51 protein-coding genes, 3 pseudogenes and 2 riboswitches (1 of these 56 running past the window's edge) are annotated in these 53,371 nt (G+C 70.7%); of the genes and pseudogenes, 19 read left to right on the top strand and 35 right to left on the bottom strand.

The annotated features are described in order from the left end of the window. Positions 1 to 79 precede the first annotated feature (79 nt). The 8 genes and pseudogenes from FHN55_RS18805 (at position 80) to FHN55_RS22895 (ending at position 7,230) form a co-directional block, all read left to right on the top strand. Positions 80 to 1,000, top strand: a complete 921-nt coding sequence (locus tag FHN55_RS18805; RefSeq protein ID WP_139713929.1) for a ParA family protein — start codon at positions 80 to 82, stop codon at positions 998 to 1,000. Positions 1,001 to 1,305: 305 nt separating this feature from the next. Continuing rightward, a complete protein-coding gene (locus FHN55_RS18800; protein WP_139713928.1) occupies positions 1,306 to 1,533 on the top strand; it encodes a hypothetical protein in 228 nt (75 codons plus the stop codon). Positions 1,534 to 2,107: 574 nt separating this feature from the next. After that, positions 2,108 to 3,373 (top strand): winged helix-turn-helix transcriptional regulator, encoded by a 1,266-nt coding sequence (locus FHN55_RS18795; protein ID WP_139713927.1) that lies wholly within the window; start codon positions 2,108 to 2,110, stop codon positions 3,371 to 3,373. A 698-nt stretch (positions 3,374 to 4,071) separates the two neighbouring features. Then, complete coding sequence (locus tag FHN55_RS18790; protein ID WP_139713926.1) at positions 4,072 to 4,728, top strand: NAD-glutamate dehydrogenase; 657 nt, start codon at positions 4,072 to 4,074, stop codon at positions 4,726 to 4,728. Between the two features lie 126 nt (positions 4,729 to 4,854). Further along, positions 4,855 to 5,067: pseudogene (locus FHN55_RS24330) on the top strand (ATP-binding protein); the annotation flags it as partial. 742 nt (positions 5,068 to 5,809) lie between these two features. After that, a complete protein-coding gene (locus FHN55_RS18780) occupies positions 5,810 to 6,739 on the top strand; it encodes a DUF4192 family protein (protein WP_139713924.1) in 930 nt (309 codons plus the stop codon). A gap of 125 nt (positions 6,740 to 6,864) precedes the next feature. Then, complete coding sequence (locus FHN55_RS23910; protein ID WP_257571121.1) at positions 6,865 to 6,996, top strand: hypothetical protein; 132 nt, start codon at positions 6,865 to 6,867, stop codon at positions 6,994 to 6,996. A gap of 96 nt (positions 6,997 to 7,092) precedes the next feature. Next, the gene (locus tag FHN55_RS22895) at positions 7,093 to 7,230 is read left to right on the top strand and encodes a hypothetical protein (protein WP_180357957.1); all 138 of its coding nucleotides are present in this window, start codon (positions 7,093 to 7,095) and stop codon (positions 7,228 to 7,230) included. Between the two features lie 532 nt (positions 7,231 to 7,762). On the opposite strand, the gene FHN55_RS18775 is transcribed toward FHN55_RS22895, so the two are convergent. From FHN55_RS18775 to FHN55_RS22890, 3 genes are all read right to left on the bottom strand, one after another. Next, positions 7,763 to 8,959, bottom strand: coding sequence for an acyltransferase (locus FHN55_RS18775; RefSeq protein WP_180357956.1), 1,197 nt, complete (start codon positions 8,957 to 8,959; stop codon positions 7,763 to 7,765). A gap of 178 nt (positions 8,960 to 9,137) precedes the next feature. Continuing rightward, a complete protein-coding gene (locus tag FHN55_RS18770) occupies positions 9,138 to 9,983 on the bottom strand; it encodes a GNAT family N-acetyltransferase (protein ID WP_139713922.1) in 846 nt (281 codons plus the stop codon). Between the two features lie 387 nt (positions 9,984 to 10,370). Continuing rightward, entirely contained in the window at positions 10,371 to 10,865 is a 495-nt protein-coding gene (locus FHN55_RS22890) for a hypothetical protein (protein WP_180357955.1), read from the bottom strand. A gap of 228 nt (positions 10,866 to 11,093) precedes the next feature. Between FHN55_RS22890 and FHN55_RS18765 the strand changes: the two genes are divergently transcribed. The 4 genes from FHN55_RS18765 (at position 11,094) to FHN55_RS18755 (ending at position 14,502) form a co-directional block, all read left to right on the top strand. After that, positions 11,094 to 11,303, top strand: a complete 210-nt coding sequence (locus FHN55_RS18765; protein WP_109775320.1) for a heavy-metal-associated domain-containing protein — start codon at positions 11,094 to 11,096, stop codon at positions 11,301 to 11,303. Further along, on the top strand, positions 11,300 to 11,470 hold the full coding sequence (locus tag FHN55_RS22885; RefSeq protein ID WP_170131535.1) for a hypothetical protein: 171 nt from the start codon (positions 11,300 to 11,302) through the stop codon (positions 11,468 to 11,470). Before FHN55_RS18765 ends, FHN55_RS22885 begins: the two co-directional genes overlap by 4 nt. 116 nt (positions 11,471 to 11,586) lie before the next feature. Further along, a complete protein-coding gene (locus FHN55_RS18760; protein WP_180357954.1) occupies positions 11,587 to 13,953 on the top strand; it encodes a cation-translocating P-type ATPase in 2,367 nt (788 codons plus the stop codon). A 216-nt stretch (positions 13,954 to 14,169) separates the two neighbouring features. Next, positions 14,170 to 14,502 carry a metal-sensitive transcriptional regulator gene (locus FHN55_RS18755; RefSeq protein ID WP_109775253.1) on the top strand — a complete coding sequence of 111 codons (333 nt, stop codon included), beginning with the start codon at positions 14,170 to 14,172 and terminating at the stop codon, positions 14,500 to 14,502. A gap of 143 nt (positions 14,503 to 14,645) precedes the next feature. On the opposite strand, the gene FHN55_RS18750 is transcribed toward FHN55_RS18755, so the two are convergent. The 12 genes from FHN55_RS18750 to FHN55_RS18695 form a co-directional block, all read right to left on the bottom strand. Further along, complete coding sequence (locus FHN55_RS18750; RefSeq protein WP_257571120.1) at positions 14,646 to 16,079, bottom strand: NADH-quinone oxidoreductase subunit N; 1,434 nt, start codon at positions 16,077 to 16,079, stop codon at positions 14,646 to 14,648. Positions 16,080 to 16,082: 3 nt separating this feature from the next. Further along, positions 16,083 to 17,690 (bottom strand): NuoM family protein, encoded by a 1,608-nt coding sequence (locus FHN55_RS18745; RefSeq protein WP_139713921.1) that lies wholly within the window; start codon positions 17,688 to 17,690, stop codon positions 16,083 to 16,085. Positions 17,691 to 17,707: 17 nt separating this feature from the next. Then, on the bottom strand, positions 17,708 to 19,618 hold the full coding sequence (locus FHN55_RS18740) for a proton-conducting transporter membrane subunit (RefSeq protein ID WP_306821822.1): 1,911 nt from the start codon (positions 19,616 to 19,618) through the stop codon (positions 17,708 to 17,710). Between the two features lie 154 nt (positions 19,619 to 19,772). After that, positions 19,773 to 20,075, bottom strand: a complete 303-nt coding sequence (locus FHN55_RS18735) for an NADH-quinone oxidoreductase subunit K (RefSeq protein WP_109775255.1) — start codon at positions 20,073 to 20,075, stop codon at positions 19,773 to 19,775. Then, positions 20,072 to 20,641, bottom strand: a complete 570-nt coding sequence (locus tag FHN55_RS18730; protein WP_139713919.1) for an NADH-quinone oxidoreductase subunit J — start codon at positions 20,639 to 20,641, stop codon at positions 20,072 to 20,074. Before FHN55_RS18730 ends, FHN55_RS18735 begins: the two co-directional genes overlap by 4 nt. A 3-nt stretch (positions 20,642 to 20,644) precedes the next feature. Further along, on the bottom strand, positions 20,645 to 21,577 hold the full coding sequence (locus FHN55_RS18725; protein WP_257571119.1) for a complex I subunit 1 family protein: 933 nt from the start codon (positions 21,575 to 21,577) through the stop codon (positions 20,645 to 20,647). Continuing rightward, the gene (locus FHN55_RS18720; RefSeq protein ID WP_139713918.1) at positions 21,578 to 22,765 is read right to left on the bottom strand and encodes a hypothetical protein; all 1,188 of its coding nucleotides are present in this window, start codon (positions 22,763 to 22,765) and stop codon (positions 21,578 to 21,580) included. A 65-nt stretch (positions 22,766 to 22,830) separates the two neighbouring features. Then, entirely contained in the window at positions 22,831 to 23,136 is a 306-nt protein-coding gene (locus FHN55_RS18715) for an NADH-quinone oxidoreductase subunit A (RefSeq protein ID WP_373995752.1), read from the bottom strand. Positions 23,137 to 23,564: 428 nt separating this feature from the next. After that, entirely contained in the window at positions 23,565 to 24,284 is a 720-nt protein-coding gene (locus tag FHN55_RS18710; RefSeq protein ID WP_109775258.1) for a DUF305 domain-containing protein, read from the bottom strand. 52 nt (positions 24,285 to 24,336) lie between these two features. After that, a complete protein-coding gene (locus FHN55_RS18705; RefSeq protein WP_139713917.1) occupies positions 24,337 to 24,837 on the bottom strand; it encodes a hypothetical protein in 501 nt (166 codons plus the stop codon). A gap of 149 nt (positions 24,838 to 24,986) precedes the next feature. Next, positions 24,987 to 25,931, bottom strand: a complete 945-nt coding sequence (locus FHN55_RS18700; RefSeq protein WP_373995751.1) for a F510_1955 family glycosylhydrolase — start codon at positions 25,929 to 25,931, stop codon at positions 24,987 to 24,989. Positions 25,932 to 26,534: 603 nt separating this feature from the next. Further along, positions 26,535 to 26,924 carry a C40 family peptidase gene (locus FHN55_RS18695; protein ID WP_180357953.1) on the bottom strand — a complete coding sequence of 130 codons (390 nt, stop codon included), beginning with the start codon at positions 26,922 to 26,924 and terminating at the stop codon, positions 26,535 to 26,537. 139 nt (positions 26,925 to 27,063) lie between these two features. After that, positions 27,064 to 27,226: riboswitch (cyclic di-AMP (ydaO/yuaA leader) on the bottom strand. Positions 27,227 to 27,507: 281 nt separating this feature from the next. Between FHN55_RS18695 and FHN55_RS23905 the strand changes: the two genes are divergently transcribed. Beyond that, positions 27,508 to 27,636, top strand: a complete 129-nt coding sequence (locus FHN55_RS23905) for a hypothetical protein (protein WP_255472631.1) — start codon at positions 27,508 to 27,510, stop codon at positions 27,634 to 27,636. Between the two features lie 272 nt (positions 27,637 to 27,908). Here the strand turns inward: FHN55_RS23905 and FHN55_RS18690 are convergent, their stop codons facing one another. The 10 genes and pseudogenes from FHN55_RS18690 to FHN55_RS18645 form a co-directional block, all read right to left on the bottom strand. Further along, on the bottom strand, positions 27,909 to 28,907 hold the full coding sequence (locus FHN55_RS18690; RefSeq protein ID WP_139713914.1) for a cation diffusion facilitator family transporter: 999 nt from the start codon (positions 28,905 to 28,907) through the stop codon (positions 27,909 to 27,911). After that, entirely contained in the window at positions 28,907 to 29,233 is a 327-nt protein-coding gene (locus FHN55_RS18685) for a helix-turn-helix transcriptional regulator (RefSeq protein WP_257571118.1), read from the bottom strand. Before FHN55_RS18685 ends, FHN55_RS18690 begins: the two co-directional genes overlap by 1 nt. Before the next feature lie 59 nt (positions 29,234 to 29,292). Next, on the bottom strand, positions 29,293 to 30,255 hold the full coding sequence (locus FHN55_RS18680) for a cytochrome c oxidase assembly protein (RefSeq protein ID WP_218974817.1): 963 nt from the start codon (positions 30,253 to 30,255) through the stop codon (positions 29,293 to 29,295). Between the two features lie 240 nt (positions 30,256 to 30,495). Next, positions 30,496 to 31,266: a cytochrome c biogenesis CcdA family protein gene (locus FHN55_RS18675; RefSeq protein WP_255472634.1), complete on the bottom strand. Its 771-nt coding sequence runs from the start codon at positions 31,264 to 31,266 to the stop codon at positions 30,496 to 30,498. Between the two features lie 121 nt (positions 31,267 to 31,387). Next, positions 31,388 to 32,104, bottom strand: a complete 717-nt coding sequence (locus tag FHN55_RS18670; protein ID WP_218974816.1) for a TlpA disulfide reductase family protein — start codon at positions 32,102 to 32,104, stop codon at positions 31,388 to 31,390. 110 nt (positions 32,105 to 32,214) lie between these two features. Next, a complete protein-coding gene (locus FHN55_RS18665; RefSeq protein WP_139713913.1) occupies positions 32,215 to 32,967 on the bottom strand; it encodes a copper resistance CopC family protein in 753 nt (250 codons plus the stop codon). Beyond that, entirely contained in the window at positions 32,964 to 33,593 is a 630-nt protein-coding gene (locus FHN55_RS18660; protein ID WP_257571117.1) for a DsbA family protein, read from the bottom strand. The genes FHN55_RS18665 and FHN55_RS18660 overlap by 4 nt, the downstream gene beginning before the upstream one ends. A gap of 753 nt (positions 33,594 to 34,346) precedes the next feature. Next, positions 34,347 to 34,778, bottom strand: coding sequence for a hypothetical protein (locus FHN55_RS18655; RefSeq protein ID WP_139713911.1), 432 nt, complete (start codon positions 34,776 to 34,778; stop codon positions 34,347 to 34,349). Between the two features lie 268 nt (positions 34,779 to 35,046). Further along, complete coding sequence (locus FHN55_RS18650; RefSeq protein ID WP_255472638.1) at positions 35,047 to 36,984, bottom strand: cation-translocating P-type ATPase; 1,938 nt, start codon at positions 36,982 to 36,984, stop codon at positions 35,047 to 35,049. Positions 36,985 to 37,517: 533 nt separating this feature from the next. Continuing rightward, positions 37,518 to 37,868, bottom strand: a pseudogene (locus FHN55_RS18645) (ArsR/SmtB family transcription factor); the annotation flags it as partial. A 362-nt stretch (positions 37,869 to 38,230) separates the two neighbouring features. Between FHN55_RS18645 and FHN55_RS18640 the strand changes: the two are divergent. Next, positions 38,231 to 38,542 (top strand): hypothetical protein, encoded by a 312-nt coding sequence (locus tag FHN55_RS18640; protein WP_139713909.1) that lies wholly within the window; start codon positions 38,231 to 38,233, stop codon positions 38,540 to 38,542. A gap of 200 nt (positions 38,543 to 38,742) precedes the next feature. Here FHN55_RS18640 and FHN55_RS18635 read toward each other — a convergent pair whose 3' ends face one another. From FHN55_RS18635 to FHN55_RS18600, 9 genes and pseudogenes are all read right to left on the bottom strand, one after another. After that, complete coding sequence (locus tag FHN55_RS18635; RefSeq protein ID WP_139713908.1) at positions 38,743 to 39,222, bottom strand: C40 family peptidase; 480 nt, start codon at positions 39,220 to 39,222, stop codon at positions 38,743 to 38,745. 7 nt (positions 39,223 to 39,229) lie between these two features. Then, positions 39,230 to 39,422, bottom strand: a riboswitch (cyclic di-AMP (ydaO/yuaA leader). A 208-nt stretch (positions 39,423 to 39,630) separates the two neighbouring features. After that, a complete protein-coding gene (locus FHN55_RS18630) occupies positions 39,631 to 40,128 on the bottom strand; it encodes a signal peptidase II (RefSeq protein ID WP_222710995.1) in 498 nt (165 codons plus the stop codon). Positions 40,129 to 40,245: 117 nt separating this feature from the next. Beyond that, positions 40,246 to 41,223 carry a c-type cytochrome biogenesis protein CcsB gene (gene ccsB / locus FHN55_RS18625; protein WP_139713935.1) on the bottom strand — a complete coding sequence of 326 codons (978 nt, stop codon included), beginning with the start codon at positions 41,221 to 41,223 and terminating at the stop codon, positions 40,246 to 40,248. A 50-nt stretch (positions 41,224 to 41,273) separates the two neighbouring features. After that, positions 41,274 to 42,935 (bottom strand): cytochrome c biogenesis protein ResB, encoded by a 1,662-nt coding sequence (locus FHN55_RS18620; protein ID WP_139713907.1) that lies wholly within the window; start codon positions 42,933 to 42,935, stop codon positions 41,274 to 41,276. After that, positions 42,935 to 43,639: a cytochrome c biogenesis CcdA family protein gene (locus FHN55_RS18615; protein ID WP_255472639.1), complete on the bottom strand. Its 705-nt coding sequence runs from the start codon at positions 43,637 to 43,639 to the stop codon at positions 42,935 to 42,937. Before FHN55_RS18615 ends, FHN55_RS18620 begins: the two co-directional genes overlap by 1 nt. A gap of 44 nt (positions 43,640 to 43,683) precedes the next feature. Continuing rightward, positions 43,684 to 44,184, bottom strand: coding sequence for a TlpA disulfide reductase family protein (locus FHN55_RS18610; RefSeq protein WP_218974814.1), 501 nt, complete (start codon positions 44,182 to 44,184; stop codon positions 43,684 to 43,686). Between the two features lie 152 nt (positions 44,185 to 44,336). Beyond that, positions 44,337 to 44,861, bottom strand: a complete 525-nt coding sequence (gene lspA, locus FHN55_RS18605; protein WP_139713905.1) for a signal peptidase II — start codon at positions 44,859 to 44,861, stop codon at positions 44,337 to 44,339. A 75-nt stretch (positions 44,862 to 44,936) separates the two neighbouring features. Then, positions 44,937 to 45,071: a hypothetical protein gene (locus tag FHN55_RS23900; protein ID WP_255472644.1), complete on the bottom strand. Its 135-nt coding sequence runs from the start codon at positions 45,069 to 45,071 to the stop codon at positions 44,937 to 44,939. Next, positions 45,072 to 45,335 (bottom strand): annotated as a pseudogene (locus tag FHN55_RS18600) (ArsR/SmtB family transcription factor); the annotation flags it as partial. Between the two features lie 79 nt (positions 45,336 to 45,414). Between FHN55_RS18600 and FHN55_RS18595 the strand changes: the two are divergent. The 5 genes from FHN55_RS18595 (at position 45,415) to FHN55_RS18575 (ending at position 51,594) form a co-directional block, all read left to right on the top strand. Continuing rightward, the gene (locus FHN55_RS18595) at positions 45,415 to 46,020 is read left to right on the top strand and encodes a cadmium resistance transporter (protein WP_139713904.1); all 606 of its coding nucleotides are present in this window, start codon (positions 45,415 to 45,417) and stop codon (positions 46,018 to 46,020) included. A gap of 216 nt (positions 46,021 to 46,236) precedes the next feature. Then, positions 46,237 to 47,073: an undecaprenyl-diphosphate phosphatase gene (locus FHN55_RS18590; RefSeq protein ID WP_139713903.1), complete on the top strand. Its 837-nt coding sequence runs from the start codon at positions 46,237 to 46,239 to the stop codon at positions 47,071 to 47,073. Positions 47,074 to 47,347: 274 nt separating this feature from the next. Further along, entirely contained in the window at positions 47,348 to 49,261 is a 1,914-nt protein-coding gene (lnt, locus tag FHN55_RS18585; RefSeq protein ID WP_306821823.1) for an apolipoprotein N-acyltransferase, read from the top strand. Positions 49,262 to 49,455: 194 nt separating this feature from the next. Then, positions 49,456 to 49,899 (top strand): hypothetical protein, encoded by a 444-nt coding sequence (locus FHN55_RS18580; protein WP_139713901.1) that lies wholly within the window; start codon positions 49,456 to 49,458, stop codon positions 49,897 to 49,899. Positions 49,900 to 50,475: 576 nt separating this feature from the next. Next, positions 50,476 to 51,594, top strand: coding sequence for an acyltransferase (locus FHN55_RS18575; protein WP_180357950.1), 1,119 nt, complete (start codon positions 50,476 to 50,478; stop codon positions 51,592 to 51,594). 131 nt (positions 51,595 to 51,725) lie between these two features. On the opposite strand, the gene FHN55_RS18570 is transcribed toward FHN55_RS18575, so the two are convergent. After that, positions 51,726 to 53,371: the 3' portion of a cell wall-binding repeat-containing protein gene (locus FHN55_RS18570; RefSeq protein WP_180357949.1), read on the bottom strand. 625 nt of this gene lie beyond the right edge of the window; the window shows 1,646 of its 2,271 coding nt (coding positions 626–2,271); the start codon falls outside the window, past its right edge; its stop codon occupies positions 51,726 to 51,728.

Genomic DNA, 53,371 nt, shown 5'->3' with positions numbered 1-53,371 from the left:
CCCGAGGTCGGACTCCCGAGATCGGACTCCCGAGGTCGGACTCCCGAGGTCGGACTCCCTTACCCACTAGGAGGTAGGCATGGCAAGAGACCGCGTCATCGCTGTGATCAATAGCAAGGGCGGCGTCGGCAAGACAACCGTCGCCGCCAACCTCGCCGGAACCTTGGCCCATGCCGGCGCCGGGCGGATCCTGCTGGTCGACATGGACCCTCAGGGCAACCTGGGGGAGGACCTCGGGTACTCCAGCACCGAGATCGATGACGCAGGCCGAGCGCTGAGCGCAGCACTGAGCTTCAGCTTTCCTGTGGCGCCGGCGCAGGACGTCAGGCCCAACCTCGACGTCGTCGTCGGGGGAGAGGAGCTGGTCAAGGCCGCCAACACCCTGGAAAGCATGTTGGGCAGCCGTGATCCCGGAAAGTCCAAGACCGCGCTTGCCCGCGTGCTTGATCCACTGATGGATGACTACGACCTGACGATCATCGACTGCCCTCCGGGGTACCCGTCCCTGCAGCGCGCGGCGCTTGCCGCGTCGGGCTACTTCGTCATCCCCGTCAAGACCGACGCGGCGTCTCGCAAGGGGCTGCGCGACGTAGCAGAGCTGCTGGACAACGTTCTCGACGTCAACGCCAACCTCGACATGCTCGGCATCGTCATGTTCGGCGTGAACAGGGCCGCGACGCGGGTGACCGCCCAGGCGCGCGAACTACTCGTCCAAGACTTCGCCGGCGATGAGACTCGCGTCTTCACCACCACCATCCGCGCCAGCGAGACCGTTGCTCAGGACACCCGCCAGCTGGGCAAGCTCGCCCACGAACTCGAGGAAGTTGTCCGCTCTGGCCCTAGCTGGTGGGAACTGCGCCGCACCGGGAAGAAGAGCGAAGGACCCCGCACCGCCAGCGCCGAAGGGGTCGCCGACGACTTTCACCACCTGGCCGAGGAAGTGCTGCGGCGGCTCGCAGCAGCAGAGCGCGCCGTGGCCGCCGACGGGAGCCCGCGATGACCTCCGCCGAGCCCCCGCAGCCGGCGACCGACGCCAGTCCTGCAAGTAGCGCCGCAGCGGGCCCCGCACCGAGGCGTCCTGCCCTGCAGATCCCCGCCAGCCCATCTCGGGCCCGAGACCGGCCGCCCCTCAGCCTGTCTCGGACGGCGCGCACGACACCTCAGGCGGCCGAGCCGGCCGCAACCGATGAACAGACGGCCGCGCGCCCGACGCCCGAGTCGGACCCCACGCCTCGTGAGACCCGCCGAAGGCCGGTACCGAGCGGACCCGCCGCGCCGAAGTACGCCCGGCTGGCGCGACGAGACATGCTCATCACCTCCACGCAGTCGGCTGGGCTGGCCTCACTCACGGCTGAGGTGATGAACGATCCGCACCGACAGCAGGTGGCCTCAAGTGAGCGTGAGCGCATCACCGATGCCACGCTCGTGCGGGTTGCGATCGACCTCCTGCTGACCCGCCATCGAGACGAGCTCAGTGGTGTCACCGAGGACGAGCTGAGGGCCAGCGTCGGCCTGCCACCTCTGCAGTACTGAGACGCCGAGTCAGCGGACCCTGGCCCGAGCGAGCACCTCGGGGCCAGGGTCAACCCCAGCACCCGATCGGGTGACCCAACAACTTTGCGTGAAGGGGTTGCTTTGCATGCATCCCTACGCCAGGGTCATCCCCATGCCCGCCGTAGCCGGCCGCGCCCCGCGGAAGCAGAAGGTCCAGCCTCTGGTGCCTTTCGCCACGCGAGTGCCAGAGGTCACCCGGCGGACAGCGAACGAACGAGCACAGGAGCTGGGCGTCTCGCTCAGCCTCTACCTGGAGGACCTGATCGAACGCGACCGACGGTCGCGCGAGGTCGGCGAACCCAGCGCCACGGACCCGTCCGCGGCGTAGCCCTACCCGGACCAGTCGACTGACCGGCTCCGGACACAACGAAGCCCCACACCCCAAGTTCAAGTTTGGCCGCCTGATCTGGGTGCAGGGCTTCGTCAACTGAGTAACTGGAGGAGACATTACCTCCCCATCGGGGTTGGGTCACGTCCTACGCGCCAAGATTTTCGCGCGCCCTGAGACGTTCACCCAACAGACGCATGCGCAAGGCCGGCGCCGCATGACGCGGTGACCGGCCCGGTGGCCCCGCGCCACCCCGCCACCACCACGCTGACCAGCGACGCCGCCGTCAGCACGGCGCCGCCGCGCACCGCGGTGCTCCAGCGCACCACCCCCGTCACCGTCCGAGCGCTTTCGGAGCCGATGACCGCGCTGCTGCGCGACGGCACCGGCCTGGACCGCTACGCCAGCCGCTCTGAGGCGGTCATGGCCACCGCGGTGGCCGCGGTCAACGCCGGCTGGGACGAGGAGACCTGGCGCCTGGCGCTGGAGGGCGCCTGCGAGGAGATCGCCGCGTGGGCAGCCACCCAGATCCGCCAGGGCCGCTCGCGCCAGCGCTCGGCCGGGGACGCCGAGCGTCACCTGAGCACGACGTGGCGTAACGCGGTCGCGCGCGTGGCCGAGCGCCCCCCCACCGGGGACCACTTCACCGTCCAGGCCGAGCTCGCCGAGATCGACCTGACCATCAGCGCTCACCCACACCTGTGGGGCAAGGCCTCCGGCCCCAGCGACCGCGCCGTACTGCAGGTGCTGCTGGCCATCGCCCGCGAGGCCTGCACCCTGACCCCTTCAGCCTCCACCCGGCAGGTCTCCGAGCACGCCAACGTCAGCCCCACCACCGTTACCAACGCCCTGCGGCGGCTGGCCAAGGCCGGCTGGGTGCGCCAGGACAGCCCCGCGCAGGGGACGCTGGCGCCCACCTGGCGGCTACTGCGCCCCGAGGACCTGCCCGCCCCCGCCCCGGAGGTCGCCGCGGTGTTGGAGAACCTGCCGGTGCTGCCGCTGGCGGCCGCGTTGGGACGCACCAGCGTGCGCGCGCACGACGCCTTCTCCCACTCCATCCATGGCGGGCTAGGTCGCATCGCCGCGCGCCTGGTCGACCTGCTCGACCCCACCGGTGCTCAGCGGCTCACCGCGGCCCAGCTGCAGGCCCTGTCGGGCCTGCACCGGCGCACCGTGACCAAGCACGTGCGCGCCCTGGCGCTGGCCGGGCTGGTCGAGGTCGACCACCGCGGTGTGCGCCGCGTGCTCGAGACCGACGCCGCGGCGGCCGCCGAGCACCTGGACGACGTCGCCGGCGAGCTGGGCAGCACCGGCGTCGTCGCGCGCCGCAAGGCCCGCCACGCCGCCCAGCGCGAAGCGTTCACCCTGTGGCGCGTCGACTTCGACGCCCGGCGGGGATGGCGGGTCGAGCGCGGCCTGTACCGCCCCGAGCAGCCCCAGCTGTTCGCTGGGCCACCAAGAGCGCGCGTGCCCTCTCAACGGGCCGCCTGACTTTCCCGCGCCTGTGACCCGGACATGCCGTCGGCCACCCCACCGCACGCCTCAGCAGCGCCGCACGAGGCCACGGGGTGTCCCGCAGACAGCGAACGGCGCTGTTTGCGCCCTGCATCGCGTTGTCCCGAGGGGTACGCGCCCCCGAGCCGCCCCTGCCGGGCGTCTCGGGGGTCACTTCGTGCCCATCTGGGCTGCGCGGAGACGGCACCAAGCGGCATGAACGCCCAGCAGGACCCCACATGCAGCCCCCAGACGACGGTACGCAGTCGTTGGCCGTTGTTCGACGGCTGCATCTTGACCAGAGTGGTCACTAGTCTCACGCCCTACCTGAGGCCCCTAGTGCTCGGTCTGGTCCTGGGTCGTCACGGTGAGTCAGAGGGGCCCGGGGTGGTCGGCGAAGACGTCTGACCATCGGGCTTCCGCTATCACTCTGGCGGCGTGAGTCGTTAGTTGCTCAGTCATCGGCATCGGTGGGGGAGTCTTAACTCGGCCTGCCGAGCACGACGACGAGTGGCGTCGTGCAGCCGAGGCGCCGACTAAGCCCGGTGCGCCATGAAGGGCTCGCAGATCGAGGGCCTGTCAGCGGCCGCTGCAAGATTGCACTTCGCAGCGGCCACACCCAGGCAGGCCAGGTCAAGCTTCCTGATCAGCACGGACGACGAGCCGCCGAGAAGTCACTACGACGCGAGGACCGTATGCCCACCGATCGACTCACCGACCGCACAGTTCTGGCCGCCGTCCAGGCGCGCCCCATGACCGGCGACACCATCACCGCCGCACGGGACTACCTCGCCTGCAGCGCACCCACCCTGGCCGAGCTCCTCGACGTTCCTGCCGACAAGATCCTTGCCCTTGAGGCCGCTGGCCTTCGAGGCGTCGTCCCCGACGACCTCGCCCGCGAGATCACCAGCTACGTCGCCGACTGCCTCGACATCATGACCCCCGCCGAGCTGCGCAGTGCCCGAGAGGCCACCGGTCTGGCCTACGACGGACTGGCCGCCGCAATCAGCGTCGGCGCCCGCCGCATCCAGCGCGCCGAAGACGGCTGGCAGATGATCAACGAGACCATGCGCGACCGGACCCTCGCCCTGGCCCAGCGCGCCGAGCACGACGTCGAAGCGCTCACCACCCATCTGCGCGCCCTGGCCACCGACACCCAGCCCCTCACCGTCTGGACCTACCGCAACGCCGCAGACCTCACCCACGCCCGGGCGCAGCTGCCGCCCGCGCCGACTGCCGGCACCGAGGACCCCGTCACGGCCCTGCTCCGCACTGCCCTCGCGCCCGGCTACCACTTCCACATCGCCGGCCGAGCAGCACGAGCCGTCGGCGCCCGCCTGCGCTACCGCTGACCTGACCGGGCGCCAGCACCATCACACTTGGCGAAGGCAGACCGACTCCAGCCAGCGAGCCTCCGTGCTGCCAGGTACGAACACCCGGTGTGTGACCTGACCCCGTCGGTGTCCTTGACGCTGCCCATGGACGCCGCCGCCTCCCGCAGGGCTCGGGCCTTCCTGGACCAGGCGCACTGCCCCGCCCACAGCATCCGCGTGCTCCAACGCGCACGGTTGCTGCTCAGCGAGATCGTCACCAACGCCGTGCGCCACGGCTCACCCCCGATCACCACCGAGTTGGAGTGCCGCGGGACGGAGGGGATGCACGTGCGCGTCAGCGACGCAGCCCCCGGTGCTCCCGTCGTGCGCAAGGTCGACCTGGAGTCCACCGCGGGCGGGGGATGGCCCTGGTGGACCTGCTGTCCTCGCAGTGGGGCGTCGAGCCGGGCCAGGCCGGCAAGGCGGTGTGGTTCCAGCTGCGCGAGGACGCTGCCTAACCCTGACTCTGAGTCAGACCTAGAGCCGGGCAGGGCCTGCTCCAGCACCTCGCGGGAGTCTCAAACGTCGTGAGCCACCCATGACCGCGAGGTTCCCTACAGCCCCTGGTCCGAGGCTGTCGGTGCACCTCAACCAGCACTGCTCGCCCCGCCGCGAGGGCACCGCGACGCGAGGCCCGGGGCGCGTCCCGACCTGGGCGAGGCGCTGCAGCTTCCGTGGTTCCTCACCGAAGAACAGGCCCTGAGGCGGGGAGCAGTCGCGAGGGAGCGAGGTCGACCCGCCACGGACACCACCGAGCCCGCCTGGCTGGCCCACGGGGCTCCCGGTCCCAGCCCGCCACAGACCCACACAGCGGCTGGCACCCACACCACCCACCACTCGAAAGCCGCCCACAGCCCAGCAGAACGCACCCACAAACGCCCCACGCCGCCCGCAAGCCGCCGACGAGAAACATCACCACAAAAAGTCGGCCGACTGCTGGCAGGCGCCCTGAAATTGGCACAAAGTGGTCCTGACCTGTGATGACATCGACCAGCAATGCGCTAGAATAAAAGCACCGGGGAAGCCACCAAGGCGCCCCGCCCACCAAGGGAGAATTACCATGGACGATAACTCCGCCCAGGTCATCCAGGTCACCCACCCGGGCGACCTCGCCCTGCTGGCAGCCCACACCCTCGGCTTCTGGCCGAGCGAGTCCATCACCCTGATCAGCCTGCGCGGGCCCCGCCGCCGCAGCGGCCTCATCGCCCGCCTCGACCTCGACGACGCCACCACCCACCCCGAGGCCACCGACGTCCTCATCGACGCCATGCACCAGGACCGCGCCCACGCGGTCTGCTTGCTGGTCTGGAGCGACCAGCACACTCACGACGACGCCGCCGCCCTCGCCGAGCCCCTCGGCCTGGCGCTACTGGCAGCCGACCTGCCCGCCGAGGTCGCCACCATCCACCACCGCCAGATCCGCCAGACCGGCTGCGACCATGGATGCTGCGACACCGAGCGGCCCCTGCCCACCGACTCACCCGTCGCCGCCGCCCTCATCGGCGCCGGTCTGGCAGTCCTGCCCACCCGCCAGGCCGTCGCCGACAGCCTCACCGGTACCCCCGTCTACTGCCTGGCACTGGAGCGAGCCCGCCCCGCCAGCCACCCCCGTTGGCTCGCCGTCGCCGCCCGCTTCACCGCCCGCCCCGGCACCGTGCTGGACGAGCAGGAGGTCGCTGACCTTCTGGTCAGTGCTCAGAACATCGAGACCCGGGACAGGCTGATCGCCTCCACCATCACCGGCCACGTGCCCCTGGCCATGCTGGTCCACCTGGTCCAGCGCGCCCACCCCGAGCACGAGGGCATCCACGCCGCCCTGGCCATGGTCGCCTGGCTCCAGGGCAACGCCGTGCTCACCGAGGCGGCCCTGGCCCGTCTGCCCGAGCACAACTCCCTGGGGCGCCTCATCACCCAGGCCGTCGCCCTGCACCTGCCGCCCATGGACAGCCGGGAGCACCTGCTGGGCAACGCGGTCGACCTGACCTTCTGAGCACCACCTCCGGCGGCCGCCACCACGGCGGCCGCCGGAGCCCGCAGGGGCCGCCGACCCCACCGCCCCCTGTCAGCCCGCGCGCGCTCCCCGCACGCGCAGCGCCGCAGCCCCAGGAGAGCCCGATGAGCCAACACCGCAGCGCCGACCCCCACACCCAGCCCGACCAGCCCAACCAGCCCGAGGAGTACCACCCGGCCCTGTGGGAGCGGCGCGCGCTGCGCTGGGACATGGCCGACGCCGGTCGCGCCGCCTGAACCCCCGAGGCCACCCACTGCGCCGATCCAGCCGACTGCCCAACCTACCTCGCCGCACTGGCAGCGCTGCGCCTCAACCCCGACACCGCCCTCGACGTGGGCGCTGAGGACCTCACCCACACATGGCGATCGGGGTACGACGACGCCGCCGAGACCCACGCCACCGCCGAGCGCTGGGGCCGAGTGCTCGCCGTCATGGAGCACCACCCCGCCCCCGACGACCTCGACTGGTGAGCCCGATGCCCACCCGCGCCCCTTCGCAGCAGTCCGCGCCAGACCCCGGCCGCCCGCCCCCCGCCGGGCGGCGCGCCGATCGCCGCCAGCGGGCCATCGAGGCCCGCCGTCGACGCCTGACGAGCGCGCACCATCCACTCGCTCACCAGCCCACACCCGGCAGCTCCCCACCGCCGGCGCCGGCACCCGTCGCAGCTGCTGCACACCCCTCGCGGCAGCGCCTCCGCCCCAGCGAAGCCCACCACGAGACCCAGCTATCGAGGAGCGCTGCCGAGGAGCGCTGCCGAGGAGCGCTGCCGAGGAGCGCTGCCGAGGAGCGCTGCCGCTGACCCCAGGAGCAGCAGAGCAGCCCGGAGGGGGGAGCAGGTCGAGGATGACCGGTGCCCCGCCGCGGGCACCACCGAGCCAGCAGGCTCCCGCACGAGGCCCCTGGTCCCAGCCCACCGTTGACCGTCCGCCTTGGCGCACCTCGTGCCTCCGAGACGCCTAGGGCGCCGGCCTGTCGCAGATGGGATCGCTACCCGAACGCCGATCAGCTCAAGATGACAGCGCTTATGCCCGCGAGCACGCCTAGTGCCGTCAGTCCAGCACCAAGAATCAGCCCTCGGCTCGAGTTGGCCGCCCATCTCGGCGCGAAACGGCAAGGGCGTTCGATGAGCACAGCCGTCAGCCAGGCCAAGGCGCCTCCGAGGAAGACCTCTGCGCCCAACAGGACCAACCACGACTGCACCCCCATCTCCTCAGCGACGTAGATCACCGGAAGGTGCCAGAGGTACCAGACGTAAGACAGGCGTCCCGCGGCCTGCACCGGCGCCCACGAGAGCAGGCGCTGCACCACTCCTGGGGCACCTACGCCGCTGGCGATCAGGACGACGGTGCCCAGCGTGGGGACCAGGGCGGCTGAACCGGGGTAGTCCACAGCGCCGGTCCAGTGAGCGCTGGTCAAGACCATCGCCAGCCCCAGAACAGCGGAGCCAGCTGCAGCAGCGGGCCACCACGCCTTGCCCGCCAACGCCAGCAGAGCCGGGACCGCCAGCGCCAGCAGTGCACCGGCGGCCAGCTGCCAGGCGCGCGTGGGGGTCGAGAGGTAGGCCACCGTGCCGGACAGGGGCGTCAGGAAGACCGAGGCGCCCAAGGAGAGCAGGGCCAGTCCGCCGGCGACAGCAGCCAGCCACCTGCGCAGCGACCGCTGGCGCCTGCGCGCCAGCCACGCCGTCAGGACCACCAGGGGTGGCCAGGCGAGGTAGAACTGCTCCTCCACCGCCAGGGACCAGTAGTGCAGCAGAGGACTACCGACGCCGACCGGGTTGAGGCCGGACAGGTCGGCGACGACGTAGCGCCAGTTCGCGACCTGCAGGCTTGCAGCGACCGCGTCGATGCCGACGCGCGCCACGGTCGCCGGGGCGACCACGGCGACGATGAGCAGAACGGCGATGCTGACGCTGACTGCGCTGGGCAGGATGCGCCGGGCTCGGCGGGCGTAGAAGCGAGGTAGGTCGATGCGGCCTGTGGTCTCCACCTCGCGCACCAGCAGCCCAGTGATGAGGAAGCCGGAGATGACGAAGAAGACATCGACGCCCAGGCGTCCTCCTGCGGTGCCGGGCACTCCGGCCTGGTACAGCAGCACCAGCCCGAGGGCCAGCGCGCGCAGGCCCTCGACGTCAGGGCGAAAGCCCGGGCGGCGCGCAGGTGGCCGGGCACTGAGGACGGGGACAGCGATCTGGGTCACGACGATCCTCCAAGGTCGTTGAGCGAGGGCCGCCAGGACCGCTGAGGAGGGTGTACTCAACGCAGGTCGTGGCGACGCGAGGTGCCGCGCGTTCGAGGGGAGCGCGCAGGTCAGCGAGTACGGGCGAGGCAGGACGTGGCGCCTGTGAGCGGTGACGTCGCTACAGCCCCGCGCGGCGTCAGTCGCTGGACTCAGCTACGGGATCGGCGGCGTGCCGCGCGCACTCGGGCGCGGACACCTCAGCGCCCAGCGCGAGGTGGAAGGGGGTGACGAAGCTGCCATCGCGGTTGGGGCGCATGGTGGACCTCGACCAGCCGCACTCGTCGTAGAAGACCTCAGCGTCTGATGCCCATGCGGTCACCAGCTCGGCCCTGTCGGCCCCGGCCTGGGCAGCCCGGGTGGTGAAGGCGTCGAGGAGCGCTCGTCCTACGCCGCTTCGGCGGACCTCGACGTCAACGACCAGTGCGACGACCGCGGCCACGCGGGCCCGCTCGGCCGGCGAGGAGTCCGTGGACGAGGCGGACGAGGTGGACGAGGGGGTCGGGCACCCACGAGCAGCGTCGGCGGCCATGGGGCTGGCCTGGCGAGCGAGCCCGCCGGTGGTGGGGAGGTGGGTCATGCGCTGGATGTAGCGACCGGCGCGGGTGCGCAGGAAGCGCACGAGCACCGCCGGGCGGACCAGCAGGGCGCCCAGGCCGAGGGCCGTCAGCGGCAGTCGGTGGTGGCGCAGGACGTGGGCCTGGTGAGCCTGGGCGTCAGTGGCCGCGAGGAGGAAGGCCACCGGCTGCGGCGGCAGGACGTCGGTGCGCTCAGCCATCAGCGCGATGGCGTGGGGGGAGTCCAGGTAGGTGTGCTGCCAGCGCCTCAAGAAGCGAGGACCGAGCCGGGTGAAGAAGGCCTGTGGCAGAGCCTTGCGGTGCCAGAACGCGGTGCGCGGCAGGTCGGCAGGCGTCATCTCGCGGATGTTCATGAGGTGCGCGGTGTCGGCCGCAGACCAGGTCGCGGCGCGCAGACGCTCGCGCACTCCAGCACCGCTGAGTCGCATCGGACCATCTGCGCTGTCGAGGTGTCCAGGGCTGTACCCGGGGGCTCTGCCCGCGCGCGCATGGGGCCGGGGGGTGAAGCGGGGGTGGCCGGGGTCGTTGTGCTGGTGGGAGGGCATGGGTCACCTCTGGTGCGTGGGGTCGTCGAATGAGCCGGGCAGCCCGCGGCGGCGCGACGCAGGGCGTCCGTGTGCTCCATCAGGCGCTGCATGCGCAGTCGCCTGGGGGCGGGGCGCCGGGTGTGGGCCGGGGCGGGAGCAGCGGCAGTCGCCCGAGGTCACAGCCGCACTCAGCGCCCCGTGGGGATCGCGATGGCGGTGTGGCGGCAGGCACGCAAAAGCCTGCTGGGCGAAGCGCTGCCCGAAGGCTCAGTCGGGGTAGGTCAAGGTGACGGCTGCAACCAACAGGACCGAGAGGTGCCGGGCGGGAGTCAGAGCGAAGGCTGCAGCGCCAGCCGAGTGCAGAGCACCGGCGCCGACGGGATCCAAGTCGACGTGGTGGTGGTGGTGGTCACCGTTGTGCCCCGAGGGGGCGTCCTGTCCCAGGGCCGGGGTCGCTGGAACGTCCTGGGCCGACGTTGACGTCGAGCTCGGTGCCGTGGAGGCCGAGGCATGGGGGGCTTGAGCGAGGGTGGCCAAGTTCGCGTGGGTGTGAGCGGCCACACCCGAGGCGATCAGCTGCGGTGCGGCGTGGGCGCTGCGCCCGGCCCGGTCCAGAGGACTGGCCATGGTCAGCACCAGCAGAGCCAGCACGAGCAGAAGGATGCCTGCGCCCGGCAGCCCGGACACCTCGACGTGGCCGCGTCGTCGCGGCCGGCCGAGGAGCGCCTGCACCCGAGCAGGCGCCGTGGCTGTGGCGGGCACACCGGCAGGCTAACTGCCCTCAACGCGCGGGCGGGTTCAGCCGACCTCTCATCACCCGTCTGAACGCCAGGGGTCAGGTGGAGATGGGCAGGACGGGAGCGGGTGTTGTTAGAGGCGGACAGCGCCCGGTGCAGACGGGTTTGTGGAATACCCCCGGGGGGGTAATACCTTGATGAGGTGGTACCCCCCAGGGGTACACGGTGGATGACCGGTCGAGAGGAGCTGACGATGGACAAGCGCTACCAGGTGAGTGGTATGACCTGCGGCCACTGCGAGACCTCCGTGCGCGAGGAGGTCAGCGTCCTGGCCGGGGTGCGTGAGGTCGAGGTGGACGCCAGCACTGGAGTCCTGGTCGTCAAGGCCACCCAGGACGTGCCCACCTCCCAGGTGCTGGCCGCGGTCGAGGAGGCCGGCTACACCGCTGTCCCCGTGCCGTGAACAGCGCAGGACGGCTCGGCGTCTTCGCCGCCGGCCTCGCGCTGGCCTTCGGCGCCTCCTACGCCACCGCCTCGGCGCTGGCGCCGCCTGAGGCAGCCCAGCGCTGGCAGCAGTCCTCCGCGGACACCTCACACGGCGAAGACAGCGATCACGCGATGAACCCTTAGGCCCACAAGCTGGGTCGATCAGCTGACCGGCTGGACCGGTTGGGCCCGCTGACCGTGGCCGCACCGTTCACTCGGCTGTCGGCCCACCGCTCGAAGACCGCACGGAAGGCACCTCGATGAGCACGACGAACCCCTCCGCACCCGCGGACTCGTCCACCCTCGCCCTGCAGATCCAGGGGATGACGTGTGCCTCCTGTGCCATGCGCATCGAGCGCAAGCTGAACAAGCTCGACGGCGTCAACGCCACGGTGAACTACGCCACCGAGAAGGCCCAGGTCAGCATTCCCAAGGGCTTCGACCCCGCAGTGCTGCTGACCGAGGTCAGCAAGGCCGGCTACACCGCGGTCCTGCCTCCCGCCCCTGCCCCCAGGCGCCCACCGGTGCCCGGTGGTGGCTCGGAGACCGACGCCTCAGCCCCGGCAGCCGGGTCATCGGCCGCGGACGGCGGTGAGCAGACCAGCGCCGAGCGCGAGCTGACCTCGCTGCGCCAGCGGCTCATCGGTGCGGTGGTGCTGACAGTGCCCGTGGTCGCCATGGCCATGATCCCCGCGCTGCAGTTCACCTACTGGCAGTGGGCCTCCCTGGCCCTGGCCGCCCCCGTCATCGTGTGGGGAGCCTGGCCCTTCCACCGGGCTGCGTGGGTCAACCTGCGCCACGGCAGCGCCACCATGGACACCCTGGTCTCCGTGGGCACCGCCGCAGCGCTGGCCTGGTCGCTGTACGCCCTCTTCCTGGGCACCGCGGGCATGCCCGGGATGGTCCACCCCTTCGAGCTGACCCTGGCCCCCTCGGACGGGGCGGGGAACATCTACCTCGAGGTCGGCGCGGGGGTGACCACCTTCGTCCTGGCGGGGCGCTACGTGGAGAAGCGCTCCAAGCGGCGCGCCGGAGCCGCCCTGCGGGCCCTGCTGGATCTGGGTGCCAAGCAGGTCGCCGTCCTGCGCGACGGGGTGGAGCACACCGTCGCCATCGACGATCTCGCCGTGGGCGAGGACTTCCTCGTCCGCCCCGGCGAGAAGATCGCCACCGACGGTGTCGTGGTCAGCGGCACCTCCGCCGTGGACGCCTCCATGCTCACCGGGGAGTCGGTGCCCGTGGAGGTCAGCGCCGACGACGAGGTCGTGGGCGCCACGCTGAACGTCGGCGGGCGCCTGGTGGTGCGCGCCACCCGGGTGGGCGAGCAGACCCAGCTGGCCCAAATGGCCCGCCTGGTCGAGGCCGCCCAGAACGGCAAGGCCCAGGTCCAGCGCCTGGCTGACCAGATCTCTGCGGTCTTCGTCCCGGTCGTCCTGGTCATCGCCGTCATCACTCTGGGTGCCTGGCTGGGGGCCGGTTTCCCGGCCTCGGCGGCCTTCACCGCCGCAGTGGCCGTCCTGGTCATCGCCTGCCCCTGCGCCCTGGGCCTGGCTACCCCGACCGCGCTGCTCGTCGGCACCGGTCGCGGCGCCCAGATGGGCATCTTGATCAAGGGCCCGGAGGTACTGGAGTCCACGCGCCGCATCGACACCGTCGTCCTGGACAAGACCGGCACCGTCACCACCGGCCAGATGAGCCTGGTCCGGACCATCCCCGCCCCCGGCGTCGACGAGGCCGAGCTGCTGCGCCTGGCGGCCGCACTCGAGGACGCCTCCGAACACCCCATCGCCCGAGCTGTCGTCGTAGGCGCCCGCACCAACGGTCGGGCTGACGATCGGACCAGCGGCCAGGTGCTGCCCGTGCCCACCAGTTTCACCACCGACGAGGGCCGCGGGGTGCACGGCACCGTGGAAGGCCGCTCTGTCGTCGTGGGTCGGGCCTCGCTGCTGGCCCAGCACGGCGCGCCCCTGAGCGAGGACCTGGCCGCCACCAAGGCCGAGGCCGAGTCCCGCGGGTCCACCGTGGTCGCCGTCGGCTGGGACGGCGCGGCCCGCGGCCTGCTCGTCATCGCCGACACCGTCAAGGCCACCAGCGCCCAGGCCGTGGCCGCGCTGAAGGAGCTGGGCCTGACCCCGGTCCTGCTCACCGGTGACAACGAGGCCGTCGCCCGCGACGTCGCCGCCCAGGTGGGCATCACCGAAGTCATCGCCGAGGTGCTGCCCCAGGACAAGGTCGCCACCGTGCGCGCCTTGCAGGAGGCGGGCAAGAAGGTCGCCATGGTTGGGGACGGCATCAACGACGCCCCCGCCCTGGCCCAGGCCGACCTCGGCCTGGCGATGGGCACCGGCACCGACGTCGCCATGCAGGCCTCAGACCTGACCCTGGTGGGAGGGGACCTGCTTGGCGTGGTCGATGCGATCCGCCTGTCTCGGCGGACCCTGGCCACGATCAAGTCCAACCTGTTCTGGGCCTTCGCCTACAACACCGCTGCGATCCCGGTCGCTGCGCTGGGGCTGCTCAACCCGATGCTGGCCGGAGCGGCCATGGCCCTCTCCAGCGTCTTCGTGGTGGGCAACAGCCTGCGCCTGCGCCGCTTCACCGCGACCGAGCCCATGGGCTCCCGTTAGCACCACCGTGCAGGTGGCCCCGAGCCCTGCCCGCGGCACGCGTCCAGGTGCTCACGGCCGGCCAACGTCGCACAGGAGCGGACCGCGATCTTGCGCGGGTGACCGAAGCCGGCCTGCACGCACGAGCGAGCGCGTGAGCCACCATGGTGGCGCTGAGCCACTCCACCCACCCCGTCACCCCTATCCGCACGTCGGTGCAGGCCCAAGGAGTCGTCCATGACCGACCACCCCGCCCCCGAGGCGACCGAGGACACCCCGAGCGCCCACCACCACGGCTACATCAGCGACAAGGACCGCTACCTCACGCGCCTGAAGCGCATCGAGGGTCAGGTCCGGGGCCTGCAGCGCATGGTGGAGAACGAGGCCTACTGCATCGACATCCTCACCCAGATCAGCGCCATGACCGCGGCCACCGAGAACGTCGCCCTCGGCCTCCTGGATGACCACCTCAAGCACTGCGTGGTCGACGCGGCTCGTGCGGGCGGCCCTGAGGCCGAGGAGAAGATCGCCGAAGCCTCCGCGGCCATCGCCCGGCTGGTGAAGTCCTGATCCTCTTCGCCCGCCCGGCCGTCGCCGGCGGTGAGGCTCAACTGACCGGCAGCCGGCCGGCAGCTGGGCAGGAGCCTGACCAGTAGGTCACCACACGATCTGGGTCAGCTCACGTGCGGCGGGGAGCTCCAGCCGCCGGCAGATCACCTCAGAACCTGCCCGCTGAGGGCCGTCCAGAGCGGCCCAGCCCCCACTCCGAGCACGAGGACCACGGCAGCGGCGCTGACTGCTGCGGCCGCAGCACTCGAAGGTCCCCGGCTCACCTGTCCGGCGTCCTCATCGGCTGGTGCCTTCGCGAAAGCAGCCGCCAACCAGCGCAGGTAAGGGAACAACGAAGCGGCAGTCGCGACCGCGCCCAGCACCACCAGCCAGGCCAGTCCCCCGTCCCAGGCCGCGGTGAAGGTGGTGAGCTTCCCGACGAAGACTGCGGTGGGCGGTGTTCCCACCAGACCCAGCAGCGACACCAGCAGAGCTGCACCCACCCAGGGCCGTCGCCGGGCGGCCCCGCGCCAAGCCTCGCGGGTGCGTCGGTGTGGCTCAGCAGCGACCACGGCGAAGGCAGCGAGGTTGGCGGCGGCGTACCCGGCCAGGTACAGCAGTAGCGAGGGTTGCGCCAGATCGCTGCGGCCCGCAGCCGCCACCGGGAACAGCAGGAAGCCGGCCTGGGAGACCGTGGACCATCCCAGGAGTCGGCGCACGTCGTCCTGCCCGAAGGCCGCCAGCACGCCCAGCAGCGCCGTCGCCGCCGCGATGCCGGCAACGACGGTGCCGGTCTGGACGGCCCCGCTCTGGACGGTGGCATCGACCAGCCGGTAGGCCGCGATGAGGCCGCCGATCTTGGGCACGGTGGTGGCGAAGGCGGCCAGCGCGGTCCGTGCTCCCTGTGCGGTGTCGGGCACCCAGAAGTGACCAGGAACCGCCCCGGCCTTGAACAGCAGCCCTCCCAGCGTCGCCACGACCCCGACAGCAACCAGCGGTCGTGGCACCTGGCCAGAACGCAGCCCACTGACCAGCTCCGCATAGGTACTACCGCCGGCCAGCGCCACCAGCACCACCACGCCCAAGAGCATGACGATGCCCAGCAGCGCGCCGAGCAGGTACGTCTTCAAGGCGGCCTCAGCGGCTGCTGGTGTCCGCGCCAGTCCCACCAGCGCGTACAGCGGGATGCTCGCCAGCAGGTAGGCCACCGCCAGCACGAGCAGGTCGCTGGCGCCGGCGAGGACCACCGCGCCGAGCGCTGCAGCCAGCAGCAGCGAGCAGATCTCGCTCTCGCGCGGGTCACCCGCCAGCTCATCGCGTCCCAGCAGAAGCACCAGCAGCGTGGCAGCGCAGATCAGCACCCGCGCGGTCGTGGTCGGCGCGTCCAGGGCGTAGCTGGCCTGGAAGGCTAGTGAACCCATGGCGGGCGAGGCCGGCCCCACCAGCGCGGTGACCGCGGCCGCAACCAGAGCCAGGACGGCGACCACCCGCGACCAGCGCTGCCGCTCACGCGCCAGGAAACTGCCCATGAGCAGGCACGTCACGGTGCCGACCAGGAGGCAGACCTCTGGGGTCAGCATGGCCACGTCGTGCTCCACGGCTCAGCTCCCCGCCGGTGCCGCCACCGAGGCCGCGACCGCGTCCGTCGCGGAGGAGGTGACCACCGAGGTGATCCACGCCGACGTCGGAGCGATGACGTCCAGCAGCGGCTGGGGTGCCACACCGATAGCGGTGGCCAGCACCAGCAGCACCACCACGGGCACCGCCTCGGCTGCCCGCAGGTCGGCGAACCCGCCCCGCGGGGCTCGCGCTGGCCCGGTCAGCAGGTGCTGCAGTGCCCGCAGGAACAGTGCGGCGGTGATCAGGATGCCCAGCAGTGCGACCGCGGTCACCGGCGCTGTCGCGATGCTGCCGGCGAAGACCTGCAGCTCGGCGACGAAGCCGCTGAAGGCCGGCAGCCCGAGGGAGGCGAAGGAGGCCACCGCTAACAGCGCCGCCCACCGCGGCGCCAGCCGTCCCAGGCCGCTGACGGTGCTGCCGGGCCCCATCGCGTAGGTGCCGGTGCGGTCGCGCAGCACCCCGGCCAGCAGGAACAACGCAGCGGTGATCAAGCCGTGGCTGACCATCTGCGTCACGGCCCCCATCACCGCGAGCTGCTGGCTGCTGGCCGCGGCGGCCCCCAGGGCGCTGCCAGCCCCACCTGCGGGCGCGCCAGGAGCCGCAGATGCCGCAGAACCCCCCGCCAGGCCCGCCGCTCCGAGCGCGAGCACCACGTACCCCATGTGGTTCACCGAGGTGTAGGCCACCATCCGCTTGAAGTCGCTCTGAGCCAACGCCACCAGCGCCCCATAAAGCGCGGAGACGATCCCGAGGGTCACGACGACCCATGCCGCAGCGCGCCAGGCATCGGGCAGCAGCGGCATCACGACCCGCACCAGGCCGTAGGTGCCCAGCTTGAGCATCACCCCCGCCAGGACCACCGAACCGATGGTCGGTGCGTCGGTGTGCGCGGGTGGCAGCCAGGTGTGCACGGGCGCCACGGGCGTCTTGATGCCCAACCCGACCAGCGCCGCGACCAGCACCAGCACCCCGGTGGTCGGTGATCCCTGTAGCGGCGGGTTCGCCGCCAGCTCGACGATGTCGAAGGTGTGCGGTGCCGATGCCAGGTAGAGCCCGATGAAGGCGACCAGCAGGGCCAGGGAGCCCAGGAAGGTGTAGAGGAAGAAGCGCAGCGCTGAGCGCGCCCGGTCCCCATGGCCCCACCCCGCGATGGAGAAGTACATCCCCACGATCGACAGGTCGAAGAAGACGAAGAACAGCACCAGGTCCTGCGCGGCGAAGACGCCCAGGCAGGCGGTCTGCAGGAACAGGAACAGCGCTGCCTGAGCCCGCGGGCGGTGCGCCTCGCGCAGCGCGTACACCGCACAGGCCAGGAAGACCACACACGTCAGCGCCGCCAGCGGCAAGGAGATGCCATCCAGGCCCACGTGGTAGCTGGTCCCGACAGCCGGGATCCATCGGACCCGCTGCTCGAAGGCCAGGCCACCGGGGGCGGGGGTGCGGTAGGCGAGGGCCATCGCGACGACCAGGACCAGCTCGGCTCCGGCAACAGCCACCCAGGCCCAGCGCGCTGCCGCGTCGGGCACGCGCGGCAGTACAGCTAGGGCACCAGCCGCGACCAGCGGCATGAAGACGAGCAGGCTCAACACGAGGACACCACTTCCGGTCAGGCGCTCGGCGCCAGGGCGAGCAAGACAGCAGCCAGCAGCAGCACCACCGCAGCCGCCGCGTAGTAGCGGTGCAGTTGCCCGCTCTGGGAGCGCCGCGCCAGACGGCCAGCGGCGCGGGCGGCGGCTGCGACGCTGCGCACGGCACCGTCGACGCGCCGGTCATCGAAACGAGCAGCGCCGCGCGCCGTCGAGGTAGCGGCGGCCGCAACAGCGCTCACGCCGCGGTCCAGCCCACGGTCATCCCAGCGCGCCAGCACGGTGGCCAGGCCCACCACGGGGCGCACCACCAGGGCGTGTGCGGCGGCTTCCAGCCCCAGCCAGCCCTGTAGCCAGTCCTGCAGCCGGGTCCGCAGCCCGCTCTGTCGCCACTCGGCTGTCGGACCCGCCGCAGCCGAGGAGTAAGAGGAGGAGGACGACGATGAGGGCACCGATGAGGTGGTGGGTGACGAGCGGCGCAGTTGTGCCGCGATGACCACGGCAACTACTACGAGGGCAACCACCCCCGACAGCACCAATTCACCGACGCTCGGTGTGGCCGGTGGAGCGCCAGCACGGTCGAGAGCCCCTCGCAGTCGCTGCGCCACTGGCGGCAGGGCGAGTGCTCCCAGCACCGCAGCTGCCGCCGCGAGCACCACCAGCGGCACCCGCTGCAGCCCACCGACACCACCGGCGTGGGGTGTCCAGTGTGCTGTGGCGGAGCCGTGGTCCCCGGGGCCCGTGCGGTCCTCTTCCTCGCGGGTCCTAGGGCTCGTGGTGATCTGCGGTTCGGGACCCAAGAGCACCGCCAACGCCTTGGCGGCGTAAGCAGCCGCCAGGGCAGCGCCCAGCAGACCAGCGAGGTACAGCGCCGGGGAGACCTCTCGCGCCGCGGCCAGCACGCCGTCCTTGGCGGCCCACAGCGACAGCGGCGGCAAACCCGCTAGCGATGCCAGGCCCACCGCGGCGCACACTCCGATCACTGGCCATCGCCGCCCGGCTCCGCGCAGGGCGGACAGCTGCCTCGTGCCCAGCAGGGACAACCAGGCGCCCGCCGCGAGGAACAGCAGGGCCTTGGTCGCCGCGTGGGCGACCAGCTGCACCGCCCCACCGGAGACCGACCCGATGCCCGCGGCCAGCACCACGTAGCCCAGCTGCGAAGCCGTCGAGGCGGCCAGCAGCTGCTTCAAGTCGCGCTGGGCCAGGGCGACCGCACCGAGCACCACCGCCGTCACCACCCCGACCCAGGCGGCGGTGGCCGACGCCCAGCTCGTGGCAGCCAGCAGGTCGGTGGTGCGCAGCAGCAGGAAGGTCCCCAGCGCCACCATCGTCGCGGAGTGCAGCAGCGCGCTGACCGGGCTGGGGCCGTCCATGGCGCGTGACAGCCAGAATGAGACGGGCAGCTGAGCTGATTTCCCGATCGCGGCGGCCAGGACGCCAGCGGCGGCCACCGAGCGCCAGGGCTCGTGCGCTACGGGCAGGTCTGCCAGGGCCAGCCCTGGAGCCCCTGCCACGGCGGCCGCTACAGCGAGGTAGAGGCCCAGGTCACCGGTCCGCGTCACCAGGAAGGCCGTGGTCCCTGAACCCACCGTCCGCGCCTGGCGCCACGGATAGCCGATCAGGGCGAAGGAGCAGGCCCCCATCAGCTCCCAGGCCAGCAGCAGCCCGGGGAGGGCTGTCGCCGTGGCCGTCGTGGCCGCTGCTGCACTGAAGATGAGCAGCAGGCCGAAGAAGCGGGCTCGGTGCTCGTGGATGTCGCCGGCGGCGAAGATGACGACCAGCAGCACGGCGGAGGCCGTGGTGACCAGCATCAGCGCACCCAGGGGGTCCACTGCCAGATCGAGCCCACCGGCCACCACCAGCGGGGCACCAGCGGAGGGGTGCAGCACCGCTGCCGTGACCGCCAGCACCAGGCCGGCTGCGGCGGTCACGACCGCTGCTGGCGCAGCTGCCTTGTCCAGCCGGTGCCCGACCAGCGCCAAGACGGCACCGATGGCAGCTGGCAACATCACGACCGCCCACAGCAGTGAGCTCATCTGCGCGCTCACCTGTCCGCCCCGCCGGTGGCCGCCGCTCTCGCCCGGCTCACTGGGACAGCTCCGTGGCGGAGTCGGTCATGTCCGAGCCGCGGGTCCGGTGCTGCAGCACCGCCACCGCGAAGCCCATGGCCATGTCGACGGTCATCGCGGCGACCACCACCAAGAGCAGCAGGTGGCCGCTGGGGGACGGCGACAGGAACCACCACAGCCCTCCAGCAGCCAGGATGACGCCGTTGAGCATGAGTTCCAGCCCCATCATCACCATCACCACGACCTGCTGGGACAGCGCTCCGTACAGGCCGATGCTGAACAGGGCAGCTGCGATCAGCAGCACCGCTTCCAAGGTCACCGCCCCACACCTCCGTGGTGGGGGTCCGACGGCGCTGAGCGCAGGTCGTCCCCAAAGCGGTCGTAGCGGGTGCGCGGCGCGGCCAGTACGACCGCAGCGACGACGGTGGCGAACAGGACGGGGCTGATACCCATCATCACCAGCATCTTCGAGCCCATGATCGTCTCGCCCAGTGAGGCGGTGAGGTCAGCGGCGGGGGCCGCGCGTCGCTGCGGCCACGGCACCGCCACGATCCCCGCGGCGAGCACGAGGAAGACCCCCGCCGAGATGCCCAGAGCCGTGCGCCGGCTGTGGACCATGCTCATGGGCATGAGAGCGGGGTTCATCCCCATGAACATGATCATGTAGATGGCCATCACGGCCATCTCCATGACCATCATGAGCACGGTCACCAGCCCCACGTAGTCCAGTTGCAGCAGGAGCAGCGCAGCGCCCACCGCGATGAAGGAGACGGCCAGGGCGTAGGTGGCACGTGCCATCGAGTCGAAGCGGAACACCAGCGCCCCGCTGACGACGGCAAGCACCCCCAGCACCCAGAACACCAGTCCGGTGATTAGGTCGCTCATCGTTCAGCTCCTCCCCAGGACGACCAGGCTGACGACGAGCAGCTGCGCCAGTGCCACCGGCAAGCAGACCAGCCATCCCACCTCAGCCAGGCGATCCGGGCGTAGCAGTGGCAACCGTCGGGCCAACACCACCAGCGCCGCCAACACCAGCAGCGTCTTGAGCAGCGACCACGCCCAGGCGGGCAGCAACGGGCCGGCGCCACCCCCGAGGAAGAGCGCAACGGCCACCGCCGACCCCGCCGCCAGCAGCGCCCACCGACCGGCCAGGACCAGCAGCCGGTCCACCCCGGACAGCTCCGCGAGAACGCCACCCGCGAGATCCGGCCCGCTGCCCGTAGAGAAGGGGCCCCACAGTGAGAAGGCGAGCACGCAGGCGCAGAACAGGGCGAAGGACGCCGGCATCCACACCACGAACCACAGCTGCGACTGCGCCGCCACGATGTCACCCACCCGCAGACTGCCAGCGGCTACAGCGGGCGCTACCAGGGCGAACATCAGCGGCAGCTCGTAGGACAGCGCCTGAGCGAGGTAGCGATGGGCACCCACCAGCGCGTGCGCGCTGTTCGCCCCCCAGCCCAGCAGCCAGGCCGCCGCCCACACCAGCACGTCGACGGCGTTCACCCAGACGACCCCGACGCCGAGGTCCGCCAGGGTCCAGTTACCCAGCGGCACGACACCCACCATCAACACCGCAGCCACCAGCAGCGTCCCGCCACCGCCGCGCCACAACGGCCGGTCTGCGCCCAGCAGCACGCGGCGGCGCTGGCGCATCAACCGCGCTGCTTCGTAGGCGGGAGCGAGCAGGCCGGCCACCGGCCGCTGACCTGTGGCACCCGCGGAGAGCGCGCCGCTGAACGCTGCGCCGGCCGCGGCCACGCCCATCAGCAGCAATACAGCAGCAGGAGCCCACACCCAGGACACGCCCACGACGTCCACTCAGGCCACCGCCTCGGCCGCCACGGCGCCACCAGCCGCGTCGGCGCCGCCGGCGTCAGGGCCATGCTCAGGCTCGGGAAACACGCCACGGGACTCGAGGTCGAGGCTGGCCACGGTGAGTCGCACCTCGGCGAGCTCTCGCCCGATCAGCAGGCTCGGAAGGGCCTCGACTGCACGATGGCGGTGCCCGTACGACGTCGGGGCTGCCGCGACAGGGTCCGCGGCGAGGCGCAGGGAAGCGATCAGTCGGTCGTGAACGTCGCCCTGGTCGCCAGCCGGCAACCCAGCCTTCTCGATCTGATCATCTTTCAGGTCGCCCAGGCCCCGGAGGGACCAGCGCAGCGTGCGGGAGCGCTGAACACGAGCCAGCAGACCGGCGAGCTCTCCATCAAGATCGATCTGTCGACCAGTGTCGGCGCTGCCTACCTCGGTGCCCATCTGCAATGCATCGCGCAGGCGCACGGCAGCGGCGGCGTACCGCGAGCCGGCCAAGGCGAGGATCCGCGCGGCCCGCTCACACGCCGCCACGCGGGCATCGACGCGCTCCTTCGCGGCGGCCTCGTCCAGGTGGTGGGCGTGGGCGTCCACCACCACATCACCTTGAAGCGTCACCGTGACGACCAGGCCGCTCGGCCACAGACCGAGCACCGGACCGAGCTGGACGTGCAGGACGTCCATCTCCAAGCCGTCCCGGTCCTCCCCACCGCTGGCCAACGCGATGCCACCGGGGCCGGACATGTCCATGCCGCCGTGGTCGGACATGTCCATGCCGCCGTGGTCCATGTCGCCGTGGTCGGACATGTCCATGCCGTCGTGGTCCATGTCGCCGTGGTCGGACATGTCCATGTCGCCGTGGTCAGACATGTCCATGTCGGCGTGGCCAGAATCGGTTGGCTGTTCCTGGGGTCGATTGGTTGCGTCGCGGCGCTGGAAGTCGTCGTCAGACAGCCGCTCCAGAACGTGACCCAGGGCGGACTCGACGCCCATGGGGCTGTCAACGTCCACGCGAGCCCTCGGGCCAGGCAGCTGCTGCCAGACCACTTCCGCGGCTGCGGCCAGTTCTCCAGACAGCGGGCCGCAAGTGATCAGTGCGTCAGCCTCGGCGGGAGAGTGGGCCATCACCCAGCCGCGCTCAGCGGCAACGCGCTCCAGCGCGAACCGGGTGACGTCACGCCCAGGCTCTGCCACCACCAAGTAGTGAGGGCGCTTGAGGGCTGTGCCCTTGAGCCATGCCTTGAGTCCTCGAGCCCTCGTCAGACCCACCTGAAGGCTCCCTCACGCCAGGCCCAGACGACCGCGATCAGGAGGACGCCCAAGAAGATGAACATCTCCACCACAGCCGACAGGCCCACGGTGGCGACCACCTCGACCCACGGGTACATGAAGAGCATCTCCACGTCGAAGGCCAGGAAGACCAGCGTCATCGGGTACCAGCGGGCGTGGAAGCGTGAGAGCGCGTGCTCCTGCGGCATCGACCCCGAGAGGAAGGGCAGCGAGAGCAGAGCCTTGCTGTCCACAGCTGTGGACCTACTGACCAGCTGCGCCGCGGCGACGCCCACGATCACCGTCAATAGGAGCGCCGCGAGTCCTGCGTACCCGGCCAACGGGACCTCCACTTCCTCGGCTCACACCTGTGCCGCCACCTGCTCGGAACCTGTCCCAACCCGTCCTGCAGCGAAAGCACGCGACAGGGCACAGCGGGCGCCGCTCTGGTGCGAGCACCTTCCTTCACCGTTGCGGCATGCCGCACCGAGAGGTGGCAAAGCACCCGCGAGTCGTCGGTACCCACTGGGGGTATAGCGCGTGAAGTGTCCTTGCGCCTCCTGAGAGGGGCATCGAGCCGTCCGGCCGCGACCAGCCGAGTCCCACCGGCAGCGTCGTCTACTGGAACACCGGATCTTGATCCGTTTCGGGGCCGACAGGATGGTGCGGCGCCGCAGCAGGCGCCGCACCATCCCGTTCTAGGGGTGCTTCTGCGTGGTTGCGGTCAGCCCTGCAGGGTTTGCAGCATCTGGTCCATCTCGGCGATCTCCGCGGTCTGGGAGGTCACGATCGTCCCGGCCAGCTCGATGGCCTGGGGGTTGGACCCGTCGGCCTGCTCGGTCTTGGCCATGTCGACAGCGCCCTGGTGGTGCACGGTCATCTGCTCCAGGAAGAGCTTGTCGAACTCAGCACCGGAGGCCCCCTCCAGCGCGGCCATGTCCTCCTCGCTCATGCCCATCGAGCCCATGTCGTGACCACCCATCGAGCCCTCCTCCATCGTCTCGGGGGCGTCCCAGGCCTGCAGCCACCCCGTCATCTGGGCTATCTCTGGAGTCTGGGCGGCCTGGATGCGCGAGGCGAGGTCACGGACCGCGGGGTCCTGCGCGCGGTCGCCGGCGAGCATCGCCATCTGCACCGCGCCCTGGTGGTGGACGATCATTTGCTGGGCGAACATGATGTCGGCGTCGTTGTGCTCTGCTGAGACCGCCGATGATGCTGAGGCGACGGCGGCCGGGTCAGGGGTGACCGCCGCCGAGCTCATCGGAGCGCTCGAGCTGGACGAGGTGCCCGAGTCCGAGGAGCCCATGGAGGACATGTCGTGGCCGCCGCCGGAGCAGGCGGTCAGGACCACCGCCAGGGCGACGGCGCCGCCGGCAGCGCCCAGGGCGCGCAGGGCGGAGGTGCGGGCGAGGTGGTGACGCAGGTCGGAACTGGTGCGAGGCATGACTCTCCTTGAAAAGGGTGTGCGGATCACAGGGGCGGGGGTGAGCCCGCTCCTAGACCCGGATCACGCACAGGGAGAGACGCAGAAGCTGGCCGCGAGGAGGACCGCGGCGCAGCAGCCACCCGCCCGCTGCCCCACCACTGGGCAGCATCACCAGCGCCATCACGACGACGGCGACCAACGCGGCCGCACCGAGTGCCGTCGCGGCGTTCACCGGCGGCGCCGACAGGTCACACGCGACGGCGTGCGCTGAGGTGGGGGCGCCGTGACCGGCGCCGTCGGGGTGGCACAACTGTTCGCTGGCTCGCTCGAACGGTGTGCCGTCAGCGGACCGGACCAGCATCGCCGGTGCGACGGCGGCAGGAGCGGTTCCGGCCATCGAGCCGTGCTCGGCCGTCGACGACGCCGAGTGCACGCTCGCGCTGGCTGCGTGCAGCGAGCCGTGAGCACCCAGGACGCTCATCAGCGGTACGTGCATGGTGAGGATGCCGGCCACCAGCGCACCGGCGAGCAGGATCAGCGCTGCGTGAAGCAGTCCCCGCTTGTGCGCCACACCTGCCTCCTCCGGATGAGATCACGACGGTACCCCACAGGGGTATTCCTCGCATACTCGTGCCCACGCGTGGTACCTGCCGGGCCGAGAAGAAGCGGTGGCCGCCGTCCGCTGCCTCGTGCCGCCTGGACCTGCCCGAGGAAGGATCTTCAGGCGTCGGGAAGGGCCTGCTCGGAGAAGGTGCGGCCGCCGTCGCGGCTCGTGGCGATGCTGGGGTGCTCCCCTTCGCGGGCGACCGCGACGTGCAGCACCGTGGCCGTCGGTGCCTCATCCGCCGAGGGCGCGTCCGCTGCGGTGGGCGCTGCCGGTACGGGGCTCTGCGAGGTGATGGCTTCGGGGGAGCCGCCGATGTCGCCGATGCGGTCCCACGAGGAGCCGGCGTCGGTGGAGTGCAGGACGGCGCCGTCGCCCTCGACGCCGTACAGATCACCACCGTCGGTCCACTCCACCACCACCGGCAGGGGCGAGGGGGCCACGACCGACCACGTGCGTCCGCCGTCGGCGCTGCGCTGCAGGCCCTCAGCTGTGGTCGCCACCACCGTGGCAGGGTCGTAGGGGTCGATCGCCAGGTCACGTGCTGCGACGTCGCTGCGTGCCTGCCAGGAGTGGCCCGCGTCGTCGGAGGCCAGCAGCTGGCCGCTGATGGAGTCCCAGCCGTAGACCGTGTCGCCACGGGCGCGCAGCACGTGGAAGTCCACCTGCCCGCCCAGGGAGGTCTGCTCCCAGGACTGGCCACTGTCCCGGCTGACGACCAGGCCCAGGGGGTTGGGCAGGTCGGGGTCCACCGCGGTGTCGGGATGGCCAGAGCCCAGGAAGGTGCCGGGACCGGTGACGGTGAAGCCCATGGTGTCCTGGCGACGCTGACCCACCGGCCCCTCGACTCCGTCCGAGGTGGAGCGGTAGAGGCCGTCGTGCGCGGCCACGTACAAGACACCGTCCGCGGGATCCACCCCGAGGCCGTGCACGTGGCCCCAGGTCGCCGTCGAGGCCTGCTCGGGTTGCCCTTCGCCCTGGCTGGGGGCCGAAGCGGTGCAGGCGGTCAGGGTGAGGCTCGCGCTGACGCCGACGACCCACAGCCTGGATGTGCTTCTCATGCTCACCTTCGCGTTGTTGCTCTTCCGACGCGTGACCAGCTGCGTCAGTCGCCGTCGACCCTCCCCGAGCCTGACCGCGTTCCGCGGCGGGCGCGACGTCTGGGACGCAGCGGGCTGCGCTCCCTCGCTGCTCGCCGGGTACTGGCCGTGCGCGGGTCAGGGTTCACCGTGCCACGTCGATCACTCCGCACCGCGAAGATCCTCGGGCGACACCGGAGCGACTGCGCACGCTGCGGACCTGCACGGACACCACCACGCCCGTCGCGACCAGCCCAGCTGCCTGGCCGACCGAGGCGAGAACACATCGGCGGCCCTGAGGCACCCGGTGGCACGCTCATCCAGCTGTGACCGACGACACGCGCCGCCACAGCGACCGGCCGAAGCCCTGGCTCAAGGGCGGGCCCGGGCGCAGAGGATGGGTAGACGGCTCTGAGCGCAGCTGGTGGGCGGTGCGGTGCTCACCCCGGCTCCTCATCGGGCCGGGGTGAGCACCGCAGAGGCTCGCCCTCGCGGATCACTGCCAGGAACGCTGCCCGCCACCGGGGCGCGTCACCTTCTTCACCGAGGCCTCATCAAGGCGCGGTCTACCCCGGGCGGGGAAGGTCAGACGCGGCCGTAGATGACGTTGTCGCTCCAGATGGAGCGCTCGCTGACTGACTTGCCCGTGCGCGGGGAGTCCATCAGTCGGCCATCGCCGGTGTAGATGCCCATGTGGTAGGGCTTGCCGGAGGCGTTGACGAAGAAGACCAGGTCACCGGGCTTGGCCTGCGCCTTGCTGATACGCGTCACCGCGGCCAGCTGCTGGCTGGTGGTGCGCGGCAGGCTCACGCCGTGCTGGGCGAAGACGTGCTGGGTGAAGCCCGAGCAGTCGAAGCCGGACGGCGTCGTGCCACCGAAGCGGTACGGCGTGCCGATGTACTGGCTGGCGGTGGTCAGCACCGCGCCGCTGTTCAGCACCGGCGCCGCGTTGGCCGGAAGCGCGACGGCACCCATCAGACCACCGCTCAGGGCGATACCGGCGGCGGCCCGGGCCAGGGCGCGGCGGGGATGGGAGGTACCGGTGGGCGAGGAGTCGCAGCGGCGGCAGGAGACGTGGCGCCCGTGATGGGCATGGGGCATCGACATATGGGGGTGGGCCTCTCCGACGCCTGCGAGGTGAGCTGTCGGGTTCGGGAGGTGAGGTCCCCCGGCTCGCTAGGCGAGCTTCACCCCGAGGACGCGACGACGCTCCGAAGAGCAGCGCGCCCGGAAGTGGTTCCCCCGTCCCCTGCCACAAGGATCTGCGGACCTCGAACGCGCTGGCAGGGGCTCGGCGTGCGCGACGAGAGCACTCGGTCATGTCCGAGAGCGACCGAAAAGTACCTGAAAGTTACAGATTCACTCAAGGGCGTCGTCGTCCGCGCCCGCCGCGCTGCAGCACCTCGCCGCAGCTCCTCGGCGCTGCGGGCCTGACGGCGTCCCCGGCTCTTCGAGCTCTTGCCGGCTCAGCCGCGTCGGCGTAAAGGTCAGGATCTGCACCAGTGACGGCGGCTTGGCAGCAGGCCCACCTGCGACGATCCAGACCACGATGTCGGCGGTGAGTGATGTCGCGACGGCGACCACGGACCTCCGTGCCGTCGAGGCCAGCGGCGGCCAGCTGCGCCAGGTCTCGGACACCGTCACCGGCTTGGATGCTGCTCTGACGGCAGCACCCACGACCCGATGACCCTGCCTTCACGAGCACGCCGCTGATCGTTACCTGGCTGGCGCCTGGCCGACCGTCGCCCACCGGCCATTGCGGCCGCCGTCACGCGTACAGCAGCCAGGGTGAGGCCCACGGCGCCCTGTATCGATGAGCGAATCTTCTCGGACCTGATAGTCGCCGGCGCAGCAACCGCGGCTCGTTCCGGTCGAGATGGTCAGGGGGTCACAGGCGGGCCGGCTTCACATGTCGGGACGCCGGAGCCGCTCTGTTCCGCGACCTGCGCTCATCACTGATCATGAGTGGGCGCCAGCTTCGTGGTGAGAGTGGCTGGACGGCTCGATCTGGAACGTCGAGTGCGTCACGCTGATCGGGAAGTGACCGGCCAGGCACTGCTGCAGCGCGTCCAGCACCTGTGGGGCGTGTCCGTCGTGGAAGCAGGAGTCCTCCACCACCACGTGTGCGCTCAGCACGGGCAACCCCGTGCTGATCTGGCTGGCGTGCAGGTCATGCACGGCCAGCACGTGCTCTTGAGCGAGGAGGTGCTCGCGCACCGCGGCCAGGTCCAAGCCCCGGGGAGTGGACTCCAGCAGCACCTCAGCGCTCTCACGCAGCAGCCGCACCGTGCGCGGGATGATCAGAGCCCCGATGAGCAGGGAGGCGACGGCGTCGGCACGCGTCCAGCCGGTCGTGGCGATCACGACCGCGGCGATGATGACGGCCAGTGACCCGAGTGCGTCGTTGATGACCTCCAGCAGCGCCGCCTTCATGTTCAGCGACCGCAGCGCTGCGGGAGAGGAGCCGCCACCCTCGCCCTCGCCGTTCGAGGAGGAGCCGTGGGCGTGGCTGTGGCCGCCGCGGGTCAGCACCCAGATCGCCACGACGTTGCCCAGCAACCCCACCGCGCCGAACAGGACCATCCCCGAGGAGGCCACCTCCGGTGGCTCGCTGAAGCGGCGGATGGCCTCCACGATGACGAAGACGCCGATGCCCAACAGCGCCACGGCCTGCACGGCGGCGGCGATCACCTCAGCACGCCGGAAGCCCCACGTGCGCGCATCGGTGGCCGGGCGAAGCGCCAAGGTGGCCGCGACCAGAGCGATCGCCAGACCTGCGGCGTCGGTCAAGGCGTGGCCGGCGTCGGCGAGCAGGGCCAAGGAGCCAGTCAGCAGGCCACCGGTCAGGCCCGCTGCGGTGATGGCCACGGTGATGGTCAAGGCGATGGCGAGCCGACGTCGCTGGTCGCAGCCTGCGTGCTGCTCGCCCGCTGCAGCGCTGGAGTGATCGTGGGGCATCAGCAGCACTCCTTCGGAGTCGAGCCGCAGACCAGCGGGTCCACGGCCAGGGTCAGGCGCAGCAGGTCCTCCAGGGCGTGCACGAGACCGGGGGCAACCAGCTCATAGCGCGTGCGCCGGCCTTCTGCGGTGGCCACCACGAGACCGCAGCCGCGCAGGCAGGTCAGGTGGTTGGACAGGCTCTGGCGCGAGGTGCCCAGGGAGGCTGCCAGCTCGGTGGGATACCCGGGACCTTCGCGCAAGGCCAGCAGCAGCCGGGCCCGGGTCGGGTCAGACAGCGCGTGGCCGAAGCGCGCCAGGACATCGGCATGGGTAGCCACCTGCACGCGCCAAATGTACATCGACGCATGTACAAACGGTAGGTCCGGCCGCACCTCCCCCGGGCTCACGAGCCCGTTCCCGGGCCCGTTGCCGAGCCTGTTTCCGAGCCTGTTTCCGAGCCTGATCTCGAGCTCGGGTCCGGGGTGGTCCTGCCATCCGCGTCGTGGCGCGCAGGCGAGCCGGCGGCCAGAGCCGCCAGGTGAGCGTTGTAGGCCTCCAGCTCGGCATCGCCGTGCTCCTCGACGTAGCGATCCCGAGCCGATGCCGCAGCCTCATCGCTGCGCCGCCACCGCACGAAGATGACCACCAGCAGCAGCACCGAAGGGATCTCCCCGTAGGACCACGCCAGACCCCCCGCCACGGCTTGGTCGGCCATCACGTCCACCCCCCATCCGGGCGGTGGGTCGGCGAAGTGGGGAACCAACGGCGTGGAAGCCATCATGATGATCACCCCGAAGAAGGCGTGCAGGAACGCCTCCAGCAGCACCTCCGCGGCCTGGGTCATAGGCGCGTGCACCGCGGGCAGCGGGTCATTGGACAGCACCGGCACGGTGAAGAGCACCCCGGCTGCCAAGAAGGCGACCTCAGCGGCGGTGTGCCCGGCAGGTGAGGACAGCAACACCCCAGCGAGGTCGGTCAGGTACATCCCGTAGAAGCACGCCAGGAACAGCGGCAGGCACACCACCGGGTGCAACAGCACCCTCCCGAGCCTGGAGCGCAGCCCCCACAGCGCTGCGGCGAGCACCGGCCGTCCCAGCACCGCAGCCCGCCCGCGCCGCGGCAGCGCCTTGAGCAGCAACGTCCCAGGACGGCCAAGCACCAGCAGCACGGGCGCTGCCATCATCAGCGTCAGCTGCTGGAACATGAAGATGGAGAAGATGCGGCTGCCGTAGACCTCCACCCCGCTCACCGTCACGGCCAGCACCAGCGCACAGCCCGCCATGAAGGACGTCGTGGCCCACACCGACCAGCGCCGGCCGCTGCGCCACAGCTTCACCGCCCCGGCGAAGTAGGCCAGCCCCACCACGCTGATCAGGACGGGCAGCACGTGCAGCCCCCCCGCTGTCAGGCTCAGCAGCGTCTGCAGCGAGGGGCCAGCCGCGGGCAGCTCACCCTCGCCCGACGCCAGCGCCATCACGCGCCCGCCCCACAGGTGCGAGCGAGCGGCCTGGGAGCAGGGGCACAGGCGTCTGCCTCATCCACCACGAGCACCGCATGCAGCAGGGCACACCGTGCAGGGCCAGCCGAGGCAGGCCTGACCACGTCCTCACACCACCGTCTGAAATCCACCGATGACTCCTTGCATCTCAGCCAGCCAGCGGCCCCACAGACCCGTCAACAGCAGCACACCGATCACCACCAGGCCGACCCCTCCTACCCGAGAGATCAGCAAGCGGTGGCGGCGCAGCACCATCAGCAGCCGCTGGCTGCGCCCCACGAAGAGCGCGACCACCAAGAAGGGCACGCCCAGTCCGGCGCAGTAGGCCGCCGTCAGCACAGCCCCTCGCCACGCACTGGCCTGATCGGTGGCCAAGCTCAGCACCGCCGACAGCGTCGGACCGATGCACGGCGCCCACCCCAACCCGAAGACCACCCCCAGCAACGGAGCGCCCGCCAGGCCAGCCGCCGGTCGCCAACGCAGTGAGACCTGCCGCCCCGATCCGGGCAGCACACCCAGGAAGACCAGCCCCATGAGCACGACGACGCCCCCCAGCCAGCGCGAGAGCTGCACCTGATGGCGCTGCAGCTGCTCACCGAGTGCACCGAAGGCAGCACCCAAACCGATGAAGACGACGGCGAAGCCGAGCACGAACAGTCCAGCACCGAGCACGACGCGCCAGCGGCGCCGGTCCTCCAACGCCACCGAGCTCAGACCCGTGACGTAGCTCAGGTAGCCCGGCACCAGAGGCAGCACGCAGGGCGAGGCGAAACTCACCAGTCCAGCGACCCCCGCGACGGTCAAGGCCACGAGCAGCGGTCCGCTCAAGGCGCTCTGGGCGAACTGCGAACCCAGACCCGTCACCGTGGGAACGCTCACGACCGCCCCACCAGGGGCTTGGGCCCGCCGAGGCACCGAGCCGCCGCTGCGCCGCGCGAAGACCCCTCTGCGCACGCACCTCTGTCGTGCCGGCGGCACATCGGCACTGGCTGCGGCCTCGTCATCCGACGCCGACCGGGGTGATGGGCAGCCCCACCCCGAGCCCTCCGACGTTCAGCGACGCCGCAGCGCCAGCCGGTGCCGAGGGCGCCCGGGAAGCAGCATCGTTCGACGTCGGTGCCTGACCAGCTCCAGCGGAAGGCGACACAGAGGACAGACCCGCTACCTGCTCGATCATGCCGCGCAGCACTCCTGGGTCAGCGCGCCCCACGATGCGTCCAGCGGGACGTCCCTGACGGTCCAGCACGATCGTGGTGGGAACCGCCAACGGCGGTACCACCCCGCGCAGCGCGAGCAAGGCCTGTCCGGATCCGGAGTCCATCACGCTGGGATAGGGGACCGAGAACTGCCGCTCGAAAGTGTTCGCTGCTGCGAGTCCGTCCCGGGTGTTGATCCCCACGAAGCGCACGCCTGCCTCGGAGTACTCCCGGGCAGCTGCAGCCAGGTCGGGAGCCTCCACGCGGCAGGGTGCGCAGGCGGCGTACCAGACGTTGATGACCACGACGTGTCCGCGCAGGGCGCTGACGTCGACCGTCGAACCGTCGCTGCCGGGGCCGGTGATCTGCACGGCGTCGGTGCGGTCGGTCTCGGCCACCAGTTCCCAGGTGCCGTCGCCGGCCACGAAGCCCTGCTGGGAGCCGTCATCCCCTTGGACCCCGAGGCCGGCGCAGCTTGAGAGCGTCACGCTCAGTGCCACCAGCCCGGCGCCCCACAGCACCCGAGCCTGCTTGGGTGCTCGACCACGGCGCGCAGCCGGCCCAGCAGCTGACCAGACAGCTGACCGAGCAATTGACCGGGCAGCTGAGCGCCGCATCACCGGGTGGAGCCTCATCGCTGTGGCGATCTTTGAGTGGAGGCTTCCTCGGTCAAGGCCGTGCGCCGCCGTCGGCGCAGGACACTGACCGCGACGGCTACCAAGAGCAGCAGGGCAGCACCACCGGTGAGCAGAGCCCCGCCGGACATCCCCCCGCCGTCGTTCACCCCCGCGGTCGCCGAGACCTGCGGCCTTTCGGCTTGCGGTGAGGCGGAGGCGTCCGCAGCCGATGCCGGGCCGGCGCTGGGATCGCTCGGTGCGCCACCGGTGGCGCCATCGTCAGCATCAGGAGTGCCCGTACCGGCTGCTGCACCACCAGCAGCGGACGATGCGCCACCAGCACCAGCACCAGCACCAGCACCGGCCGCGACGACGAAGCCCAGCTCCCCGGAGACCGGATGCCCATCCGCCGACGTCGCCCTCCAGGCGATGCGGTAGTTCCCCGGGGAAAGGCCCGGCTGCAGCGGCTGGGTCAGGCGGCGCTGGTCCAGCTGGACCTGGCCGGTGGAGACCACCGTGCCCTGCGCATCGGTGACGGCCACCGCCGTGCCCAGCGGCAGAGGAACCTCGTTGAAATCCAGCACCACCTCCGTGGGTGCAACGCTCAGCTGCTCCCCTTCAGCCGGTGAGGTCGACTTCAACGCCCCATGAGCCGCCGCCGGCCCCGCCACGGTGAGCGCGAGAGCCTGCAGCACCACGGCGGCGACGAACGCAGCGACAAGCAGCGGCCCGATCGAGGTGCGCTCGCTGACCTGGAACCGCCTCACGAGTTGTCGCCCTCGGCTTCGGCCAGCGCCTGGTCCAACAACGCGCGGAACTCCTGCTCCGTTGCGGGCTGGATCTTCTCCTCGTTGACGAAGAAGGTCGGGGTGCCCTGCACCCCCAAGGCGATGCCGTCCTCGAAGTCGGAGGCCACCCTGGCCGCGGTGGCCGGATCAGCGACGGCGGCATCGAAGGCGGCCATGTCCAACCCCAGCTCAACAGCCATGGCGCGGAAGACCTCAGGAGTGGGCTGCTGCTGCTCGCCCCACTGCTCCTGGGTCTGGTACATCCGCTGGTACATCGCCTCCAGCTGACCTTGCTCGGATGCGGCCTGAACGGCCACAGCAGCGGGGGTGGAGTTGGCGTGCCCGGGGATGGGGAAGTAGCGGACCACGAAGGTGACGCGCCCGGCGTAGTCCTGCCGCAGCTGCTCCACCAGCGGGTAGGCAGCTCGACACGCCTCGCACTCGAAGTCCAAGAACTCCGTCAGCGTGACCCCGCTGCTGCCCGGCGCGCCCAGGCGGTGGCTGTCCTGGCGCACCACATCAGCGGCTTCGGCCTGCCCGCCGCCCGAGCGGCTGCCCAGCAGAGCCGCACCGAGCACCGCCACCAGCGCCACCACGACGAACACCGACAACCTCACAGCCCTGCGCGCCGACGCTGGGCGAGCAGGCCGTGCCTCCTGGCGCACCTGCGCCTTGCCGACCTTGGTGGCCCTCACATGCGCGGAGGACGCAGCAGCTGTGCCGGCCGCAGTGGATGCCCCGGTTGGACCGGGCCCTCCCTTTGCCTTGGTCGGGGAGCCGGGGGTCGTGGGATCGGTGGTGGCACCCACGTCGTCGGGCTGTGGGTCGGGCGCCGATCCACGAGGCGCTGAGTTGTCCGCAGAGTTCATGACGGAAGTCCTTCGCTGGTGATGGAGCAGGAGGGCCAAGCGGCAGCAGCGCCGCTCGGCGCTGGCCTCGGCGGTCCAGTGGTCAGGTGAAGGTCCAGTGGTCAGGTGAACAGGTAGGACACGACCAGGAACAGGCAGAGGAGCCCGAAAGCCGTGGCGGCGATGGTGAAGCCGGCGCTGTTCAGCCAGTCGATGACGGCGCGGGTACGAGCAGACATGGGAGCTCCTTGCAGACGGGGAACAGCCAGGACGCAGATGGAGGAGGTGCAGCGCTGACCTCAACTCCCGACGTGACGAACTGCCAGGCAAGCCCTCGGATCAGCTGCACGGGTGGTGCCTGGACGACCCAGACACGTGGCGCACGCGAAGTCCACGGCGATGGACCCAGACGATGGGCCCATATCGGTCAGGGCACGGGCACACGGGCACAGCGACGCGACACCTTGCGAGGCGTCGTGGGGGGCAGCCAGCTCTAGCCGGCGCTAGCCGTTAATCGGGAGGAAGAACGATGGGGGCATGCACCAGCGGTGGCGCTTGCCGAGAAGTGATCGTGGCGGCGGTGTTGACTGGCGCACCTGCGCGCGGGGCGACATCCATCAAGACGTCGTGCTCGACGTGCTGATGAGCGCCGCGTGAGCCGTCCTCGCCCTGGTCGTGACCACCGTCAGTCACGCTGGACCCGACTGACGGGTCCGTGAGGTGACTCTCCGGGGACGAGCTGGCAGACGAAGCCGCCGTCTCCGCCATCTCCGCCGTCACCGCCGGCTGCAGGCCAACTGGTGCTGCATCGACGAGGCTGCGCTGCACCCCCATCGCCGCGGCCGCGGAGGCCCGGGCATCGCGGGCGTGGTCGGCGGTGTACGCACCCGCGAGGCAGAAGCTCAACACCGCCAGCACCAGCGCCAACCCTGCCAGCAGCACGCGTCCTGGAAGGGCCTGTCGCACGCCTCGGGCGTCCTCGGCCAGGCCCCCGTGCACAGCGACGGCCAGACGCACTGATGGATCGACTGGTAGGTCGACGTGTGTGCCACCGGATGCCGCGACTGCGGCGACTCGATGGCAACTCACCCTCTCGACGCTACAGCCACCGTCTGGCTCTCCCGCCGCGCGCATGGGCACGCTGCTGCGCGAGTCACACCGGTGAGCGACAGCACACCGACCGGCCGTGGGTCGCTGTGACGCACCGGGCTCAACGAGAGGGTGTGGCACTGGCAGCGCGGCGGTTTGCGTTGTCGGTGCCGGTCACCTCGGCGCCTTCCAGGGTCACGCGGCGTCGTCGGGGCAGGCGCGCCGCGCGGGCGCCGTTGGCGATCACGATGACCTCGGCGACCTCGTGGACGAGCACCACCGCCGCCAGGCCCAGCACCCCGAACAGCGCCAGCGGCACCAGCACCACGATGATCGCCAGCGCGAGGGCGATGTTCGCGGTCATGATCGATCGGCCGCGGCGGGCGTGGGCGAACGCGCGGGGCAGCAGGCGCAGGTCGGTGCCGGTGAAGGCGACGTCGGCGGACTCGATCGCGGCGGCCGAGCCGGTCAGGCCCATGGCGATGCCGACGGTGGCAGTGGCCAGGGCGGGGGCGTCGTTGATTCCGTCCCCGACCATCGCCGTCCCACCTCGGGAGGATGCGGTGGGGTGGACGGCGCTGGCCTTGTCCGCCGGGGTCTGCGCAGCGCGCACGTCGGTGATGCCGGCCTGGGATGCCAGGGCGTGAGCGGTGCGGGCGTCGTCCCCGGTCAGCATTGACACCGCCAGGCCCTGCTGGCGCAGCAGGGCGACGGCCTCGGCGGCTTCGGGACGCAGCTCATCGCGCACCCCGATGGCGCCGGTGAGGTGACCGTCGATCTCGACGAGGACGACGGTCATGCCTGCGGCGGTCATCTGCTCGACGTCGCCGGTCAGGGCACCGGGGTCGATCCAGCGGGTGCTGCCCACCCGCACCGCGGTGCCGCCCCAGTGGCCGCTAATGCCCTGGCCGGGGTGCTCGTGCACGTCGGTGGCGTCGGGGAGGGTCGCGCTGTCTGCCTGTTCAAGGGTGGCCGCAGTCAGCAGGGCGTGAGCCAGGGGGTGGGTGCTGCCTGCCTCGATAGCAGCGGCCGCTCGCAGCACCCGGTCCGCAGACGTCCCCGAGGCGCTGCTGGAGATGTTGTAGGAGGTGCTGGCGGCAACGGGGGAGATGGTGGCCACAGCGACCACCTGAGGGGTGCCGCGGGTCAGGGTGCCGGTCTTGTCCAGGTGCACCTGGCGCACCGCGCCGAGGTCCTCGAAGGCCTGCCCGGACTTGATGACCACCCCCAGCTTGCTGGCCGCGCCGATCGCAGAGATCACGGTGACCGGGACCGCGATCGCCATCGCGCAGGGGGAGGCCGCCACCAGCACCACCAGAGCCCGCTGCAGCCACAGTTCCGGCTCGCCGACGAGCACGCCGTACAGCGCCACCAGCGCCGCCAGGGCCAGCACCGCTGGCACCAGGGGTCGGGCGATGCGGTCGGCCAGGCGGGCGCGCTGGCCCTTACGTGCGTGGGCTGCCTCCACCAGGCGCACGATCTGGGTCAGGGAGTTGTCCCGCCCATCGGCGACAGCCCGCAGGCGCAGCGTGCCGGTGCCGTTGACCGACCCGGCCGGGACGGGTTCGCCGGGGCCGACCGCGACGGGAATGGACTCACCGGTGACCGCGGAGGTGTCCAGGGCTGAGCGGCCGGTCAGGACGACGGCGTCGGTGGCCACGCGCTCACCGGCGGCTAGCAGCAGCACATCCCCGGTGCGCACCTGCACGGCGGGCACTACGTGCTCGCCTGGACTGCCGGTCGGCTGGGCGGGGCGCTCAACCCGTGCGGTCGGTGGGACTAGGGCGAGCAGAGCCCGCAGGCCGTGCTGAGCGCGGTCCATGGCGCGGTCCTCGAGGGCCTCGGCGATGGAGAACAGGAACGCCAGGGCGGCTGCTTCGCCGAGGTGGCCCAGGGCCACCGCGCCCGCGGCGGCGATCGTCATGAGCAGCCCGACCCCAAGACGGCCGCGCACCAGGCGGCGCAGCGCCCCGGGCATGAACGTCCACGCTCCCGCCAGCAGGGCGGCGGCGTTGAGCACGGCCGCGGCGGTCGGGGCGCCGGCGAGGTGGTCCAGCACCAGGGCGGCGGCGACCAGGAGCCCCGAGGCCGCCGGCAGGCGCAGCGCCGATTCGCGCCACCACGGCGGCAGGTCCTCGTGGACAAGTTCAGCGTCGGTAGGGCGGGCCTTGGGGGCGCAGCAGTCATCGAGGTCAGCAGGGCCTGGGCGATCTCTGCGGTCTGCGCCGTCAGTGATGTCGGCGATGTCGGTTAGGTGGGGGGCTGCTTCACCGGAGGTGGCCGGCCCGAGATCCAGGCGTACCCGTGTCGGAGCTGGGGAGCAGCAGTCGCACCCTGGTTCGGTGGTTGTGGTGCTCGTGGTGGCTGGGTCCGCGGGTTGGGCCTGCAGGGAGCCGCTCGGTGGTGCAGATTGCGGCTGGAGGGTGAGCTGGATGCGCTGGCTGGGTCGCTCACTGCGCCGCTGGCTCACTGGCGTGGAGCGGGGCTCGTCCTCACCGCAGCAGGCGCCGCTCACGGTCGGACCCCGGTGGCGTCGGCGGGCTCGGTGCCGTCCGCGACCGGGGCGGCCTGGGGGGTCCTAGCCGTCTCAAGAGCGCCCGGGCCGCAGCACAGCGGGACGTCGCAGTCAGCATCAGCGCAGGGGCGTCCGTCATCGACGGCCAGGACGATGTCAACCAGGGCGGTGAGGGCCTTGACCAGGTGGGGGTCAGCGATCTCGTAGCTGGCCTTGCGACCCTGGGGGGTGACGACCACCAGGCCGCAGCCGCGCAGGCAGGTGAGGTGGTTGGAGACGTTGGAGGGGGTCAGCTGCAGGTCCCGGGCCAGTTGGGCGGGGTTGCAGGGGCCGTCCAGCAGCCGGCTCAGGATGCGGGAGCGGGTCGGGTCGGCCATCGCTCGACCGAGCCGCTGCATCACCTGCAGGCGGGACGCCATCGTCAGCATGTACTGACTGTACAGCGGAGGTTGACCATATGGCCCGTCGGTGGTGCGGCAGGTAGTACCGATCTGGCGGCGTGCCCGGATCGCGTGACCTCCGTGTCGAGGCCACCTGCCCCTCGATGGTCAGCTGAGGTTGTCCGGCGCCAGGCAACACCCCTGGCCACTCATCGCCTCATCGCCTGACCAGTGACCGCCCGACTGCATCGCCGACCAGGGCAGATGCGCGCAGACGCCCTGTCCTACCTGCTCAGAGAGGCGACGGGCGCAGCAGCCAGCGGTTGGGTCCGGAAAGGGTGCTGGAGTAAGCGAGACAGAGACGAGGCCCCGTGGGGCGGCGTCAGTGCCCGCTCCTGTCATGGGAGTCCATGGACCTGCTGCCCGCGGACATGCCGCCGATATTCATGCCGCTCACTTTCGAGCCGCTCATCGAGCCCTGCCCCGAAGGGTCGGACGGACCAAAGACCATCAAGCCGAACACGACGGCCGTCACAAGAATGACGAAGGCCTGGACCATCGTCGCAGCACTGATGCGGGTCACGCCAACTTCATCGGCTGTCGACGAGCAGAACTACACCCCAGGAGCACCCCCGCGCCCGAGAGCGCCGTCGGTTCCACTGCCCGCTCGGAAAATACTGCTGCACGGCTTTCGCGCACACGTGAAGGGCCTGGCCGTCTGATGCCCCTGAAGACTTGTGGCACGAGGACTGGCTTGGGTCGCCTTCGTGGTACCTGCTGCAGGAAGGGCAGGGCGTTGTGGGGCGTCCCCCTCGCGGTCAACCTCTCGATCACAGCACGACTCGTTCGTGAAGTTCCTTGGCGCCCACCTTGGGTCAGAGCGACCCTGTTCATCGGCCCCGAGGTGGGCGCCAAGGTGGGCTCACACGCGCGTGTAGATCACGTCTTCGGTCCAGATCGAGCGCTCACTGACCGACTTGCCTGTGCGCGGGGAGTCCATCATGCGGCCATCGCCGGTGTAAATGCCGACGTGGTAGGGCCGCCCCGCAGCGTTGACGAAGAACACCAGGTCGCCAGGGCGCGCTTCGGACTTGCTGATGCGCGTTGTCGTGGCCAGCTGCTCGGAAGTCGTGCGTGCCAGCGCGATGCCGTTGTCGGCGTAGACGTGCTGGGTGTAGCCCGAGCAGTCGAAGCCGGACGGGCTGGTGCCGCCGAAGCGGTAGGGGGTGCCGATGTACTGGCTCGCGGTGGCCAGGACGGCCCCGCTGTTCAGCACGGGTGCGGCGCTGGCCGGGATCGCGGCACCGGCGACGAGGCCGCCGGACAGTGCGAGGCCGGCGACGAGCCGGGTCAGGGCGCGCTGGTGCTTGCGGGCAGGCTTGAGGGCGGGAGTCATCGACATGTGGGGGTGAGCCTCTCCGACGCCTGCGAGGTGAGCTGTCGGGTTCGGGAGGTGAGGTCCCCCGGCTCGCTAGGCGAGCTTCACCCCGAGGACGCGACGACGCTCCGAAGAGCAGCGCGCCCGGAAGTGGTTCCCCCGTCCCCTGCCACAAGGATGTGTGGACCTCGACCGCGCTGGCAGGGGCTCGGCGTGCGCGTTGAGAGCTCTCGGATGCCCGAAAGTCACCAGAACGTACCCGAAAGCTACTTTTGGTCACAACCTTCCTGGCGCCTGAGCAGCGAGTCTGCCGCTGTGTGGTCCTGCCCAGGGTTCACGGCTCCCTACGGCTCGCGCGCCTCCCACGGGCAGCCTGCGGGCACACGGACTGTCGCCTAGGGCCAAGGCGTGATGTCCACCACGGCGCGTCGCTCACTTGCGCTCGCGCAATTGCTGTGGATGCCCAGGAGGCTGGACGGGGTGCTGGGCGGAGGGATCCTGCAGCGCCTCCCCCATAAGCAGCACAGCAGCCAGGGCAGCGCCAAAGGTCAGCCACACATCGGCAAGGTTGCCGATGAAGAGGTGTCCGTAGGTCAGGAAGTCGGTGACGTGTCCCTGCCCGAAGCGGGGAGGGGCAAGCAGCCGATCAAGCAGGTTGCCGGTCACGCCGCCCCACAGCAGACCGGTCGCCAGCGCCCATCCCCTCGAAGGGGCCCACAGCGCTGCCCGCGTCAAGGCCAAGAAGGCCAAGCCAGCCGCGACCGTCAGGAGCCACGTGCTGCCTGACCCCAGCCCCAAGACAGACCCCGGGTTGAAGGACAGCTGCAGCCCGAGGAAGTCACCCAACAATGGCTCGCGCGCCGAGCCGTCCAGCGTGCGCTCGGCCACTGCCTTGGTGACCTGGTCCAGGCCAGCGGCCGCAGCTGCCACTAGCAGGGCCAGGAGCCATCGCCGAGGACGCCGGCCAGCGTCAGCGCTCACTGGATCCCCACCAGCGCAGGTCGATCAGGACCTTGAAAGCGCTCGAGGTGCATGGACGGCGCGCTCTCAACCGATACCAGCGTAGGAGTGGTTGCCCGGGAAGACCGTGTTGACCACGCCGTAGTTGATCATCAGGCAGGCGAAGCCGGCCATGGACAGGTACGCCGCGCGACGCCCGTTCCAGCCACCGGTGGCCCGGGCGTGCAGGTAGGCGGCGTAGACCACCCAGATGATGAAGGTCCACACCTCCTTGGGGTCCCAGTTCCAGTACCGGCCCCAGGCGACCTCGGCCCAGATCGCGCCCGCCACCAGCGTGAACGCCCACAGCGGGAACGAGATGGCGATGAGGCGGTAGGAGAGCTTCTCCAGGTCGGCGGCGCTGGGGAGCGCCTCCATGAAGCGGCCGGCACCCGGGGTGGCGCCGGCGGCGCGCTGCGCCTCGCGGCGCTCCTGCACCAGCTGCAGCACGGTGGTGGAGAAGGCCAGCACGAACAGCGCCGAGCTCACGAACGCCACCGACACGTGGATGATCAGCCAGTAGCTCTGCAGCGCGGGCACCAGCGGCGCGGAGTCGGTGTAGAGGACGGCGACGGCCAGGCCCAGGCTCAGGAGCACGGGGGCCAGCACGAAGGTGGAGAGCCAGCGCACGTCGCGCCGCGTGAGCACCAGCAGGTAGACGAGGACGACGACGGAGGTGCCCGTCACGGAGAACTCGTACATGTTGCCCCAGGGCGCCCGGTGCGCCGAGAGACCGCGGGTGACCACGCCGCCGAGGTGCAGCAGCAGCGCCAGCACCGTCAGCGAGGTGGCGATGCCGGCCGCCTTGCGGGGGGCGCCGTCCTCGGCGAGGGGCACCGGCTCCTGCGTGGCGGAGGTGCGCACCACCGGACCGGCAGCACCGGCCCCGACGACCGCCGGCTGGCGCGACGCCGCCTGCAGCGCCTGCCTGCCCTGCTGCTTGCGGCGGTTCCTCGCCGTGGCGCGCTCGCCGAGGCCGGCGAGGTCCATGGCGCTGGCGCCGAGGGCCAGGGTGTACACGGCCATGGCCGAGTAGACGAGGGAGTTGCTGGCCGAGGCCAGGGTCTCGTCGACGCTCACGGCTCCTCCTGTCGCGGGGGCTTGTCGGACGGGGTCTGGTCAGTGTCTCGGGCGGGCAGGCGCGCGAGCACGGCGGACAGGACCGCGTCGGCCTCGCCGGCCAGGCCGTGGTCCTCGCTGCGCGCCAGGGCGCCGACCTCGAGCAGCGTCCGGCCCTGCGCGGCGTCACCGGTGGCGGGTGCTGCCCGCACCCAGACGCGCCGCCGCGGGACGAAAAGCGACGCGGTCAGGCCGACGATGGCCAGCAGGGAGAAGGTCAAGGCCATTGCGCGCGCCGGGTCGTGGCGCACGGTGAAGCCCGCGAACCTGTCGATCCTGTCCAGCGTCACCGAGCCGAGTCCGTTCGGCAGGTCATAGGTGTCACCGGGCTTCATCGAAAAGCGCAGTGGCTGCCCGTCCACGTCGGTCACGCGCTGCATGCGCGAGGTGTCCAGCTCGTAGACGTTCTGCGGTACACCATCGTCCAGACCGAGATCACCGGTGTAGGCGAAGAAGAGGACCTCGGGGTTGCGCAGATCGGGGAAGGTCGAGACGGGAGGCCCGGACGAGTCCTCGGAAGCTGTCGGCAGGAGCAGACCCTGCAGGCCGAGATCGCCGGCCGGGTCGGAAACCTTCACCACACCGGTGGAGGTGTAGTTGGCGTCCTGCACCAAGAACGGTGTGCCCTGGTCGAAGACGACCTCCCCGGCGCCGTTGCGCACGGTGATGACCGGGGCGTAGCCGTTCCCGGCGAGGTACACCGACGCCCCGCCGGCGCGCAGGGGCTCGTTGACGCGGATCTTCTCCTGCCGCGGTGCCTGTCCAGGGGCGTCGGTGACGGTGACGTCCGCCTCGAAGCTGCGGGGGGCGCCGAACTGGTTGCCGCTGGAGTCTTCGTCGAAGGCGACGCGCAACGCGTTCAGAGCGAAGGAGAACGGCGGGAGAGCGGAGCCGTCGACGTAGGCACCCGGGTCCCAGCTGTCGTAGGCGGTGACCTGGTTGGTGTACGCCTGCCCCTGCTGGACGATCACCTGGGCGCGGTAGCCGTACAGGCCGCCGATGCCCACGGCGATGAGCACCCCCACCAGGGCCAGGTGGAAGAGCAGGTTGCCGCTTTCTCGGAGCTCTCCGCGCTGCCCTGCCATAGACGGGCCGTGGCGGTCGTCGCCGAAGTCCGCGGTGCGGTACCGGCGGCTGCGCAGGACGTCTTGGGCGACGCGCAGCACGTCACCGGGAGCGGCATCGACCTCGACGGTGCGGTGCTCAGGCAACCGTGACAGGCGTGCCGGGGTGCGCGGAGGGGCCTGGCGCAAGTTGGCCACGTGCACCTTGGTGCGCGGCAGCACGCAGCCGACCAGGCTGATGAACAGCAGCAGGTAGACCGCGGAGAACCACGGCGAGGAGTAGACGTCGAACAGGCTGAGCCGGTCCAGCCATGGCGCAGAGTCGGGGTTGTCCTGGAAGTACTGGGCCACGGCGACCTGGTCGATGTTGCGCTGGGGGAACAGCGAGCCGGGCACCGCCAGCACCGCGAGCAGCATCAGCAGCAGCAGCGCCGTGCGCATGCTCGTGAGCTGACGCCAGGTCCAGCGGGCCCAGCCCACCAGACCGAGCCCTGCGGGGCGATCACTGCCCGGCGGCTCGGGCAGGGCCGGGCGGCGCTCTTGGACGCTCGTCATCACACCACCGTCTCGAAGGCACCGATGCTGCCCTGCAGAGCCAGCAGCCACTGCGTCCACAGGCCGCTGACCAGCAACACGCCAACCGCGACGAGCGCGGCGCCACCGACGCGGGTGATGGTCAAGCGCCGTCGGCGCACCCAGTCCAGGGCCCTCGTCGATCGTCCCAGTCCGAGCGCGACGAGCACGAACGGCAGCCCCAAGCCCAGGCAGTAGGCCACTGACAGCAGCACCCCGCGCGAGGCGGTGGCGGCATCGGTGGCCAGAGCCAGCACCACCGCCAGCGTCGGCCCCATGCACGGTGCCCACCCCAACCCGAAGGTCGCTCCCAGCAGCGGCGCTCCGGCCAAGCCTGCTGCCGGGCGCCATCGCACCTTCGCCTCCCCGCGCAGACCGGGCACGAGGCCGAGGAAGGCTAGCCCCATGAGGACGACGACGACGCCCATCCACCGGGTCAGCTGCAGCTGGTGACTCACCAGGAAGGCACCCAGAGCCCCGAACGCTGCGCCGGCAGCGACGAAGACCGCCGAGAAACCGAGCACGAAGAGCACCGAGCCGAGCAGCAGCCTGCCGCGGCGCTGGCGCCCGAGGTCAACACCGGTCAGGCCGGTGACGTAGCCCAGATAGCCCGGCACCAGCGGTAGCACGCACGGGGAGGCGAAGCTGACGACGCCCGCCACAGCCGCGACGAGCGCGGCCACCACCAGCGGACCGCCGCCTGCCAGCTGCTGGAAGAGATCAGCCGCGCTCACGCGCCACCGCTGACGGTCGCTGCGCCACCGGAGCTGCCGGCGCCGTCGGCTCGGCCACTGCGGACCTCATCGATCATGCCGCGCAGCACGCTCTCCTCCACGCGGCCGACCGCTCGTGCTGCCGGACGCCCCTCGGCGTCGAGCACGAGCGTGGAAGGCACGGCCTGCGGCGGGATGGTGCCGCGCAGCGACAGCAGCGCTTGGCCAGAGCCCGCGTCCAGGACACTGGAGTAGGGGATGGCGAACTCCTTCTCGAAGGTGTTCGCCACCGCTTGACCGTCACGGGTGTTCAGCCCGAGGAAGCGCACGTCTGGGGTCTGTGAGGCGACCCGGGCCAGGTCAGGCGCCTCCAGGCGGCACGGCGCGCACGCCGCGTACCAGACGTTGATCACTACCACCTGACCGCGCCAGTCGCCGACGTCCACGGTGTCGCCGTGTGTGGTTGTTCCGCTGAGCTGGACCGGTTCGCCCCGCTCGGCCGCGGGCAGCAGGGTCACGTCACCGTTGCCGGAGACGTAGCCCTGCTGGTTGCCCGAGTCCTGGCCGGGCTGGCCCAGTCCCGAGCAGCCTGCCAGCGCTGCTGTGGGTGCAGCGAACGCTCCGACTAGAAGCGCCCGACGCGTCAGGGGCCGGCGCGTGCGTCCAGCGCTCATGCCTGTGCGCCTCTGTCGTCACCGTCGCTGGCACCGCCGTGGCGAAGGGAGCTCAACACCAGCAGGCCCGCTCCGACGACGATGGCGGTGTCTGCGAGGTTGAAGGTCGGAAACCAGCCGCTGTGCAGATAGTCGGTGACGACCCCGTCACGGCCGCGGTCCACCACGTTGGCCACTGCGCCCCCCAGGACCAGGGCGAGTGCGCCGAGGCGTCCTCGGTCAGGGGTCGCTGCGGTGCGCCAGGCGAACACTGCGACGGCCACAGTGATGAGCGCGGTGACGGCCAGGACGATCCCAGCCGGAGCGCTCGCCCCCACGGAGAAGGCCACCCCGGGGTTGTAGGCCAGGCGCAGGTCCACCGGCCCCAGCGGAACCACCCGGCCTTGCAGCGCGCTCTGCGCCCACGCCTTGGCGCTCAGGTCAACAGCGACGACCGATGCTGCGATGGTTCCCGCCACGACCCGCCGCAGGAATGCCGCGCTGGTCCGAGCAGAGCCGCCGGCCGAAGTGTCGACGCTCATCACCACGCTCGCTGCCGGCGCTGACCGGTCAGACGGCGGGGCGTCACGCGCCCAGCACCACTGCTGAGCGCTGTCTCACTCACCGGGCTGCCCGAGCCCAGCAGGGACCAGTGCGCAGCTCTCGGGCGCCGAGTCCGCGTAGGAGGGGCACAGCGCCACGGCGTTCCCCGTCGCCTGCAGGAGGGCCTCAGCAGCGATCAGCAGGTCCATCAACTCAGGGCGAGTCAGGTGGTACACCGAGGCCCGCCCTCGTGGACGGAAGTCCACCAGGCCGCACTCACGAAGGCACGCCAGGTGGTTGGACACCGTGGACTGTCCCAGTCCTAGTGCTGTGGACAGGTCCACCACGCGCGCTTCCCCGCGAGCCAGCTCACGCACCAACGACAGGCGTGTGGGGTCTCCGAGCCCCCGGAAGAGCGCGGCAGCCGGAGCCAGCACTGCACGGTCCGTCCCATGACCAGGCGTGGCTATCATCTGCATGCACTGATGTTACATGTACTGCTTGATGACTCGGCGGGCAGCAACATCACCTTGATCATCGAAAGGTACGTCTATGACCCTCGCCGTCTCCGCCTTGCAGGCCGTCGGGTTGTTCCTGGTGACCAACATCGACGACATCATCGTGCTGTCACTCTTCTTCGCCCGCGGCGCTGGAGCCCCGGGCACCACGTTCAAGATCACAGTTGGTCAGTACCTCGGCTTCGGCGCCATCTTGGTGACCTCCATCCTCATCGCTCTTGGCGCCGGCGCCTTCCTGCCCGAAGGAGTCATTCCCTACTTCGGGCTCATCCCGCTGCTCATCGGCCTGCGCGCCGCCTGGCAGGCCTGGCGCAACCGTGACGACGACGATGATGATGATGACGACGACCCCGGCAGGGCCGTGGCCATCTGGAGCGTGGCCGCTGTCACCTTCGCCAACGGCGGGGACAACATCGGCGTCTACGTCCCGGTCTTCTTGGCCGTCGGCCCGGCCGCGATCACCGCCTACGTGGTGGTCTTCCTCGCCCTGGTCGCCGTGCTGGTCCTGGCCGCCCGCTACATCGCCACCCGCCGACCGATCGCCGAGGTCCTCGAGCGGTGGGAGCACATCCTGTTCCCGCTCGTGCTGATCGTTCTCGGCGTGGTGATCCTGGTCGAAGGTGGCGCTTTCGGCCTTTGAGCACGCGAGCAGCGGTAGGGCGCACCCGCCCTTGACGCTGGCCTGGCAGCTGCAGGCGGTCGGACAGGGATCGGCGCGCGGTCGCTGCACCCTGCGAGCACACCGATCGATCATGCAGCGCGCGCACCTCGTTCAGCCCTCAGTCCACCTGAGGGCGGCTAGCCATGCGCTCGCATCCATTGCAGCGCCAGTCCGTCCACGAGAGGAGCACCTCAGGTGCAGTGGTGGCACGCCGTCCTGTTGGGAGCTGTGGAAGGGGTCACCGAGTTCCTTCCGGTCTCCTCTACCGGGCACTTGACAATCCTGGAGAAGCTGCTGGGCTACAGGGTCAACGATCCCGACGTCACCGCCTTCACCGTCATCATCCAGATCGGCGCGGTGCTGGCGACGTTGCTGTACCTGCGCCGCGACCTCATCCGCCTCATCGCTGCTGTTCTGGACGGGCTGCGCTACTCCCAGGCCCGCCACAACGCCGACTGGCGGATGGCGGTCGGCGTCATCGTCGGCTCCCTGCCCATCGGGATCGTCGGGTTCCTCTTCTCCGACCTCATCGAGACCACCCTGCGCAGCCTGTGGGTGGTGGGCATCGCGCTCATCGGGTGGAGCGTCGTCATGCTCTACGCCGACCGCACCGCCAGCCAGAACAAGCCCGAGAGCGCGGTGACCTGGCGCGACACCCTCGCCATCGGCCTGGTGCAGTGCCTGGCGCTGGTCCCGGGCGTCTCCCGCTCGGGCGCCACCATGTCGATCGGCCTGCTTCGCGGCCTGGACCGCGTCACCGTCACCCGGCTGTCCTTCTTCCTGTCCATCCCCGCGCTGGCCGCGGCCAGCGTCTACCAGAGCGTCAGCGCCGCGCCGCAGATCTCCAGCGGCATCGGCTGGGGCCCAACGCTGCTGGCCACCCTCGTCAGCTTCGTGGTCGCCTACCTCACCGTGGACTGGCTACTGAAGTTCATCGCCCGCCACAGCTACTCGCTGTTCATCGCCTACCGCATCATTGCGGGATCGCTGGTCCTAGCCCTGGTGGGCACCGGCGTGGTGGCCGCCACGTGAAGCGGGACACCCGAGGACGGCGCAACCTGCCACGACGATCACCGCTCAGCGCTGATGCGAGGGGCTGCGGTCAAGGACGGGCCCCGCGCGACCACCGCGGGCACGCTCGCCCACGGGCTGCAGCGGCGTGCATGCAAGACGTCCGTGACGGCCAGGGTGCCGTGCGCATCAGGAACTGACGCCCGCCGTGGAGATCACTCGGCTGGGATCCCGGGATCGATCCCGGCTGGTCCCTCACGGCGCATCACTGACGATCACGCCGTGGGACCACGAGATGGCACACCGACGGGCCCTGCTCGGGTGGGCGTCCAGCAAGCGAAAGGGTGACGACATCAACGTCTTGCGACGACACGGCGCGCGTGGCTCGAGGACACGCTGGAGTGGTCCGGCCGGTGACCGTGTCGGGGGTCCTGTTGCCGGTCTCGTCCGTGCTTTTGGGTGGACGTCGGCACCGTTATGGTCGGCAACATCGCTGCTCACGGGTGTCTTGGTGTGGTTCTTGTCCGCCCCCCCGCGCTCGTGGTGGTGGTGCCTGCCTGCGGGGTCACTGCTGGTGGTGATGGGGCTGGACGGTCTGCGGGGCCGAAGTCGCGCATGGAGCTGTTGGGTTGCTGGATGGCTGTGGGCGACGGCGTCGCTGTGGTGGTTGACCGAGATCACGGTGATCGGGTACGTCGCAGCCAGCGTTGTCATCGGCAGCCTGCTCACCCTTGCGCTGCGGTTGGCGGCCCCTCCGGGGCGACTGCCCCGCCCCGCCAGCCGGTCCACCACTGGCCCTGGGCGGCGTGTGCCCCTCGGGGGAACTGGCCGGACAACCGCGGCAGATCTGGTGCGCGACTACGGGGCCTTACCTGCCTGCATGGCCCTGCTGGAGATGGTGCTGGCGCGCTTTCCGCTGCAGGGGTTCCCCCTGCCGGCCCTGTCGCTGGGGCAGGCCTCAGGCCCGTTCGCGGTGGCCGCTGCGTGGGGTGGGGCACCGTTGGTGACCTTGGTGTCGGTGGCCAGCGGTGTCGCACTGGCTCGTGTGCTGCAGACGGGGTGGGCCGAGCGGGCGGGCCATCGAGCAGTCCGCGTCAGCCCAGCGCCCGCCAGGACGCGAGACCATCACCGCACCGGTGGTCGCTGGCTCCTGTCAGCGGGGAAGCGGTCACTGCCGTCCTTGGCGGTTCTCGCAGCTGCAGCCTTGGTGCTGGCAACACCGATCGCGCTGGGCGCGCAGGTGCACTCCCAGAGCAACGGGCAGCTGCACCTGTCCCTGGTCCAAGGCGGTGGGCCGCGTGGACTGCGAGCTGTCTTCAGCGATCCGAACCAGGTGACGCAGCGTCACCTGGTCTTGGCGGAGGACTTGGGCGACGACATCGCGACCGGGAAGGTACCGCCGGTGGACCTGGTGCTGCTGCCGGAGAACGTCTTGAGCGTGTCCGGTCCGGTCGCCAGCGCACCGCAACAGCGTCGTGTCGCCGCCCTGGCCGAGCGCCTGCGCGCTGCGGTGGTGGTGGGGGTGGTGGAGACGGCTTCGACCACCTTCCGCAATGCAGCAGTGCTGTGGGACGGCGAAGGGCGCATCGTGGGGCGCTACGAGAAGGAGCACCGGGTTCCCTTCGGTGAGTACCTGCCTGCGAGGGCTCTGCTGTCGCGCATCTCCTCAGCCGGGACCCTGGTGCCACGCGATGCGCTGGTCGGGGTGGGAACAGCCGCCCTGGACGTCCCTACCGCACGAGGAACGGTCCGGCTCGGCACGGTGATCTCATATGAGGGGTTCTTCGCCGACCGGGTACGAGAGGCGGTGCAGGCGGGAGGCCAGGCGATCCTGGTGCCCACCAACGCTGCGTCCTACTCCTACGATGTCGTCCCTGCGCTGCAGCTCGCAGCCGCCCAGCTACGGGCCCGGGAAAGCCATCGCACGGTGGTGCAGAGCGCCCCCACCGGGTACAGCGCGATCGTCGACGCTGACGGCCAGATCGTCCAGACCAGCGATCTGGGTAGAGCGCAGGTGCTGACGGCCACGGTGGATCTGCACGAGGGTCAGACGCCCTACATCCGCTGGGCTGACCTACCGGTGTTCGCCTTCTGCCTGATGGTCATGGTCATGGTCAGCCTGAGAGTCCGCCTGCGGGATTCCCGCTCTGCACCCCCAGCTGGCAATCCGAACGGCGAAAGCTCTCACGGACAGCATCAGACACTTTGATCGCTCTACTGCCGTCGCTGCGAGAGGCCGGCGAAAGAGTGATTGGTCAGCTCGATCCGCTGCGCTGCGTCCCGCGCCGGTACGTTTCGCGAGTGCCCGCTCCGGTCATGGCCCGTCTGCGCGAGCAGACGTGCGCGCAGCGACGACGCAGTCGCTGTGGGGCAGGTGGGTATCTGCTTGCCCTGACTGCGCTGATGGTCGTCGGCCTGTTGAACCTGCCGTTGTCGGAGCCCTTGAACAGAGCTATCAGCTCCGGCTACGCGTTGATCGGCTTTGGAGGCACTGAAGCAGTCGCGGCCGGCGACACTGCATCCTCACCGCAGCCGAACATGCTCAAAGCTGGTGGCTCCTTCACCAACGCACCCGATCCGGCTTCCTCGGCCTCCTTGGTGCAGGCACCCCTGACGACCTTCGAGGAACCGACCGCTGATGCGTGGGGAGCCGCAGCAGCCGCCTCGTCCTCTGAGGTCACCGAGCCCTCCTCGAAGTACACCTGCGTCGACCACCGCTGCGTCGGCCTCGACACCCGAACCGCCGATGTGTCCCTGGTCTACCCATCGACTCTGACCACGCCAGCTCCCGGCGCTACAACTTCGTTGCTGCTGGTCGACCTCGTCACCGACGTCTTTCCTGACTGAGCTGCCGCGCCGGGATGTCCAACCCCGCCGGGAACTGACAGGCAGCGACTCATTGGATGCGGTGTCACACAAGGCCGCCCAGCGAGGCCGCTGGGAGGGCCGTCGCTGACACGCCTGGGGCAGGTCAGCGTGACGGAGCCGGCAGGTAGCGCTCTGCTGTCGAGCAGCCGCACCTGTTCGCAACGACGCCAGCCTGTGGTTGTTCACCGCGGGCCGTCCTAGGGCTGTCTCGCGACTGTCCCGCGCTCAGCCTGGGAAGAACCGTGCACGGCCGTCCGCACTCCCGAATGACGGCTGTGCGGGCGGGCACCAGCGGTGACACCACCTCCTGCAGGCCGCTCACTAGTTGACCGCGACGTCCCCGGTGAGCACTTCATCAGCACCGCCTGACCGACCCGCCGGTGACGGCGTCCCCGGTCGGTCTCGGCCCCCCACCACGACCCACGCCCGCGCTCATGGCGATCTTCGTCGCCGTAGCCGGGCTCGAAGGGAGCACCCATGCCTCAGACAGCTCCACCTGTGCAAGGCCAGCCAGCGACCAGGCACCGCAGCGCCTTTCGTCCCGACATCGAGGGCATGCGCGCTCTGGCGCTCGGGCTGGTGCTGCTCTACCAAGCCGGAGTGCCCGGGACCGCCGGCGGGCGGCTCGGTGTCGATGTCTTCTTCGTGATCTCCGGATTTCTGATCACCGGACTGTTGGTGCGGGAGGTTGAAACCTCCGGTCGGGTGGACCTGGCGCGCTTCTACGCCCGCCGGGCGCGGCGCATCCTTCCCAGCGCCGTGAGCGTCACCATCGCGGTCCTGCTCATCGTCGCCGTGGTCGCCCCGGCGACCTTGGCGCGCGTCGGCGTCGACGCAGTCGCGGCGAGCCTGCAGGCCGCCAACTGGCGCTACGTCCTAGCCGACGTGGCAGGTCTGAACCCGATCGGGGTGGGCAGTCCGCTGCTGCACTACTGGTCGTTGGCCGTTGAGGAGCAGTTCTACCTGGCCTGGCCGCCGCTGGTGATGCTGACCGCCTGGCTAGCTCACAAGCGCGGGGGCTCGGTGCGCCGTTGGCTGGCCGTGGTCGCTGGTGGACTGGCGCTGGTCTCCCTCAGCACCTCCATCATCCTGACGCCCCTGTCGGGAACCGTGGCCTACCTGTCCACGCCGACGCGCGCCTGGCAGCTGGCCGCCGGTGCGCTCCTGGCGCTTGCCGTCCCGGCTGTGCACGAGCTCATCCACAGATCCTGGTGGCCGGCCGCTGCGGCATGCGCGAGCACCACCGGCCTGCTGCTGATCGCGACGAGTGCTCAATGGACAGGCACGGTGGACTACCCAGGGTCAGCTGCCATCATCCCCACCTTGGGTGCCGTCGCCCTCATCGCCGGCGGCGCAGGAGCGCCAGGTCTGGCGCAGCGCATCCTGTCCTGGGCGCCCGTGCAAGCAGCCGGTCGACTGTCGTACGTGTGGTACCTCTGGCACCTGCCCGTGATCTACGTCGCCGAGGATGTAGGCATCCAGGGCTGGCCGCTGCTACTGACCCTGGAGATCGTGGTGGCCGGTTCGCTGGCATGGGTCACAGCTGTGGTGATCGAGCGACCGTGCCGCTTCGCGCCAGCATGGAGCACCAGCTCGCGCCGAGGACTCCTGCTAGGGGCCTGCTTCACCGGTGCAGGAGTGCTCGCTGGCGCCCTGGCCATCGCCGCCGCGTGAGGTCGACGCGTGCGCTGCAAGCGACGAGGCGGAGAAAGCACCGTGGCTGTGCCGCGGGCGGGGGCAGGCGGGGGGCGGGTGGGCGTTGTCGGCTCGAGGGCCCTCACGGGAGGGCGGTGCGCCGGCCTGGCCTACACCGACCGCACCTGCTTGCCCTTGAGGGCGTCCATGATCTGCGTCACCGTGCTGTCGGAGACGGCGCTGGCGCCGCCGACGACGATGACCTGACTGATGGCACGGCTACGCAGCCACTGCACGGTGGCACCAGGCAGGTCCCCGCGGGGCACCAGCAGTGTCAGGCGGCCGTGGGCTCCGGCGGAGATGGCGTCGGCGACGTTGGCCTGCTCACCCGAGGCGATGATGATCGTATGCGTTCCGGTCTTGCCCGACCACGCTGAAGCGATGGCCGTAGCGGTGCTGTAGCGGTCAGGGCCAGCGATGCGGACCAAGGACTTGGTCGTCAGGCCGACCTTGGCCAGCGCTGCAGCGGCGCTGTGTGGCGAGACGGACGCAGAGCCGCCCACCACGACGAGGGACTTCGGCTTCAGGCGCTGCAGGGCATCCAAAGTGACCTGCGGAGTCCCGCCGGCGCGGGTCAGCAGGATGGGACGCGCGGTCAGACCGGCCGGGCCCCCGACCGCCAGAGCGTCAATCATGTGCTCGGTCTCCCCCGAGGCCAGCACCGCGACGTCGTCGGTGCCCGCCTCAGCCATCTTCAGAGCCACCTGGGCCGCTGTGTCATACCGGTCGGTGCCTGCGATGCGGACCAGCTGGGTGACACCGCACGCGCGCAGCGCCTGCTCGACCCCTTCCCCCAAGGAGGAAGCACCACCGATGAGGTAGGCCGTGTTCGCTGCTCGTCGCTGCACCTCTCGGGCTACGACATCAGGCAGGTGGTCCCGCCTCGAGAGCAGGATCGGTGCTTGGCGTTGCACGGCCAGGGGTGCGGCCACCAAGCCGTCGACGAGGTGGTCGTCCTCCCCGGCCACGATGAGGACGGTGCGGCTGTCCGGGTAGATCTCCCGCGCCTGGGCGGCGCTGGTCTCATAGCGGTCACCACCGGCCAGCCGGGTCACTTCGGGGTCGACGTCCGCGTCCAGGTAGGACGAGACCGTGGAGCGGATCTGATCCATCTGGGCGTACAGGTGCTCACCGGGACATGCAGTGGCCCCCACATCGCGGTGGCCGATGATCGTCGCTACGTCGACCACGGTCCCAGCGCCGTAGCGAGAGGTCCCCCCACCTTCGGAGACGAGCTGGGTCGTGGCGTTGGGGTCCACTCCGTGCAGTCCGAGCTTCCACGCCGTCACGCGGGCGACGCTGTCCACGATGGCCGGGGTAGCAGCTGCTGTCTCGTAGTTGCCGAGCACCGAGACACCGAAGGTGTCGGTGTTGAAGCCACCGGCGTGGGCACCTCGCACGGGCCGGTCGACGCCGCCGGCGCGCCCTTCGTAGATCGTGCCGAACCTGTCCACGAGGAAGTGGTAGCCGATGTCATCCCACCCCAGGCTTCGCGTGTGGTAGGCGTAAACGCTTCGGACCTCGCCTTGGGCCTCGGCTGGGCTCGTGTAGTCGTTGCTCCCGGCCGTGTGGTGGATGACGGCAGCCTTGATGGTGGCGTTGTAGTGGGGGACGTCATTGCGGTAGCTCTCATCTGCGCCCCACTGCGCGCGGGTGACGATCGCGGGCTGGTTGGTGAACGTCGTCGGCGCGACCCGGGCCGTGCCATCAGCTGTCCCCTCAGCTGTGCCGTGGGCTGTGGACTCGCCGGGGTCGA

The sequence above is a fragment of the Streptomyces sp. NP160 genome, from assembly GCF_006335115.1.
Classification (GTDB): domain Bacteria; phylum Actinomycetota; class Actinomycetes; order Actinomycetales; family Quadrisphaeraceae; genus Quadrisphaera.
This window is presented reverse-complemented; position numbering and strand designations above follow the sequence as displayed.

Excerpts from the sequence above, each read along its gene's own strand:
- FHN55_RS18575 (WP_180357950.1), top strand. The coding sequence starts at position 50,476 with ATGCGCGCTCTGGCGCTCGGGCTGGTGCTGCTCTACCAAGCCGGAGTG.
- FHN55_RS18635 (WP_139713908.1), bottom strand. The coding sequence starts at position 39,222 with ATGTCGATGACTCCCGCCCTCAAGCCTGCCCGCAAGCACCAGCGCGCC.
- FHN55_RS18730 (WP_139713919.1), bottom strand. The coding sequence starts at position 20,641 with ATGAGCGACCTAATCACCGGACTGGTGTTCTGGGTGCTGGGGGTGCTT.
- FHN55_RS18695 (WP_180357953.1), bottom strand. The coding sequence starts at position 26,924 with ATGGGTGCCGTCGCGCTTCCGGCCAACGCGGCGCCGGTGCTGAACAGC.
- FHN55_RS18805 (WP_139713929.1), top strand. The coding sequence starts at position 80 with ATGGCAAGAGACCGCGTCATCGCTGTGATCAATAGCAAGGGCGGCGTC.
- lnt (WP_306821823.1), top strand. The coding sequence starts at position 47,348 with ATGGCACACCGACGGGCCCTGCTCGGGTGGGCGTCCAGCAAGCGAAAG.
- FHN55_RS18640 (WP_139713909.1), top strand. The coding sequence starts at position 38,231 with ATGGACCTGCTGCCCGCGGACATGCCGCCGATATTCATGCCGCTCACT.
- FHN55_RS18580 (WP_139713901.1), top strand. The coding sequence starts at position 49,456 with ATGGTCGTCGGCCTGTTGAACCTGCCGTTGTCGGAGCCCTTGAACAGA.
- lspA (WP_139713905.1), bottom strand. The coding sequence starts at position 44,861 with ATGAGCGTCGACACTTCGGCCGGCGGCTCTGCTCGGACCAGCGCGGCA.
- FHN55_RS18690 (WP_139713914.1), bottom strand. The coding sequence starts at position 28,907 with ATGCCCCACGATCACTCCAGCGCTGCAGCGGGCGAGCAGCACGCAGGC.
- FHN55_RS23910 (WP_257571121.1), top strand. The coding sequence starts at position 6,865 with ATGAGCCAACACCGCAGCGCCGACCCCCACACCCAGCCCGACCAGCCC.
- FHN55_RS18700 (WP_373995751.1), bottom strand. The coding sequence starts at position 25,931 with ATGAGAAGCACATCCAGGCTGTGGGTCGTCGGCGTCAGCGCGAGCCTC.
- FHN55_RS18790 (WP_139713926.1), top strand. The coding sequence starts at position 4,072 with ATGCCCACCGATCGACTCACCGACCGCACAGTTCTGGCCGCCGTCCAG.
- FHN55_RS18710 (WP_109775258.1), bottom strand. The coding sequence starts at position 24,284 with ATGCCTCGCACCAGTTCCGACCTGCGTCACCACCTCGCCCGCACCTCC.
- FHN55_RS18760 (WP_180357954.1), top strand. The coding sequence starts at position 11,587 with ATGAGCACGACGAACCCCTCCGCACCCGCGGACTCGTCCACCCTCGCC.
- FHN55_RS18765 (WP_109775320.1), top strand. The coding sequence starts at position 11,094 with ATGGACAAGCGCTACCAGGTGAGTGGTATGACCTGCGGCCACTGCGAG.
- FHN55_RS18620 (WP_139713907.1), bottom strand. The coding sequence starts at position 42,935 with ATGACGAGCGTCCAAGAGCGCCGCCCGGCCCTGCCCGAGCCGCCGGGC.
- FHN55_RS23900 (WP_255472644.1), bottom strand. The coding sequence starts at position 45,071 with ATGGACCTGCTGATCGCTGCTGAGGCCCTCCTGCAGGCGACGGGGAAC.
- FHN55_RS18800 (WP_139713928.1), top strand. The coding sequence starts at position 1,306 with ATGCTCATCACCTCCACGCAGTCGGCTGGGCTGGCCTCACTCACGGCT.
- FHN55_RS18780 (WP_139713924.1), top strand. The coding sequence starts at position 5,810 with ATGGACGATAACTCCGCCCAGGTCATCCAGGTCACCCACCCGGGCGAC.
- FHN55_RS18755 (WP_109775253.1), top strand. The coding sequence starts at position 14,170 with ATGACCGACCACCCCGCCCCCGAGGCGACCGAGGACACCCCGAGCGCC.
- ccsB (WP_139713935.1), bottom strand. The coding sequence starts at position 41,223 with ATGGCCGTGTACACCCTGGCCCTCGGCGCCAGCGCCATGGACCTCGCC.
- FHN55_RS18595 (WP_139713904.1), top strand. The coding sequence starts at position 45,415 with ATGACCCTCGCCGTCTCCGCCTTGCAGGCCGTCGGGTTGTTCCTGGTG.